This is a genomic window from Photorhabdus tasmaniensis, from assembly GCF_011189505.1.
GTDB classification, from domain to species: Bacteria; Pseudomonadota; Gammaproteobacteria; order Enterobacterales; family Enterobacteriaceae; genus Photorhabdus; species Photorhabdus tasmaniensis.
The window spans coordinates 1-45,299 of record NZ_PUJU01000038.1 but is presented as its reverse complement, the minus strand read 5'-3'; the positions used below and the strand labels follow the sequence as shown (position 1 = coordinate 45,299).

The following is a 45,299-nucleotide window of genomic DNA, read 5'->3' as shown; positions in this document are numbered from 1 at the left end:
TGTGTCCAGTGCATCTGGGAGGCACTGCCGATTCAGACCAAAACGTGTCAGGGATAAACAAAACAACTTCAATCGATTTATTTCTCATCTCCGTCCTGTTGGATAAAACTCCGGCCCAAGAGCCGGAATTTGCTTAATCCAGTGTCTCAAACCGTTTGAACTTCATGCTGCTTACGATTTTTCCTGAGACGACACGGCCAGTTTTCCAGCCAGTGTACCGGGGTATACATGACCCGATGACGTTCATTTGTCAGCACATTACCTACCACCACCTCCCCGGGGATCCCCAACAGAGAAAGCTGGATATACGCCATGGAAGCGGCTACGACGTCAATATCAACGGGATACCCACATATGCCGGGCAGGGGCATAGCCTGAGGTTTTCACTTCTTCCGCCACCGCAATCACCATACAACCCGCGCCACAGGCAGGCTCGTACAAGGTGAAAAAGGGGTGTTTCTCTAAAAATTGTCGGATGTCACTCAACTGCATTTTCGCCATTACCCGACTAATAGGCCAGGGGGTGAAGAACTGCTTCAGTGGCTGGTTACCCAGATTCATCTCCCTGAAAACGTCACCCAGAAAATCATGGGGTTCACGTTCCAATGCCATCACAACCTGCACAAGCAGTTGAGACAGCCGGGTCACATCTTCCGGTTCATCATGTTTTATGATGTGCAGATACTGTTGCGCCAGCTCACCGTCCGGACAAACAGCATTATGCAGACTGATTGCCGCACACTGCACAAAATCACCCAATACCCGGTCGCGATGAGGATAACGAGCGGTTTCATTCAATAAAGCCATAAACGCTTTTTTGTGGTTAATCAATACAGACAAAACGTGTTCCTAAGAAAAGGGGGAACACGCCCCCTCAGCGGAAATATTCCCCCAATGGGTAAATCGCCGGCGTCATATCCGCCGGCAGTAGTGTTATCAGACGCTCAGGCAGACCTGAACCTGTTTTTTTACCGTCAATTCACCACGGGAAACGTCCCTGTGGAATAAGCGAAATAACGCTGTCAGGGCACTCATCCCCGTCATGTAAAACATTACCGAGAATGTAGGCCGGCCCTATCACTTTACGGATACCGTCTTCCTCACCCAATTCCAGCTCATCGACACGACCTTCTTCCCACTGCCCATTCCAGTATTTGTCGTAACCACAAAAATCACAGACATCCTCAAAATAATGGGTGATATGGCAGTGATATTGCCTGGACAAAGGCACCATGATTTTTTCATCCCACGGCTCCCAGGGCGCTGTGTCAAAATGCCCGGTCAGACTGCCATTATCATGGTGCTTCCAGGCTATGTCATAACCTCGCGGCCGCGTCATACCGTACAATCGGTAATACAACTCATGAGTCGTCTCGTGATCCCTTAACAATCCGCCGCAAAATCCATTGATTTCACTCGCAAGATGGGTCGGTATCAGCAGAAATAAGTCACCAGGAACCGTCTCTGTCAGCCGGTCATCAAGATGAGACCACAACATTTTCGTGTCACGTTCTCCGTCCCAATCAACCAGACCGAACCAGTCACAAGACTTTTGGTTAAACAACGCCATGATAGTTTCCTGCTCTGCCGGGAGCAACATCTCCCATTTTCGCGCGGCCAGACCACTTTGTTGGTAAAGCCTGCTAATCTGTTGGCTGGTAACTTCATCAAGCGCCACATTCTCTTTTAACAAAGCCAGCCATTGCTCAAACGCCCGGTTTTCCGGTGAGTCTACCCCTGTTCCTTTCGCTACCAGCGCCGGATAAAGTGAGTAATCTGTCGTTTCAGTAGGTTGCAAGAGACCAGCACAGCCCGCGACAAACAGCTTAATACTTTGATGGATAGCCTGCCCGTAATAGGGAATTCTGTCTCCCAATCCCCATTGTTGCAGAGCCTCCAGTTGGTCGGGTTGACCCGTGATATGCAAACGATTAGCGTACCCCTTCGGCATAGTAAAAAATCCTCTTTTTTTACCTGAAACAGGGCATGCCTGGTGAAGGCAATGCCCCCACAGGCAGATGATAAGTTCAGCGATGTGAAAAAAGGCTATCCGACTTTCGGACAGCCCCATCCCAGCTATTTATAACCGGACAGCTGGTCTCCACAATTTTGTGGCCTGTACATCAGGACGCTTTCTTTTTCCAAACGTCGCGATAATCCTGCCCGTCATCCCCCGGTACCCATCAGGCCGGAAACGTCTGCCATGACGGTGGGCGACTTTGTTCTTGCGGACAGTTTTTGGGGCTGTTTTGGTCTTAATCTTTTTCATCAGTAACGCTCCGAAATAAAAACGGGCGTTATCCCCTGACGGGAAATAACGCCTGTCAGGGTGAAAACGACTGCTGGCATCCCGGCAATCAGGGGTAAAATTGTGTGATAATTTGTGTGGCTGTCAGCGTCACCTTCAGATCACATTGGTCATTCAGTAACCGGTTGAGTGTAGATACGGCGAAACCCAGCTTTTCCGCAAAATCATCGCCGCCCACTTCTTCCCGGGCACGTTCATACCCGCCTTCGTCCTTCTCTGGATGATAACCGCAAGCATAAGCGACAAGATGCCTGCCATTTTGCATCGTACCCATATCAGACATGATATAAATGCCCTGATCCTTGACCAGCAACACGTCACACTGATGGGCTATCGCTTCCCGTAACACAGGTTTCAGGTCTTTCGCCTTAAAAAGTAACATCGTCGTTCTCCTGAGGAGAAACGTCCCCCTTGAGGGAACATTTCCCCCAATGGGTTATTTTAGTTATGCTGCCAACCGCTGTACCGGCGTAGCCATGCTCACTGAACGGGTTTTCAGCACAAACTGCTCATGTACCCAGGTGATTGCCTCATCCACCACCTCCCGATAATCTCTGAGTGTTGGGTTGTTAACATCTTCAATGTCGATATCTGATCGAAAACTCTCTATCACACGATCATTTTTGTATACCACATCAACCCGAAACTGGACGGGTGTCATCAGTCCATCAGAGACCGCATCGATATAGTCTTCGAGATAACCTGACTCAAATTCCTCTGCCTCAATATTGTGCAAATCCTGTGGCCCCATTAATACATCGATGTAACCGATGGCGAAGGAAAAACGCCGTATTAAACGGGGTTCAACCTGTAAGTGACGCAGAAATTGACCCAACCGTTCAAAACAATACAGACACGTTTCTGTCAACTGCTTATCCAAATAGTCCATAAAACGTGTCCAGTACTGTTGTGTTTTGCTGAATTGCTCCAGCCCCATTTGCTCCTCTTCCGGCCGGTTGTCCTGCGCCGTCAGACGCAAAAACTGCTCCGCCGTTAGATTCAGCAACACGGTTGTATCCGGCCGGATAAGGATATCCACACGACCACTGCTGTCCGGATGGGTATAAGGCATCAGCATCGGATCCTGATAAACATGCGCTATCGCATCCATTCCCCGTATCCATAACGTCAGGATACGTTCACTATTTCTGCATCTGACCCGGTTTGCCGGATCCTCAGACAAACTGTCCAAAAGATGAGTCATGACGGGCAAAAGCAACGCTTTGGTAAACTTTACATGGGTATTGACGTAGTCTCCCTGGCTCTCATGAAACAGACAGAAAATAGCATCGTCATCCAGCGCCAGCCCCATTCGTTCTGCGAATTGATGGCGGATATAAAAACGTAATAAAGACATCAGGGAAATCTCGTGATTGACGGGGTTCCCCCTGTAGGGGATATCCCCTATCGGGTTAATGTGACGCCACCCAATGGTGACTTGAATTAAAAAAGAGGTATGTCAGCCAGCCTTGCACATCGCTATTTCGTCTTCAGCTTCCTGACGCTGACGTTTGAACTGCCAGAAGCCTAAATGGTACATTGGCGTCACCATCTGCTGGGACACTTCATTGGTCAATGCGTTGCCGATGGAAACCACGGCGGGGATACCCAGCAACGATAATTGAATATACGTCATCATCACCGCCACCGGATCGATATCAACACAAAACGCCAGCATCTGTTGCTGAGGATTAAACCCCGCTTCCAGCAGGGCCTGATGCATTGCAATAATCATCCCGCCGGCACCACAAGCCGGGTCAGACACCGTGATGTATTCACGCTCCCCGGACGCCAGCATCGGTAAACCCTCAGCAAGTCGCATTTTGGCCATCATATGGCTGACCGGAAACGGCGTAAAATACTGACCAGCCTGGTCATGACCTAATTCCAGCGCCATGAAAATAGCCCCCAGAAAATCACCGACTGTATACTCCAGCCCCATGATAACTTCACTCAGCAAACGACTCAGCCGGAAGGCATCTTCACGGGAATAACGTTTCACCCGCTGCATATAGTCCGCTTCAAATTCCTCATTTTGCAACAGCGCGTTATACAATGAACAGGCTGACATATGCACAAAATCACAGAACACCTGCCAGCGATTTTCATGCGGGGCAATCTGGTTAAACAGTCTGATAAACGCCTGCTGATGTGGATTCGGTTCCCGGTTGTATTGAACCACAAGTAATGAGAAACCAAAAGAAATAGGGAATTGGCGAAAATAAACGGGAATTAGCGGGTATAAATTCAGCGCTGGTGCGGTGTTGCATAGGTGTGATAAGTTTATCCCTGCCCTGACGGGCAGACTAACTAAAATGAGAAAATTTTTGTGGTTGCGGCTTTTGCGCCACTTATTTTAATAAAGCCAGGACACACGCTATTAGTCATTTAAAACATCTTTAAATACGCTTTAAAACATAGGCTACTTTAGCCCATGTTAACCTGCTTTGCTGCTCATCTTGTTGTGGTTTGCCGGGACGTGTTCTTTGTCATTGATAGACTCCAAAAATCTCTGTCGTTGTTCATCAGTTAAAGATGCATACAGTTGGGCAAACACCAATGAGTGGTTAGATACCCCCAGTTTAGCAGGCAGGTCTTCCGGCCAGGGGAATTGCGACTCTTGCTGAATATCTGTCTGGGGTGGTGTTAACAATACGTTGATGCCCTGTCTGAAAACACGGTCAATAACGGCTTCTCGTTCTTCTGCTGTCATTCTATAAAGAAATGCCAGCCATGCCTTTTCCTGCTCCTCAGTGACATGCTTAGGAGTGTCTTTATACTCTGTATCTTGCATATCACCATCTTTGGAATTTTTTCCAATGGCTAGCCACTCAATAGATACTTCGCATTTTTCTGCGAAAACTGCCAATTTATCTAAAGCAGGATATGTCTTACCTGATAGGTAAGTTCTCAGCGCTGCTTCTGATATCCCACACCTCTTTGCAAAGCTATTGCCAGATTCATCCCCCATAGCCTGCCTCAATCTGTCCTTAAACTGTGTTATTCCACTGCGCACAAAAGCACGAGGTGTGTTTTTGTCATTAAGCGCATATTTTTCTTCTTTACCCATAATATTAGCCTCCTCTCGTTATCAAACCACCACTCGCACAAAAACACGAAATAATATTGACTTCGTGTTTTTGTGCGAATATATTTATATCCACACCGATAATCATTAGCGATTATCGGAGCAGATAAACCCATAAGGATCACATAATGCAACAAGACAGGCAAGACTGGCATCGCGCAGATATTCGCGCAGCATTAGAAAAACGCGGTACAAATCTACGCGCGTTGTCTGTTGAAGCAGGGCTGGCAAAAGATACTTTGCGTAATGCGTTAGTTCGCCCTTGGCCCAAGGGGGAAAGATTGATTGCTCAGGCAATTGGTGTCGATCCAGCTGTTATCTGGCCGAGCCGTTATCAAAATTCATGAATGTCAGGGAGTATGAAGCTGATGGATATTTGGGTTACAGCGCAAGAGTGTGTCGGGCTACCGAATTTACCTACAGCCCCTTTTAACATTGCTAACCGATTAAAGAAAAATGCAACAACAGAAATGGTCCGTAAGCGTGAAGGCTCTAAGGCATTTGAATTCCACATTAATTGCCTGCCTCCTGTCGCCCGAGCGGCAGTACTGAAAAAGCAAGGGGCGGTGGAAATCAACAATCTGCGTTTTGACATCAAAAATAAAAAACAGCAGGCAGAAACCTACTCGCGTGAGCTGCTTTGGCAGAACTGGAATAACGCGAACAATAATCAGCGTGAAAAAGCACGCCAAAAATGTGAGGTCGTGATTGCAGTGGCTGGCATGATCGAAACCGGTATCGACACCCTAACGGCGTTTGATTCTGTCGCGGATGCGTTACAGGTTCCTTCGGCCAGTGCTCGTCGATGGTACTACCAGGCTAAACCTTTCGAGCGTTCTGACTGGCTGGCGGCGCTGGTTGGCAAACACGGGCACAGCATGGCGGCGCGTAAAGCAAAAGAGGCGGAATGTACGTCTGCCGCCTGGGACTTCTTGCTTGCTGATTATCTGCGCCCGGAACAGCCCGCTTTACGCACCTGCTATGCCCGACTGGAAGAAGCCGCCGTACACCACGGCTGGACGATACCGAGTCTGTCGTCGATGCGGCGAAAGCTTGAACGCGAAGTGCCGACTGAACAGGTGGTATTGCTGCGCGAAGGTGAACACGCATTGATGCGGCTCTATCCTGCGCAAGAACGTACTGTGCTTGAACTGGATGCAATGGAATGGATTAACGGCGATGGCTATCAGCATAACGTTTTCGTTAAATGGTTTAACGGTGAGGTTATCCGGCCTACAACCTGGATTTGGCAGGATATCCGTACCCGCAAGATCCTGGCCTGGCGTACTGATGTGTCCGAGAACAGCGACAGCATCCGCCTTGCCCTGGCGGATGTGATTGAGCAATACGGTATTCCAAAACATATCACGATTGATAACACCCGTGCCGCTGCTAACAAGTGGATGACAGGCGGTGTACCGAACCGCTATCGATTCAAAGTTAAAGAAGATGACCCGAAAGGCATCATCCCATTGCTGGGTATCCAGTTGCACTGGACCAGTGTGTTGTTCGGTCGAGGACATGGGCAAGCAAAACCAGTAGAGCGTGCGTTCTCTCATGGCGGTCTGGGTGAAGTGGTCGATAAACATCCTGCTTTGGCCGGAGCTTATACCGGCGCAAACCCGATGGCAAAGCCCGATAATTACGGTGACCGGGTCGTCGATGCGGAAACTTTTTTAAATGCGCTGGCAGAAGGGATCGCTTTTTGGAACCGTCGTCCGGGGCGCGATACAGAAGTGTGTCTTGGTAAAGGGTCATTTGATGCTGCCTTTGAACAGAGTTATCAGGAAAGTACTGTACGTAAGGCTACAGCAGAACAGCGTCATTTATTGTTGCTGCCATCTGAGGCCGTTACTGTCACCCGTGGGGCATTTACATTAAATGCCGGCGGCAAAATCCAGTTCCGTAAAAACCGTTACTACCATGAGCAGTTGCTGGGGATTAAACCTAACAAAATCGTTATTCGCTTTGACCCGGCAGCATTGCACGAGAATGTGTTGTGTTACACCCTGGATGGCCGGTTTATCTGTGAGGCCGCGTGTATTGAAAAATCCGGGTTCGGGGATTCCCAGGCTGCTCGTGAGCATGACCGCAACCGGACCCGCTTTGTTAAGCGCACTAAAGAAGCCACTGCTGCACAGCGCCGTATGACCGCGTTGGAAGTGGCGGAACTGATGCCGGGAACCGTGCCACCGGCACCACCGGAAAGCCGAGTGGTGGAAATCTACCGACCGGCGGGTAATACCCTGCGCCGTGTACAGGTTGAAGAACAGGCCGAGCCGGATACCGATTATGACTGTGCTTTTGAAAATGCGGTTGCACAACTGCATGAGCAACAGCAGAGAAACACGATTTAATTTAGGAGATATGATGACCAATATTATAGCGTTGACTCAAACACAAACCGAGCTGGCTGACGTTCGTGCTGCCATCCGAACCCTTGTTGAACGTGACAGCCTGACTTACAGCAATGTAGCCCGTGAAAGCGGCATTTCCAGTACGGCGTTATCTCAGTTTATGAATGAAAGTTATAAGGGGGATAACAGCAAAGTTGCCAGTCAATTATCTGTCTGGCTGGAGAACCGCAGCAAGCGCACCAATGAAATACCGGCCGCCCCGGATTTTGTCCAGACTAAAACTGTGCGACAAATCTGGAGCGCGTTGCAATATGCCCAACTGGCGCAATGCATCAGTGTGATTTACGGCAGTCCGGGAGTCGGTAAGACCAAAGCCTTGCAACAATTTGTCGCTGAACGCCCCAATGTCTGGCTGATAACCGTGTCACCCTCCCGCGCCAGCCTGAGTGAATGCCTGTACGAACTGGCCCTGGCGCTGGGTCTGGGAGATGCGCCGCGTCGAGCTGGTCAACTGGGACGGGCGGTGCGCAGGAAATTGCGCGGTACATCGGGGTTGCTGGTGATTGATGAAGCTGACCACCTGGATTATCCAGTGCTTGAAGAGTTACGCATTCTCCAGGAAGAAACCGATATTGGTCTGGCTCTCGTTGGTAATCATCAGGTCTATGCCAAACTGACTGGCGGCAGTTCCCGCAGTGTGGACTTTGCGCGACTGTTCAGCCGGATAGCGAAAAAAGTCGCCATCCTGAAAACCAAAAAAGATGACGTTATCGCCATTGCTGAGGCCTGGGGGCTGGGCCAGCAGGAACGCGCGTTAGTTCAGCAGTTATCAGAACGTCCCGGCGCACTGCGTACCGTATCCCATACTCTGCGGCTGGCAGCCATGTTTGCCAAAGGTAACAACGAACTACTTTCTGAGAAGCATATCCGCGCTGCGGTTAAAGATTTAGAGGGGACGACATTATGACAAAGGACTCACTGGTTTCGGCATTCAATCGTGTCGGTGATGCGGTATCAGCACTGACAGAGCAGGGGTTTACTGTGATGAGTATCATGATACGGGATAGCGCACCGCGTATACAAATTGCCCGCCATACGCATTGCGAGCAGCTCATTCGTCATGGTAAGGCCACTTACCGATACCTGGGGCGTAATTGTGATTATCGACAAGGGATGTTTATCCATAAAGGGTGTCAAGTCTATTGGTCCGAATCATTACATTAATTAGGGGGATGTATGGCTGTTAAAATCGAAATTGTCATTACCACTCATCAGGGGAAATTAATGCATGACGTTAAGGCGTCAGGCGGTGCTGTCTATACAGCCAATGAAAAACAAGAGGTCATGGCGCTGGTACAGGTTATTAAGCATTACCTCGCGCAGCAATACGATTTATGTTTTCACACTCAGGAGGTTAATCAACATGTCCACTAAACAATATACAACACAACAGGCTCCCGCAGGGTATTGGGTCAATGCTAAAGGTGTTTTAACTCCGGTCTCTATTATCCGTGAAATTGATAAAGAACGGGACAGGCTGGTCGGGGAAATCGTCGAGCAGGCCATTACCGTTAGCTCTGCATTGGCAGAACTGAAGCTGCGGGCATTTGCTGATATTCAGGCGTTTATTGACTTGTCAGCAGAAGCGTATGGCGCAACAAAAGGCGGGAAAAAAGGGAACGTCACGCTACCTTGCTATGACGGGCGCTTCAAAATCCAGCGGGCAATACAGGACCGTATTGCGTTTGATGAGCGTCTGCAAGCGGCGAAGGAACTGATTGACAGTTGCCTGTCTGACTGGACAGCGGGCGCGCGTCCTGAAATTCATGCGCTAATTAATCAGGCGTTCTCCACTGATAAAGAGGGCGATATCAACACCGGTCGCGTTCTGGCACTGCGTCGTCTTGATATTGATGATGAGCGTTGGCAACAGGCAATGGTTGCCATCGGCGAAGCATTGCAAGTTATCGGCAGTAAATCCTATATTCGGGTTTATGAGCGAGTCGGTGATACTGACCAATATAAACCGATATCACTGGATATCGCTGGAGTCTGATATGAAAGCGAAACAGTTTAATCAACGTTATCGGGTTGGAGCCAGTTTTATTTATCAGCCCAATAAAATATTACGCGGTGGAACACCAGTTAAAACAGTTGATAAAGCGAAAGATTTAACAAATTGCACGGTAGTTGAAATTAGCATTGAGCCTTATTTTGTGAGAACGGATTATTTAACTCCGGCGTAATTTAACACCCTACAAAATTAAAGGCAGTTTAAATATGGCGTAAACCCGCCAGGGGCGCGCTTACGCCAAAATCAAGGAAAAAAATATGAATAGTTTTCATGAGTTAACAACGGAATTATTAAACAGGGATTGTACGACGGTAGATCTGATTTTTTTTCAAAAAAATAGAGATGAGAGAACAACAGAAAGCCGTTATTTCATCAGACATAGCAATGATAAAACGATTCTGGAGCAATCTATGGTGATTAATGGTAGCCAATACGGTTATGTCGCTCAGGCAATTATTACTGATTTTCCACTGCTAGAAACCGAAAAAGCGGCTGCACTCAAACTGGCTGACTGGTTAAGAAGAATGGCAGAAGCCATTGAAGAGGGATTTGGTGAAAAGCGTTAAGAATCCAGAAATCTTTGTGATAACTGTGGCTGCACTGAGTCGCAGTCAGTACAGAATAAGAGGTGATTTATGACAAAACAACAACTTGTTCGTCTTATTCATATTGCGAAAGCCAAGCTGAAATTGGATGACGAAACCTACCGTGCCGCACTGACATCAGCAACGGGTAAAACGTCGTGTCGTGATATGTCTCATGCTGAATTAAAACAGGTGTATGCGGCGTTTGTTGAACGGGGATTTAAACGCCGTTTTAAACCCTATCACCAGCGGGTTAAGCCGGATCCAACAGGCCGTGTACGCACGGCAGAAATCAGCAAAATTCGGGCTATCTGGATCACCATGCATCAGCAGGGGTTTGTTCATGACGGCTCAGAGTCAGCACTGAATAAATTTGTGATGCGACAAACAGCTAAAATCAATGGCGAAGGGGTCGCAGAAGTCGGCTGGCTGACGCCAGCCCTGGTTTATCCGGTTATTGAGAGTTTGAAAAAATGGCATCTCAGGCTGATGACAGAAAGCATGGTAGCCCGCCAACAGCCGCTACCAAAAAGCCGGGGGTACGACGCGATATGTCACGCCTTTAATATGGGGGAATCATCATGAAAATAGCCCGTTGCCCAATTTGCCACTCTGACTGGCACTTAGAGGCGCTATGTGAAGATGACGCCAGCCGTCAGTTATTGAAAATACTGATTGAATTACCGGGCAGTTGTGCCCGGCATTTAGTGGCCTATATCGGCTTATTTCGCCGTGAGAAACAAAACCTGTCCAATAGCCGGGCATTAAAACTTGCCGGGGAAGTGCTGGCGCTTTACAAACCTGGTCGGGTGCTGGCTCATGCACTAAGTGAAACTGTTGAACGTATCCGGGAAAAGCGGGCGCAGGGGGACACGAAACCGTTGTCCAATCACAACTACCTGAAAACCGTCTATCAGTCAGCCGAACAGGTTATTGCCCAAAGCAGCAATATCAATGCACGAGAACGGCAGCAAGTTTCAGTCTCTGACAGTCGTGATGCGTATTTTAAACAAATGCAGCAAATGGGCGTTGATCTTGCTAAGATTTCAGGTGGTCTGGAGTGGTTGAAAAGTCAAAATGAGGAAAAATGAGATGAAAAATATTTTATTTATCTTTGTGCTATTCCCTCTTTTGTCGATGGCGGGAACTAAAGATAACGTCATGGAATATATGAGGGTTAGTGCGCAATATCAGGTAAAACTAACTGATTGGTATAAAAAAAGTGACACATGGATTACAGAGTTAACTACCAGCTCTAGTGAAAAATTGAAAGTCACAATATCGGGTGATCGTGTTGCTATTCACTCAAATTTTTCAAAACCAATTTCAAACATGTTTAATTCTGGATGTGCATCTATTTCTAAAGAGATCATTCCTGATGCTGGATACTGGGATGAAAATACCAACGCTAATACTAAAGCTATATCTGAACTATGGTCTGATAAAAGCTGGCTTGAGAAATTTCAAACAAAAGATATCGTTATTGATGGTTGGAGAATAATTGCCATCAAAAAACCATTAGAACTTTCATGTGTTATTGAACCTGTATCAGTATAAGGGATAACTATGAATCTTGAACTTTTTGACCACGACCATAAAGAACTTGGTGAATTATTAGACCAAATTGATGTAATTCCATCAGATGAATTACAGGCAAGATGGCCGCAATTATTGGCTGATATTGTTGATTTGTTTTCCTGTGAACTACAGCGGCAAAATACAAATCAAGAGAATGCAAAACTTTCTGCATGTAAGTTAGCCGGGGTGCTAGCTCATTACTATGGTGGTAGGGCTGTTTATTTGCCGACCGGTGACACATTGAAAATCGCATTACGTGATAACCGGTTGTTTAATGAATGGAGTTGTTCACGCGGTGATATTGTTCAATTAGCGAAAAAATACAACCTTACCCATTCGACGGTTTATGCTATTCTGCGTCAGCAATTAGCGCTCCACCGTAAACGTTATCAAGGTGAGCTTTTCAAGTAATCACCTGTTCTGATGGGGTTTGTTTGACGCGCCACAAACCCACTTTCCCCCCACTAAACATGATGATGAGCTACCGATTATTCACAACAGGTAGCCATCATGACTTACCGTTACAGCGTTTCATTTATCCATGCTATCCATTACTTACTGTCCGTAGAAGGCGGTTATGTCAACAACCCCCATGACACCGGCGGCCAGACAAAATGGGGTATCAGTCAGCGCAGCTACCCTCACCTCAATATTGCCGCTTTAACCGAAGATGATGCCACAGCAATCTATTCCCGGGATTTCTGGCTGAAAGCCGGTTGCGACAAGTTACCGGTCGGTATCTCGCTGGCGGTGTTTGATGCCGCCGTTCAGCACGGAATAAAGCCCGCCGTACAACAATTACAACGGGCGGTCGGTGTGCGGGATGACGGCGTTATCGGCCCTGACACACTCAATGCCGTTGACGCTTTTGCGCCGCCATATCTGTTCATCCGGCTGCTTAATCGGCGTGCACTGGCTTACGCCCGTATTATTGCCGTGAACCCAACACAAAAAGTCTTTCTTGATGGCTGGTTTAACCGCCTTGATAAGCTGGCATCCGCCGTGCTAGAGGTGCTGTGATGCTGCCGCCGCCAATTTCAGACCATTTATTAAAAAGACAAATTGCTGAACTGCGTAACCCGCGCTATCTCAGTCTCTATAAGGCCGGGCGGGAACGTTGTTTACAGCAGGCATTGGCCGGCAAAGATATCCGCGACATTCCGCTCTATAGCTATAACGCCACTTATCAATCGCTGTTTTGCCGGGGATGGCAATCCGTTTCTGCTCAAGACATCCGCTTGCTGCGGGCTGAATGCAACAGGAGGCCGGTATGTTAGCGCACTTAAAGCAGCTTATCAGCAACCCGGCAACCGGTCGCCTCTCAACCTCGGATACCACCTTATTTGGGGCATTTATTGCCAGCACAGCCGTTTTATTGTGGTGTGCGCTCGCCGGCAAGATGGATGAATATCTGTTCGTCGGCTATCTGGCCGCGTGGGTCACGCATTCTCAGGCATCAAAACAAGCCGCCATTAAACGTGACAGAGAACAGCGGGTAGACGTAACAGAAAACCGCGAGGTGTTTGCCCGTGATTAATCTTGTCCGGCGCTATTGGCTCATTGTGGTATGGGGATCGTTGTGCCTTTGGCTCGGAGATAGGTGGGCTGGATCCCGCTTACTTCCCCAAATCAACCAGGAAATTGAAAACCGAAAAGATGCCGAGCTGACATTTTACCGGGCACAGAAAGAGATGACCGAATTGAATGCCAGCGCGCTGCAAAAATTGATTGAGAAACAACAGGCACAGCAACATGCAAACGAAAAGATGTCAAATGACTTATACGCCGCCCTCACGCGCTTATCGCAAACCACACAACGCATTGAGCAACGTATTCCCGAGGCTCTTGCTCGTGATGGTAACACTTATACCGGCATTGGCCCTGACGGGTTGCAGCTCTACCAGGCCGCGCTCGGTTACCGCCGTTGCGCCATTAGTGATTTCCGCATGCCCGACCATCCCGCCGACATTGCTGCACATACCGACAAAGCCGTCCATTCCGATATCGGGGGAACCGCATGTGTTGCTGACTCATGCCAGCCGGTACGGCCAATGGAGCCAGGAACTGGAACAAAAGCTCCTGGCCATCAAAGCCTGGGCGGTCAAACAACAGGAAAAGCAAAATGAGCAGACTGATTGACCAGGCGTGTGAGTTAGAGCAATACCAGCGCGCATTAGCCCTAAAAGCCTGCTTTGAGCGCCCGGCGCAGGCAGGGAACGGCATTTGCTGTCACTGTAACGAGGCCATTGCCCCTGCCCGGCTTGCCATTAATCCGGCGTTTGAGCGCTGTATTGACTGTCAAAAACAGGTTGAATTATTAGGGAAAAAATTTGGTGCTGGCATTACTTAAAGAAAACTGGTCGATAGTGTGGGCGGCGCTCACGGTCACCTTTAACGTCGGGCTGGTGTTGCTCAGTAAAACCTATGCTAAACGTGATGATGTTGAGTTACTCAAAATGCAAGTACGTCAGCTTGAAGGTTCATTGTCGACTTTACCGAATCAGAAAGAATTACACGCTTTGCAACTGGACATGGCGAACCTGCGCGGCGACTTAAAAGCCGCCTTGCCGGAGCTGCGTCAGTTACGCCATATGAGCGATTTGTTATTGCAAAATGAATTAAAGGAAAAGAATTAATGTCATCCATGCGTGAAATCTTAAATACTGACCAGCGACTGGTGATTCTGCGATCGCTGGTTGAGTGTGGCGGTGATGCGAATGAATCGGTATTACAAACCTGTCTGGATGCCTACGGCCATCGGGTCAGCCGTGATGTGGTGAAATCACATTGCCACTGGCTGGCCGAGCAGGGGCTGGTATCGGTCAATGATGTGGCCGGTTGTCTGGTCATGACCCTAACCGGGCGTGGCGTGGATGTGGCAGAGGGCCGCAGCATGGTCTCGGGTGTCAAACGCCCCCGGCCAAGGGGATAGTCATGAGTAATAAACAGACTCGTGGCCGCCCGTCGAAGATTGATTTGTTGCCAGCTGCCATCCGTGACCAATTGCACGCCTTACTGCGTGACAAGCGTCATACCCAGGAGGATATTCGTGCCGCAGTCAATGAGTTGATTGACGATGCGGGACTGCCGGACGATCTCAAAATTTCCCGAACGGGCCTGAATCGTTATGCCTCCCGGATGGAAACCCTCGGGGCGCGTATCCGCGAAGGGCGGGAAATCGCTGACGTATGGGTCTCCCGCCTGGGATCTGCCCCCTCTTCCGATGTGGGTAAGCTGTTGCAAGAATTTGTGAAATCCCTGGCCTTTGAAACCAGTATGAAGTTGGCGGAAGGGGATGAACCGGTTGAACCCAAAGCCTTATCGCAGTTAGCGCTGGTCGCAGCACGTATTGAGCAGGCGGCCATGACCAGTACGAAGCGCGAAAAAGAAATCCGGGCCGCGTTTGCGGCACAAGCGGCAGAACAGACAGAAACCCTGGTCAAGCAGGCCGGTCTCACGGCAGAAGCGGCGGCCGAGATCAAACGTCAAATCTTGGGGATTGTTTAATGTTGGCTCAGGAATTAAACCCGGCGACGGAGTTTATTATCAACGCCGTTAACGATGAGACGTTTGATCCCGATGCGGTGCTGCTGGGTTATCAAAAGCGCTGGATTGCCGATGAATCGGTCTTAAAAATTGCGGAAAAATCGCGGCGTACTGGATTAACCTGGGCCGAAGCGGCGGACGCCTCACTGACGGCGGCTCAATCACGTGATGCGGGCGGCACCCACCATTTCTATATCGGTTCCAATAAAGAAATGGCGCGGGAATTTATTGATGCGGCGGCCATGTGGGCCAAAGCTTACGGACTGGCGGCGGGTGAAGTGGGTGAAGAAGTCTTTGAAGACGAAGACAAAGACATCCTGACATTCGTCATTTATTTTAGCAGCGGGTTTAAAGTCCAGGCATTATCCAGCAATCCAAAGAACCTGCGCGGCATGCAAGGGAATGTCACCATTGATGAAGCCGCTTTCCATGAACGGCTGGCCGAAGTGCTGAAAGCCGCGCTGGCCTTGACCATGTGGGGCGCGAAAGTGCGCATCATTTCTACCCACAACGGCAATGAAAACCTGTTTAACGAGTTACTCCAGGATTCTCGCGCCGGGCGGAAACGGTACGCTGTTCATACGATTACGCTGGATGATGCCTGTTACGAGGGGCTGTATAAGCGTATCTGCCAGGTCAGGAGCCAACCGTGGTCACAGGAAAAAGAAGACGAATGGAAAGCGAATTTACTCAAAGACACGGCGACGGAAGAGGATGCGCTGGAAGAGTATTACTGCGTGCCGAAACAGGGTGCTGGTGCCTATATTCCCCGCGTGTTAATTGACCGGGCAGTTAATACAGACTGTGTTGTGATCCGTTTTGCTATGCCCAAAGGCCATATGACCTGGACGGAAGACGAGCGTAAAAACACGGTGTTGACGTTTTGTGAAGAGACTCTGTTACCGGCATTACAAAAATTGGATCCCGACACCCGTCATGCCTACGGGCAGGATTTTGCCCGTACCGGTGATTTATCGGTCATCGGGGCCGGGAGTATTGAGCAGGACATCCGCCGCATTTTGCATGTCACCGTTGAATTGCATGATGTGCCTTACAATCAGCAACGCCAGATAGCCTTTTTTATGATTGACCGACTCCCCCGTTTGGTCGGGATTGCCATCGACTCAACAGGGAACGGCGGTTATTTAGGGGAAGCCGTGTTATTGCACTACGGTGAAAATATGGTCGATGCTATCCATATTACGGATAATTTCTATCGTGAATGGTCACCGAAATACAAGGCGCTGTATGAATCCAATGACATCCGTATTCCTAAAGATGAAGACATCATTGCCGACCAGCGCCAAATTCAGAACATCCGGGGCGTGCCCAAAATTGATAAAACCCGCCGAACCGGGACCGACGGTAAAAAACGGCATGGTGACAGTGCCGGGGCGTATCTGATGTTTACCCGCGCGACTTATATGGAGGGACAGATGATTGACTTTATTCCGCTGCCGGGTAGACACACCGTGGCAAATGACGACGACGATTTACTTACCTTTGAGCGAGGCTGCTGGTGAAAATATTAAACAGATTAGTGGATGCGGTAGGCCGCCGTTTCTGGTTTAAGCCTGACATGCAAACGCAGGATGATGAGTCCCGTGTGTCACAGTTGCGTCGCTATTACGGCGACCATCCCGTGAGTGGGTTGACGCCTGCGCGCGCGGCTGAAATTTTGATTGAGGCCGAACGTGGGCAACTTCACGCGCAATGTGAGCTTGCCGAAGATATGGAAGAAAAAGACGCCCATTTGCAGTCTGAATTAGATAAGCGCCGGCGGGCTATCCAGTCGCTTGACTGGGCGATTAAGCCGCCGCCCAATGCCAGCCGGGAGGAAATCAGCGACGCTGAACTATTAACCGAAATCTTATTAGATGCCAGCTGGTTGCCGGGTTGTCTTTTTGATGCCACGGATGCCATTCTGAAAGGATTTTCCTGCCAGGAGATTGAATGGGAAAATGCCGGCGAGCTGATTATTCCGCGTGCGGTGGAATGGCGTGATCCTGCCTGGTTTCAGACGCCCCAATATGAACGTAATCAGTTGCGCTTGCGCAACGGGACAGCCGATGGAGAAGATTTACAGCCGTTCGGCTGGGTACAGCATATCGCCAAATCCAAATCAGGCTATCTTGCCCGGACAGGGTTAATCCGCACCCTGGTCTGGCCGTTCATCTTCAAGAACTATTCTGTCCGTGACTTAGCCGAGTTTCTGGAAATCTACGGTCTGCCTATTCGCGTCGGACAATATCCGGCAGGCGCGACCGACAAAGAGAAACAAACCCTGCTTCATGCGGTGATGAGTATCGGTCACAACGCCGGCGGGATTATTCCCCGCTCGATGTTGATTGATTTTAAAGCCGCCGCAGACGGGACATCAGACCCGTTTATGGCCATGATGTCCTGGGCTGAGTTGAGCATGTCGAAAGCCATCCTGGGTGGCACACTGACCAGCCAGGCAGACGGTGCAACGAGCACCAACGCCCTGGGTAACGTGCATAATGACGTGCGTTTCGAGGTGCGTACCAGTGACGCCACGCAACTGGCCGCCACACTCACGCGGGATCTGGTGTTTCCTTTATATGCCTTGAACTGCAAATCATTCGATAATCAGCGACGTAAACCGGTATTTGAGTTTGATCTGTCCGAGCCGGAAGACGTGAGCGCCTATGCAGCGGCATTACCCGGCCTGGTCGGTCTGGGGATGAAAATTCCTGTTCAGTGGGTGCATGATAAACTGCAAATTCCCGTGGCAGCGGATGATGAAGCCTGTCTGAAAGCACCTGAGACGCCCGCCACCCCGGATTTCTCTTCCGCCTTCTTAAATGCTAAAACCGGATGGACCGCATTAACGGCGGAGCCGGTGACATCGGTGAATACCCTGCCGGGGGCGGTAAACGGCCAGGAATGGCAAAACACCGTTGACCCGTTGTTAGCCCCGGTCATTGAGGCGCTCACGACCGGGGGGTATGAGGCGGCAAAAAATAAAGCGGCTGAACTCTATACTGAAATGGAGGATGAACAGCTCACCGATATGCTGCACCGGGCGATGTTCGTCGCTGAATTGTGGGGGCGTTTAAATGCCACAGCCGGTTGATTTGGGGATTGCGGCTAAATTGGAGCCAACGCTGGCGGTCGATTACTTTCGGGCCAAAGGTTATGACTTCAGCTGGAACTGGCAGGAAATCGATGCGGACAGTCATGCACGGGCGTTTACGGTGGCGAAAGCGGTCCGGATGGACATTCTGACGGCCATTCGTGATGAGGTGGACAGGTCGCTGAGTCAGGGCACCCCCGAACGCGATTTTATCAACACCCTTACCCCACGTTTGCAAGCGCAAGGTTGGTGGGGCAAGCCAATTGTGGTTGACAGTGACGGTAATGCGGAAACCGTCCAGTTAGGCAGCCCGGCCCGGCTGGCAACGATTTATCGCACCAATTTAGCGACCGCCTATCAAGCCGGGCGATATCAGCAGCAATTGGCAAGCACAGACACCCATCCCTACTGGCAGTACATTGCCGTGATGGACAAGAACACCCGGAAAAGCCATGCGGCCATGGACGGACGGGTGTTCCGTTTTGATGATCCGATTTGGAATACACTTTATCCGCCTAACGACTGGGGGTGTCGCTGTCGTGTTCGGGCGCTAACCGCTGCACAGGTCAAACGAATGGGACTCACCGTGGAGTCCAGTCTCGGTACGGTGAGTACCCAGCTTGTTGAGGCAGGAGTTGATAAGCGGACGGGGGAAGTTTATCAGTCGGAAGTCACGACGTACCGCGATGGCAAGCAGCGCATGACCACCGGGGCCGGCTGGTCAAACAATGCCGGGCAACTGGCAATGGGGTCAGATATCAGTATTGCACGTAAGCTGATTGCGTTGCAGAGCCGTGAACTCCGTAGTCAGGTTATCCAGTCGTTAAATAATGCCCCGGTACGGCAACAGGCGTTCGCGCAATGGGTCGGTCAGGTGCTGACGCAACGACGCCCGGGTAACAACATTCAGCCGCTCGGGTTTATGACGGACGATATTGCGGTGGCGGTAGAAGCGCGAACGGGCAAGCCCGCGGCACGTTTGCTGGCTATCAGTGAAAAAGACCTGGTGCATGCTGACAGCCTCAAACACCAGAAAAAAGGCGTCGCGTTGACGATGGCCGAATATCAGGCGCTGCCTAAAACCGTGGCTAATCCGTCCGCAGTGCTTTGGGATAAGCAGAATCAGAATGTGTTGTATATCCGCAGTGATGATAACCGCACCCTTAAAACGGTGGTCAATGCGCCCTGGTCGGTACGCAAACAGCCTGATGCGCTTGATGTGGTTATCAATACATACCGGGTGCCGTTAGCCGAATTAAAAAAAGGGGTGACCGGCGGGAATTATGAATTACTGCAAGGGACGCTATAACAACAAAGCCCCGAATAACGGGGCTTGCTACAGTGGCGGGAGTTGAACCCACATAAACGTATGGCGCTCTGCGCTGACGTCGAATTACCGATTATTCGTACACTGTTTAACCTATCTTATCACGAGTGAGAATGAATGCAACTGGACTATCAATTTGAGGATGCGGCGATACAGGCGGCCTTTAAGCGCGTGCAAAAGCTGGGGCGAGATACTACGCCGATCACCCGCGCGATTGCCGCGATTCTCGCCAGTGAAAGCGAAGAGGCGTTTGCGAAAGAAGCTGACCCGACGACAGGCACCCCCTGGAAACCGTTAACCGAAAAGTACAAAGCCAGACTGGCAAAAAAAGGCAAGACGGGCAGAATGTTACAGCGCTCACAGGGGGGGCTGGCGATGTCGTTGTCAACAGCGTATGACGCAGTGAGCGCGGCCATTGGCACTAACAAAGTTTACGCAGCGATCCATCAATGGGGCGGGTTGCCCGATATGCCGCCTGGCCCGGCTGCGATACCCGCTCGCCCGTATATGGGGCTGTCAGCGCAAGGCGCGGCGGACATTATCGACATTATCAATACGCAGCACGCAGCCGCACTCAAGGCACGTTAGTATGTCCGTCTTACAGAAAAAAAAGTTAAACGCCTCCTGAGATTTTTAAACGGGTTTTAAACGGGGTATAGTGTCACTGCTCTCCCCCGTTTTATCTTTTCTTTCCCATGCAGGTGTGATCCCCCACAAACCCACTTTCTTTTCATATTGCCCAGAATGGCAGCATGAAAAAGAAAAGCCCAATTCCCAACACCCGTTTAGCGATTCTAAATGCCTCGATGACTCAGGCAGCCGATGGCTGGTATCAGCTACTGCCCGCGGGGTATTTTAGTGCCCGTGACGGCCGCCCAGACGATGTTGTCGGTGGGCAGTGGTTTATGGATGCCGCCATTGCTGAACAGTTTATTACGGCGACAGCCGCTGTCGGCCAGCCTGTGTTGTTTGACTACAACCATGTGACATTAAAACAAGATGAAGATGCTGCTGCATGCAAAGACGCTATTGCGGCGGCCTGGCTGAAAAATCCCTCAACAGATATGCAGTGGCGCGAAGGTTTGGGGCTGTTTGTTCGCCTGTCGTTAACGGCGGCGGCTCAAACCGCCATTGATAACAGCGAATGGGCTTATCTGTCCGCCGTATTTCCTTATAACGAGCTGGGCCATCCCCTTTATTTGAGGATGGGCGCACTCACCAATGACCCCGGTTTAACCGGTATGCGGCCTCTGGCTGTGCTGGCGGCGCAAACTCTTTCGGACTTTTTACCCCCATCAAAACAGGACATTGTTATGAATGATCTTATTCTCCAGTTGCTAGAGCAACTGGGTATTGAACTGCCCGACGATACAGCCGAACTCAGCGAAGAAGCACTCAATGATTTACTGAATCAGGCGCTGTCTGCGATTGAAACCCTGAAAGCGTCAGCCCAGGCGGCTGTTGATACGCAAGAGGTGATTGAGAGTACGGCAGACGCGGACAGTGTGACCAGTGGCGTAACCGATATCGTTGATGATGCCGCCGCCGATATCACCGAAGCAGAGCAGATCCTTGAAGATGCTGCATTAAGTGGTGTTGACTTAACTCAATTTGTTCCCACGCGTGTGTATCAGATTCTGGCCCGCCGTGCTGCGGTGTTAAGTGCCCGGTCGGGTGCACAAAGCGCGGAGTCGATTATCTCCAGCGCCCGCCGACAAGGGCGCGTTATAGCAGCAGAGGTCCCTTATTTGCGGGCGGTAGCGAGACAGCACGGTATGGCGGAGTTAAACGCAGCGATTGCTGGCCGGAAAGGCATTGCCGCACTCACCAGCCGACAGACACTGAGAACGAAACCCCCCTCGCGTCTGGCTGTCTTGTCCGCGTCTGAAAAAGAAGCGGCTCGCCTGCAAGGATTATCGGAAGCCGAATTCCTGAAACGCAAACAAAAAGGAGCCAAATAATGGCGATTGTTACCCCTGCACTGATTAAAGCGTTATTCACCGGCTGGAACGGTGATTTCCAAAATGGGTTGGACCAGGCTCCCAGCCAGTATGAGCAAATCGCTACCGTCATCCCCAGTACAACAAAATCCAACACTTATGGCTGGCTGGGGCAGTTTCCCGGGATGCGTGAATGGATCGGTGACCGGGTTATCAAAGACATGCAATCACACGGTTATCAAATCATTAACCGGCCATTTGAGAGCACGGTGGGGGTTGATCGGGATGACATTGAAGACGATAACGTTGGCATTTACTCCCCCTTATTTACTGAAATGGGGCGTGCCGCCGGTGTGCAGCCGGATGAGCTGGTATTTGGGGCGCTGTCTAACGGCTTCTCCAATCTGTGCTATGACAAACAGAACTTCTTTGATGCCGATCATCCGGTCTACCCCAATGTTGACGGCAAGGGGGATGCCGAATCGGTCAGTAACATCCTGACAGACGACAGCTACAAAGGGCTACCGTGGTTTGTGCTCGATAATTCCCGCGCGATTAAACCCGTCATCTTCCAGCAGCGTAAAGCGCCGGAAATGGTCGCGATGGATAAAGTCGATGATGAGCAAAACTTTATGCGTAAGCTCATTCGCTACGGCGTCGATACCCGTTGTGAGGCCGGTTACTCATTCTGGCAACTGGCTTACGCCGCTAAAGCGCCATTGACTGCGGATAACGTCTGGTCGGTGATTTCCGCCATGCGTCAGTTTAAAGCGGATGGGGACCGTCCGCTGGCAATCCGTCCGACTCATTTGGTTGTGCCGCCGGCAATGGAGAAAGACGCCACGCAGTTATTAGAGCGTGAGCTAACGGTTGACGCCAAGGGCGGCACTATCAGCAATGAAATGAAAGGCCGCCTTGAGCTGATTGTGGCGGATTACCTCTAATCACTTGTTAAACGGGGTATTAACCCCGTTTAAACCCTGTTTAAAGGACGTGAAATGTTATGTCAGAGCAAATTTCAATGGCTGAACATGTTGAAATGGTGGTGGTTAATACCGCGCATGATGGCTATCGCCGGGCCGGGTTTGTACTTGACCAGGGCGGAAACACGTTGTCAGCCGTTAATATTGAGCAGCGTCAGGCGCTGGAGACTGATCCCCGTTTGTCTGTCACGGTTATTACGTCAGATACCGATAATGACGAACCGGGGCGGCTGGCTCATCAAGATGATACAGCTACGTTAGCTCACGCCAAGAAAAATAAGGCGAATAAATGAGTTACGCCCGGCTTGCTGATATGTACGCGCGTTACAGTCGTGACAGCCTGAACACGCTGACGGATGTCAAGATTGATAACTGGGCGACTTTAACCGCTGACGAACTGACGATGGCGCGTCAGCGACTGATACAAACGGCGCTGGATGATGCTTGCGCGACGATTGACGGCTATATCGACAGTCGCGCGACCTTGCCGCTGAAAACGGTACCCTCTGTTCTTGTCCGTGTGGCCTGTGTGCTGGCGCGGTTTTCGCTCGAAGACGGCGCGGCAACGGAAAAAGCCACGAAAGACAGTGAAAATGCGATCCGTCTGCTGGAAAAAGTCGCTGCCGGGGAGGTGAGTCTCGGGCTCAGTAAAGAGGCTGAACGCCCGGAAGGCGGTGATATTGCGCAAATCACCAGTGACGGCAGTGTCTGGCAGCGCGAAAAATCACGGGGATTTATCTGATGAATACCCCGACCGCTATCACCAGTGATATTTCAGATGCGTTGCTGACGGGCATTCAGCAGTTGTTTGGTAAAACGCTGCGCAAAGTGGATACCCACCCGGGGCAATGGAGTGACAGCGCCGTCAAGCTGATTATCAACACCGCCCCGGCGGTTTACGTCGCCTGGTTAGGCAGTCGCCAGGGCGAGATACGTCATACCGCCATTAGCACCTGGGGCATTTTTGTCAGTGCCAGCGTGTTAAACGGCCGGCAAACCCAGGTGCCGGGCATTTATCAGATTGTTGAACGGCTCACCGCCTGGCTGAACAACCGCCGGATTGCCCCGGCAGGTAACTTCACGCTAACCCAAATTGGCAACTTGTGGAGCGATACGCAAAGTCAGGCGGGCGTGGCGGTGTATGGGCTGTATTTTGATGCGCCGCAACCGTTGCCGGACCCCACTACGGTTGACGATTTAGACGATTATGACACTCATTATCAGCAATGGGGGCAGCCAGCAGGCACGTCTGAGCAGGAAGCCCTTATTCATTTACCTATTCAGGATAAATTAACACCATGACTGAATTGCATATTAAACCCACACCGGGGTTGGTTGTTCGTGACCCCGAGACCTGCGAACCGCTGGCTGAAAAAGGCGATAAAAAGCCCCGTATTGGGTACTGGTTACGTCGCCTGAAAGACGGTGATGTAGTTGAAATTCCTGCTGTATCAACAAAAAAAGGAGCATCGCAATAATGGCGCTCTCATTTAATGAAATCCCGGCCAATATCCGGGTGCCACTGTGCTATATCGAATTTGATAACAGTGCCGCCGTCACCGGCACGCCGCAGATGTTGCATAAGACATTGCTCTTAGGATTGCGCATGAAAACCGGACGGGTACCCGCCGGGCAACCTTTTCGTGTCACCTCCGCCAGTGCCGCTGAAACCGCGTTCGGGCGTGGCTCCATGCTGGCTGAAATGGCGGCAGCATTTATCAAAGGCAACGCGTTTGCTGAACTGTGGGCGCTCGGCCTTGATGGTGCAGAGAATAGCGTCAAGGCCGAAGGGAAAATTCAGCTTATCGGTAAAGTCGCTCAAACCGGGCAAATTGCGTTGATGATAGCTGGCGTTCCCGTGCGTGTCACTGTCAAGGCCGGTGATGATGCGGTCACGATGGCCGGTAAGATCCGCGAGGCGATTAGTGCACATGAAAAGCTGCCGATCACGGCGAGCGCAGAAGCCCTGGCCGACACCGTGATGCTAAAAGCCAAATGGGGGGGTGAAACCGGCAATGATATTGATGTCCGGGTCAACTACTACGATGCGGAAATGCTGCCGGCGGGTATTAACTTAGCAATTACCCCGATGGGTGGGGCCACGGGTAACCCTGATTTAGCGACCGCCATTACTGCATTCGGTGATACCTGGTGGAACTATATTGTTAACCCCTTCACGGATACACCGAACCTCGATTTATTGCGTGACGAACTGAAAACGCGCTGGGGACCGCTGCGCATGATAGACGGCATTTGCTGGATGGCCTACCGCAGCACACTGGCGCAAACGTCAACGTTTGGGACGTTACGCAATGATTATCTGTTTTCCACGATGGCAACCGGAATTGCGCCGCAGCCAACTTATGTCTGGGCGGCCACCCTGGCGGGCGTGGCGGTGGGTTCACTGAGTATTGACCCGGCTCGTCCCCTCCAAACGTTGCAATTGCCCGGTATTTTGCCGCCTGCCGCCAGCGACCGCTGGGCGCTGAATGAGCGTAATCTGCTGCTCTATGACGGGATGTCAACCTGCAATGTGGCGGCGGGTAATGTCGTGCAGATTGAGCGCATGATAACCATGTATCGCGAAAACAACTTCGGTGACCCCGATCCCAGTTATCTGGACGTAGAGACTATCGCGACCCTTTCGTATCTGCGTTACTCAACACGGGTGCGTATCACGCAAAAATATCCGCGGCATAAGCTGGCTAATGACGGTACACCGTTCAGTGCCGGCCAGGCGATAGTCACGCCGTCCGTCATCAGAACAGAGTTGTTAGCCTTATTTACCGAACATGAATTTGCCGGACTGGTGGAAGATTTTGACGCGTTTAAAGCGACACTGATTGTGGAACGCGACAGTAATGATCGCAATCGCCTTAATGTCCGCAGCAATCCGGATCTGGTTAATCAGTTCCGTATTTACGCTCACGCTATCCAGTTTATTTTGTAATAAGGAAAACTTATGGCAAGTCCCTATCAGTACACCGGTATTGCGTATATCCGCTTGAATGGGAAAGAGATTCAAACCAAGGACGGCGCGCAACTGACGCCGGGCGGCGTCACCCGTGACCCGGTTATCGGATCCCGAGTTTACGGCTGGCAGCAGACACCGAAAGAGGCCCGACTGAGCTGTGTTATTCCGCAAGGCCCCGGTGTCAGTCTGTTTATGATTAAAAATATGGTGGATGCGACTATCGAATTTGAATGTGACACCGGCGAACGCTTTATGCTCGCTAACGCCTGGTGTGACGGCAATGTATCCCTGACCAGCAAAGGTGAGATATCTGCGGAATTTATTGGCATTGAATGTAAGGAGATTTAACCATGTTTCAGTTAGAACACGGCCTGCAATACGGCCATGATGACAAAGCCGAAAAGCAGTTTGATGTTGAACTGCGTCAGTTGACCGCCGGTGATTTGATTGATGCCGAAACCGCCAGTGAACGGGTCGTGATGACGGAAAAAGGCCCGATGCTACTCTCCAGTCCGGCGCTAATGGGCTATGAGCTGTTACGTCGTACCATTGCGCGTATCGGTAACATCAACGGCCCGATACCGATGATGTTACTGAAAACCCTGCATCAGGATGATTTGGAGTTGATTGCTGGCCAGGCCGGTTTACAGCGTCATGTGGCGATGGAAACGATGAGGCAAGTCGCAGACGAGGGGCGATAGTTTGCAGTGCGTGCGGGCTATCGAGCGCACTGCCTTATACGTCGGTATCCGGCTCAAAGGTGGGCCAGCCTGGGCGCTGGCCTTACCGCTGCCGAAGTTATGGCTTTATTCACACTGGCTGGAGAAACGCTAAATGACCACGAAAAATCGCGCCGAATTTATTGTTAATCTGGTCGGTAATGTAACGCAAAAAGCCCGTCAGTTTGGCGCCAGTATCCGCCGGTTCGGCACCGATGGCAGCCGCTCAATGCGGCTGTTTTCCAGTGCGGTAACCGGGGCGAACGGTATTCTGGATAAATTTGATAACCGCCTTGTCGGATTTGTGACCGGGGGCGGCCTGGCAATGGCGGGCAAACAGGTTGCCGACCATCAGCAGACCATCACTGAGCTGGGCACAACCTATAATCTGACGGCTGACCAGGTGATGAAACTCGATGCTGCGGTAACCAAAGTGACCGCCCATCGTAAACTCAGTACATCCGATCTCATGACCGGTGCAGAAGCGTTTTTGGGAAAAACGAATGATTTTGAGGCGACGTTAGCGCAGCTGGACAATATTGCGCTCAGTATCAACGGGATCAAGATGGAAGCCAGTGCTGCCGGGGATGAGCTGGGCGGGATGTTTAATGTGGGCTTTAAGTCCCCGGAGAAAATGCGAAAATGGCTGGACAGTGTAGTTTCTGCCAGTCGGGAGGGAACAGGCAATATCGGCGACCAACTGACCGCATTAAGGGGATTGGGGAAAGACACAAAGTGGCAATCCCAGTTAGACCAACAGCAAATGTTGGCAATGCTGCGTGTTGCTAATGCCGAATTTAATGATCCAGAACAGGCATTTTCTGCCATGCAGGGTTTTTACGACGCTATTAATGATAAAGAAAAGCAGAAAATTTTAAAACGAAAAGGCCGAATTGATGTAAAAGATAAAAATGGGCAGCTAAAACACCCTGCTGATCTCGCATTTGAAATCAGTAACGCAGCCAAAAATAAGGAGCACAATTTAAAAGATGTTTTTGATGGCGATACATTGAAACTGGCGATGGTTTTTGCTGATCCTAAAAAACGTGATTTGGTAAAAAAGATTGCACATCCGGATAATATTGATGATGGGCTGCTGGAGAAAAAGGCCACACAAAACGTTCAGACATTGAATGGCGCATTAACATCACTAGCGAACACCGGGGAGCGTTTTGCTCAACTTAAGCTGGCTAAACCGGTTCAGGACTTGGCAGACGCTATACATTCACTGACCCCAGAAGAGCTAGACAAATACGCCGCTGCCGTTGAAAAAGCGGCATATGCCATCGGAGCAGCAGTAGCCGCGCGTTATGTGTATCGCACCGGTAAAGGGGTATACAATTTTGCCCAATATATTAAGGGCGGCCCAGCAGGTTCGGCGGGGGGTGATACTCCTTCCGGGCCATTAAGTGGCTCTGATGTCGTGCCCGTTTATGTGACGAACTGGCAAGACCAAAATAATAATAATAATAATACAACAGGGCCTGACGACAATTTTAAGTTTAAAAAAGGCCGGATCCGCGGAGCAGCAATTGCATCAACAGTTGCGCTGCCCCTGTTGTCATCCAAAGAACGGGATAAAAATCTTAATAAGTATTTTAAACAAATGCGTGAAGAATACCCACATGCATACGACGCAAACGGTAAAGAACGCGGTTCTCAAATATTCCCCGTCAACCTTAAGAATTGGTGGTACGAGCGTAACGAACGGATAGAAAAAGACGGTATCAAACCTTCCCCTTATTTAACCGGCGACTGGGAGCAGAAATCTCCCCCGTCGCTAACAGAGCCGTGGGAATACCGCCAGCCCCAACCGCAGCAAAATCCGCAAAAGCCGCCGGAAGGCAAGATTACGATTCAGGTTGAAACAACCGGGGATATCAAAGCAAAAACCAAATCAGTCAAGGCTGAGAATGTCGATTTGCGAGTGAATACCGGCTACAGCTACGGGAAAAGTTACTGATGGAAATTGATTTTGACCAGGTCATGACACTGTTTAATGACAATTCCTGGCGCAGCCGGGTAGGGAATGGTAAGGGAACCTTTCGCGGTCAGACTTTCTATATTATTGATGATGCGACGTTAACCGGCGGTCGTCGTGTTGTTCGTCATGAATACCCGTTGCGGGACGACGGCGAAACCGAAGACATGGGGCTGACTACCCGCGAGTATGCATTTACTGCGGTGGTGTTTGGTGATAACTACTTTAATCAGCGTGACGCCCTGATAACGGCGCTTGAAACTCCCGAACCGGGCGAAATCGATCATCCTTACTGGGGTAAGCAGCGAATTCAAATCGAAACCTACACCGTACGGGAGTCTTGCTATACCGGCGGGGTTGCCATGTTCTCTGTCACCTTTGTGCTGGCAGCGGATAAAACCGCCCCAGTTGAAACACATAAGCCTGAACTGAACAGCGACAGCCTGACGAGCCGCATTCTGTCCGATGTGACAGCGGCATGGGGCACGGTTACTGATGCCATGGCTAAAGTCACGGACACACTGAATACGGTTGAAGCGACGGTTAACACAATTGTTAACGGTATTCGCAGCTTACCGGCTACCTCCGGCATGAACCAGCTGTTAGGGTCCGCGCTGGCGCTGAAAGGTTCGTTAAAGAACCTGATTAATGCGCCTCATCAGCTCTTTGATGATATCGCTAATTTGGTCAGTGGCATGGCGGAAATTGCCCCACCCGCCGTTGCCAGCCGGGCATTACGTAAAACCGGCAGCAGTATTCAGGTGCAATCAAAACCGAATGTGCCGGCAGTGGCACATTTACAGCATGTGGTGAATACCACCACTACTGTTTTTATTGCGACCCAACTTGCTGAGTTAGTGTTAAACGCCGCAACAGAAGCCGCGAAAACCAAACCGTCGGCACCTTCATTAACCCTGGCCGGGACACCTTACACCGTTTTTTCTCAGTCATCCGAATCTGGGGCTGAACTCCCCGTAACATCTATTCCGCTGATTGAAACGCTGGATGACACCCGTAAAGCCAGCGTACAGCTTGATGATGAACTGATGCAATTACTGATAGCGACCGGGGATTTGGGCTGGTTCGAGACCTCCAATCAGCTCCGGGATTTTCGCATTACCTTTGTCCAGCAAATGCAGGCCACGGCGGGGGCGTTACCGACCGCCAGACATATTGCGCTGGCAGGAACAGAGCCAGCACTGGTCACGCTTTATCGTGAAACGGGTGAGGTGCGACAACTGGACCGTTTTATCCGCCGGAACGGCATTCGACATCCGGCGTTCGTGACCGGCGGTGTAGACGTTGAGGTGATTAATGGCTAACACGATTGAATTAATTTTAGGTAATAAAATCTACTCAGGCTGGAAAACACTGGATGTCACCCGCAGCCTGGAGGACATGGCCGGGCAATTCTCACTGGGTGTCACCGTTAAAGGCAGTGACTCTCCGCTAGTGCTTTTACCCGGTCAATCATGCCAGCTTGAAATCAACGGTCAGCGGGTGATCACCGGTTATGTGGATACGGTGGAAACCAGTATTGATGATGAGCGAACTATTACGGTGTCTGGCCGGGATAAAACCGGTGATTTAGTTGATTGTGCCGCAATACATGGCAAGGGCCAGTGGCGTAATGTCACTCTGGAAACTATCGCAAAAGACTTGTGCCAGCCGTTTGGTGTCGTCGTGCGTTGGGAAGTTAAAACAGCATCAGCGGCAACGGTGTTCAAGCAGTGGCAAATCGAACCTGGCGAAACCGTGTTTGATAACCTGTCTCGTGCTGCCCGACACCGTGGGGTGCTGGTAACCAGTAACGCCCTTGGTGAGTTGGTTTTTATCACTGCCAGCACGGAAAAAGCCGGTGTTTTACTACTGGGGCCATCAGACAATCAAGGTGTGAAAATTCAAACGATTGACACTTACCTGTCCTGGATTGACCGGTTCAGTCTGTACCGCGTCAAAGGCAGTAATGCCGCCGGTGGCATTTGGGGAGAAACCCAGACCCCAGCACAATCTACCGCGATTAATATTGATGTGCGTGATGCTGAAATCACCCGCTATCGCCCCACTATTATTCTTGCTGACGATAATCTAACTACGGCGAAAGGCAATGCGCGCGGTTCGTGGGAGCAAAAACGCGCGCTGGCGCATGGCGTAACTGCCACGGTGGGTGTCACTGGCTGGTTCAAACCGAATGGTCAGCTTTGGCAGCCTAACGAACTGGTGGTGCTAAAGGCCCAGCCAGCCGGATTTAACGAGAAAGCCCTGTTGATTGTCTCGGTGAATTATACGCTTGATAACGATATGGGCACGGTGACAAAGCTCGAACTGATGCCGCGTGACGGTTTTAACGAACCCGCCCAGCCTGAACCCAAAACCCATGATGGAGTGTGGAGATGATTAATCAGCTTCATAAGCTCACCGCCAGCATTCAGCGCCGTGTCCGGCTGCTGATTTCGCGGGGCGTGGTTAATATTGTCAATGACTCACTGAAACAGCAAAACTTGCAGGTTTCGTTGCTGGCTGATGAAGCGGCTGACGATGTAGAACGGTTTCAAAACTATGGTCACAGTAGCGTTCCGCCCGTCGGCAGTGAGGCCATTGTCCTGTCGGTCAGTGGCGTTCGTCAGCACCTGGTGGCCATTGCTGTCGATAATAAAAACACCCGCCTGGGTAAATTAAAGGCGGGAGACTCTGCACTTTATCATCTGGAAGGGCATCATATTTTACTGACAGAAAGCGGCGTTGTTCGTATTCAGTGCAAGCGTCTTGAAGTCATGGCGGATGAAATTGTGTTTGATACTCCCCAAACCCGCTTTACCGGCAATGTTGATATTGTTGGGGTCAGTACAGCGGACAATCATATGTCAGGTTCAACCAGCGGTAAAGACCATATTCACACTGAACATGACGGATACAGCACGAGCAAACCAAGATGAATGACATTGCGCTTCAATGGCAAACCAACAACGCAGACATTGCTATTGAGCACGCTGATATTGTGCTGGATAACTCATTAGCGACTGCGGTCATTATTTCCTTGTTTACTGACCGCCGGGCGCTGGATTCTGACGAACTCCCTTCGGGGGCCGGTACTGACAAGCGCGGTTGGTGGGGTGACTCATTTAATACACGGCAGATAGGCAGCCGTTTATGGTTGTTATCACGGGAAAAACAGTTGTCATCCGTTCTACATCGGGCCAAAGCCTATGCGGATGAAGCGCTAGCCTGGCTGATTGAAGATAACCATGCAAAACAAATCAATGTTGCTGCAACAGCGCCCGAACGCGGGGTTTTGTTGTTGACAGTGAATATTACTCTATTGAGTGGCAGTGTATTACCGCTGTCGTTTAAAGCTCATTTAAGTGTGATTTAAATGCCATATAAAGCTCCCCCACTTAGCACGTTACTGGCTCGTACTCAGTCAGATATTGAAAGTCGTTTGCCTGGCACATTTTCCCGTGCTGCATTTAGTACCACGGGGGCAATTGCTTTTGCTAATGCGGGTAACGCCGCCGGATTACATGACCATCTCGCCTGGACCAGCCGGCAAGTTGTCCCGCATCTTTCAGATGATGACAAGTTGCTTGAGCATTGCGAATTCTGGGGGGTGTGGCGTAAACCCGCTACTCAGGCGACAGGGAGTATTACAGTGACTGTGCTAAATGAAACCGTGGTACCGAAAGGAACGCGCTTTCAACGCCCTGACGGTATTGTCTTTGAGTCTACTGATGATGTGTATGCCGCATCGGGTGAAAACCCCGTTTCTATTATTGCCATCGAACCCGGCCGTCGGGGAAATACAGCAGCCGGGGTTGAATTTGAATTGGTTTCGCCCGTGGTGGGTGTGAGAACTCAAGCCATAACTCAGTATATCGGTGGCGGTGCAGAACGGGAGTCGATTGATTCACTGCGTGCTCGTTTGTTGTTCAGAGTGCAATATCCACCCTCCGGGGGCAATAAATATGACTATGAGCGCTGGGCGAAGGAATGTGCAGGGGTCACTCGTGCGTGGTGTATCCCGCGCTACCGTGGCTATGGGTCGGTGGGTGTTTTGTTCGTCATGGACGAAGAAACCAATATATTTCCGCGGCCTGGCGATCTTGTGCGTGTGAAAGAATACCTGACCGGGCATATCAACCCGGTCACAAACCAAGCGGAAGGAAAAACAACAGGTGCGGAATTGATTGTTGAAAGCCCGGTTGCCAAGATCATTAGTTTTCGTATTCGCTTATCGCCGAACACAGAAGTCGTCAGACAGGCTGTAAAAACCAATTTGAAAGGTTATCTGGAAAATCTGCCGCCGGGTGGATTGGCCTTGCTATCAGAAATGCGGGCCACCATTTCTAACGCACCGGGTGAAATTGATAACACCGTAATTTCACCCGGTGCGGACGTGTATGCAACCGAGCATGAAATTTTTGTGTTGGGAGATGTCGAATGGCAATGACCGCAAAGGACTATCAAAAATCCGGGCTTGATTTATTGCCAGTTGGCAAAGCCTGGATAAGAGATCCCGATAGTGATATGGGTAAATTAATGCTGGCCTCGGGCGAAGAATTTTCCCGTATCGACGTGATTAATGACGCTATTTTAAATGAAATTTATGCCGACCGGGCTTTTATGCTGCTGGACGATTGGGAAGAGTTCACCGGGCTTCCCGATTGCAGTATTGACGATGAATCAACGATTGACAGTCGCCGCCAGGCAGTAAAAGCAAAATTGGTCATGTCGGGTAGCCTTTGTAATCAATTTTATGAGCATTTGGCAGCAGAACGCGGCTATCGTATCAAAATTGAGGAGCATCACCCCCACCACTGCCTACGTGGATGCAATTATCCCATTTATCCAGAAAAGAATTGGTTTCGTGTTTTCGTTCATGTTTTTGAAAAAACAATGCGTTTTTCAACTGTACTTGATAATTGTAAGCAGCGTTTGCGTGTTGCTGACGCGGCAGACCTTGAGTGTTTATTAGAGCGATATGCTCCTGCCGAAACTGAATTTGTATTTATTTATGAGGATTAACGATGTTTGGACTTGATAACCCCTCTGGCGTTAGCGTGATGCCGCCCATCACCCCGGCAAGCAATCCGACACCACTCTGGTTTACTGAGGGTGGCGCGGGTCTTGCTGTCAGCTACCCCGGCCAAGAATGGTTTAACATTGTGCAAGCTGAATTGCTTGCCGTTTTGCAAGAAGCGGGCATTAAGCCAGACAAAAGCAAATTAAATCAACTTGCAGTGGCAATTAAAAGTATCGCAGCTGAAAGAGGTATCGATCTTACAGATAAACTCGGTAACAGCAGTGCATTAGCTGCGTCACAAAAGCTGGTGACTGAGGTTAATGACAACGCTAATAATAAGCTGGCCAAAAACCAAAACGGCGCTGACATTCCCGACAAAAACGCGTTTGTGAAAAACCTCGGTTTGTCGGAAACGGTGGAGTTGGCTCAGGGGGCGTATCCAAGATCGGGTGGTGTTTTGGATGGGAATATGGATGCGGTCGGGTCCATTTCCGGTAAGGGTGTATATGAATACCCAAGTATTCGTGTCTATAGCGCCGTAAACAAACCGTCACCGGGAGAACTAGGGGCATATACCACAGGTGAGTGCAATGGGAAATTTCAACTCAGGGGCAGTGGTCTTTTATCGATAGACTCAGATAATGCAAGATTCAATGGACACGTGTTAGCGTGGCTGGATGAAGTTAACCGAAATTATCAACCTCGCGGTAATTACCAGCCAGCCGGGAACTATGCTCCTACGGGTCTGTCATATACTAAATCTGAGTCTGACTCCCGATATGGCAGCAAAAATACTGCTTTAAAATCTTCTAATGGGTGGTGGAAATGTAATGATACTGGGATGATTTATCAGTGGGGATTAGTAGAAAGAAAGAATGATACAACTGCTGTCAATTTCCCGATCGTATACCCCAATAAATGTTTTAACATACAGTTAACGTTGGGGAATGCTTATCGCAACTCTAGTTCTAATATCGTTGCGTACGAAGCAAGCAATTCGGGCTTTGCTTGCGTAGCATATTCACAAGAAGTTTGGGCGTATTGGTTCGCGATGGGGTATTAAATATGTATTACTACAGTGCAAAAATGAATGCATTCTATCCTGTAGAAATGAAGCAGGATTATATTGATGCTGGTTCATTTCCCGATGATGTAATAGAAGTGAGTGAATCGGTTTTTATTGAGTTTGTTGGCAATGCTCCCCCGAAGGGTAAATGTCGTATAGCGGATAAAAATGGTTTACCCGCATGGGGTGATATTCCTCCGATGACTCAAGAACAACTGGTGCAACAGTTCGAAAATACAAAGAAACGACTGATATCAGAAGTAAGTGAGAAAATACTTCCTCTACAAGACGCTTTTGATCTAGGCATTGCATCAGAAGCAGAAAAGTCCGATCTGCTGGCATTAAAAAATTACAGAGTCATGCTCAATCGTACCGACTTACATGTTAATTCTGATGTTAAATGGCCTAAAGAACCAGGGTAATCAAAGGGCCATTGCTGGCCCTACCATCACTTCGGCACTTCCGGCCACTCAACATCCGGCGCTTGATTCACATCTACACGAGTGAGTAATACCCGGTATTTCTTCCATTCAAGCAAAGCGGCTTTCTCTGAGTCTGTCGCAACCTCCAAGTCAACAGAGTCTTGTAGCAATGAGAGAGTGTCATTTGCCTGCTGTAACAGTGCTGCTTGCTGTTGTTTTGCTTCATCAATCTGATGCGATTTGAGAAGGTCTTTATCTACTACCCACTCTTTACCGTTCCACTTGTCAAAATCAGTGGGTGGTTTTTTGAATGTGAGCGTATCCGGTAATTCCCCGATTTCAGTGATTTCAGTCGGAGCGCGAGTTTGCGTGTCGTAAGCGGTTTTACCCCGGTAATCAGGTAAGATTTCCCAACGGCTTTTATCTTCGCTTCTACAAACAGCCTCATCATCAGATTTCGGAAGTTCTGGCGCATCAGAATAAGCACCGGCCGATAAGCTGACACCCAGCATCACATATTCGATATCAGAGCTCGTGAATTCTCGTGTGATTTGATTCGAGTGATAAACCTTTATCCATCCTGCCTGAATAGCCAAACCATCTTTACCCAATACGGCTGTTTCATGGTCTAAAGAGTATTTTTGTTCTGTCATTATGCTGCTCTCACTATGTAGTTAAATGCGACGTTGCGGGGACGGGTTTCGTGACCGCCCGTTTTTTCCGTTGTAAATGATTGATATGAACCTAGATTTTCATTGTTGAGTGTAGTGCCGCCTTCATTTTCATATCTGAGAACAGTTCTGAAAGTTATGCTGTGACTGTGTGATTTAAATTCATCAGTTTGCCATGACCCGCATACCCGCCCCGGATCAACACCGCGCCCATCATCCCAGCCACGAATAAATTCGCCTCTTAAGTCAGGTATTTTACCGTCAGGGTAAGCTTCGGCTAACTTCGGGTATAAAGACTTGTTAAATGTCTGACCGTTGCATGTGAGATAACCAGGCGGCGTGTATCGATGAGGATATGGAAGTGGGATGCCCACTGGAATATTGGGCGGCTGAGGATTTTCAGAATTATATTCCTGAGCCCAAGGTGTCCATGGTGAATTGAGATATTGGCTACGTGTATATACCCGGCTGCTGTTATAGACAAAATAACGTTGAGTCACAGCATTATTTTTCAAAACGACAAGTGAACCCGCAAGCTGCTCAGGGTAATTTTTACCCGTTCGTGCGTTGGCATTTGCATATTGAACATAAAGCCCTGGCGTTTCATAGTCATTTAAATCGGCTCTGTCGAGGATTAATGTTGGCTCACCAAAGATATCTTGAGAGCTAATATTGACATCCCCACTCAACGCTTTCCCGTTAATTTTCCGGCTGCCCGGTACTGCGTTCCTCGCCAACTCCACCGTTTCCGACAAACCGAGGTTTTTTATAAAACTCGCACTTCCCTATATCGCCAAGAATACAACTATAAATATTTTTTGTAATCAATTGGTTATGCAGTTACTGATAAAATAACAAGCTATAATATTGGGGAAAAGTATGGCGAAGATTGGCTATATTCGTGTGTCAACAAATGACCAAAATAGTGCTCTACAGAGAAATGCGCTGGTTAGTGCAAATTGCGAGCATATTTTTGAGGATAAAATCAGTGGAAAGACAGCGAGCCGTCCGGGATTAAAGCAGGCACTAGAACACTTGAAACCAGGTGATAGTTTGGTCGTCTGGAAGTTGGATAGATTGGGGCGCAGTGTTAAAAATCTGGTCGCGCTGAATGAAAAATTGACTGAAAACGGCGTACACTTCCAGAGTCTGACGGACAGTATCGATACCAGTACTCCAATGGGGCGCTTTTTTTTCTATGTAATGAGTGCGTTGGCTGAAATGGAACGGGAGTTAATCGTTGAAAGGACAAACGCGGGATTAGTAGCCGCTCGCGCTCAGGGGAGAATCGGAGGCAGGCCAGTATCGTTTTCGTTCTCTGAACAGCAACAAGCGAAAAATCTGCTAGCAAATGGTTATAGTCGAAAGAAGCTTGCGTTAATTTACGGCGTTTCCCTCTCCACTATTTACAAATATTTACCAATAGAGATGACAAAAAGTCAGAAAATTTACGGTAAAAAGCGGATGTAAGGTTAAATTTCAAGCTGGTTTTGATGACACAACTAGCAAGAAAAACAGCTAAAATAAATCACATATTTTGATAAAAAAAGCAGCGCGGAAATTTTATCAATTTAAATGACGCGCTTTTTCAATTTACGCGGCACGCTACACCGGTAAGTCGCCGCCAAAGGTAGCACCACCACATTATCGTCAGGCGGATCATTATTTTCATCCTCACAGCCACAGTCAGACGCCACCGGCGGTAACAACAACCATTCAGAATGTGATGATCTGTCCGGTTCACCGGTATCAGCCAGTTCTGTCACCGGGATCTGAGCATAGTTCAGATACGATGGCTGGCTGGCGAATAACGCCAGTGCCTCGCTGGCCGGCCCCAACTCTTCCGGAAACAACCTTCCTTCTGGCTGGTCATGCCGTTCCCAGTGATATATTCGGGCTAAAGCACGGACAGCCATCAGCGGGGTGATACCCTGATTAATATGGCGCTGAACCACCTCATCATATTCCAGCATGGTGCCATTCAGCAGCAGACCATAGTGCTCACTGAGCAACACGGTCGCCATCTGCTGCCACAATGCCACCTGTGTCGGTAACTGCTGTCTGCGGTCTTGCAAATAATCCATAGCACGGCGGGCATCATTAGCCACCTGAAATAACCACCACGGATCTGAACCCAAAGCGTGTTCCCAATGTACTGTATTATCAGGATATACCGGGTTACCCCGCACACCGGTTAATGCCGCCACAAACGCCGTGCCCAAGGCTGTCACCCCTTGTTCCCGAGCTTCATCTAACTCACTTTGGGTTGTCAGGCCAAAGCGGTTTAACCGGGACGGATGGCCAGTGGCATAAACCAGTTGATGCAACAAATCATGCCAGTATTGTGAATCTTCAACGTAGTCCCGCCGGACAGGCAGCTCAATACGATCATGCCATGGTCGGTAAACGGGCATAATGCCCGACCGATGAACCACCGGGATCCCACTGGCCGTCACCAGTTGCTGAACAGCGGCAAAACCGGGAGCCGGACGGGGAGGTAAAGGACAACCGGGTTGAAGTTCTGTCGGCAGTCCTTCACATTGTTCCAGATTAATGACACGTATCAGCGACATTGAAGGCCGGTAACGGACGATGGTTGTCGGTTTTTCACCGTTGGCCACCCATCCGCCTAACGCTCTTAACTCATCACCGGTTAACCAGCGGTTAGATATCAACTGCCGCTGCAACATAGTTTGCCAGAGCAACAGCACATTGATACCGCTAAACGGTTGTCCGGTCAGTGCCTGCTGCGGCAAACCGTACTCACTGGCCGCGTGCCAGGGCGGCTGCCAGGGCACCCATCCACTTTCCAGGCTGTCGGTAAGACGTCGGGTGATTAACCGGCAGATATCATCCGGTAGGTAAGAAAGGGTCATCATCTTTCCTGTCTAAAATTAAGGAAGAGACCCGTCCACAGGGAGTCGTCTCTCCCCGGGGGATAAATAATTAGCGCATGAAATAATGCGCTATTTTGGCCGGTAACGCGGTCAGCCCGTGATAAGCTGCTGACAAGTCAACCGCGTAAGCGTGAAGCATCAAACACACGCCTGTCACCAACGACATCAATGCTATCCCGGTCAACAACCCGCGACGACGCTGCCTGAGTTTTTTCTCCTTTAGCTGAACCTGTTGATACAGGAACAGCCCCAGCGTCTGCAACTCACTGAACCGGTGAAATTCCTCACGCCGTAAGGCTTCACAGGCCTCATCGTAACGTTCAAGCTCGGTCGGATGATGACGAGCCAGAAAACAGCGGTAACCGTGATTTCGCAGTGTGTGATAGTGATGGTCGAATTGCGCCTGTAACCACTGATTAAACCGGCTACGGGTTTTTCTGAATATCTCCGGCTCAGCCAGCGCCTGCATTGACAGGGGCTGGGACGGTTCCCGACTGTGTTCTTTCGTCGTCATGGTACTCATAGGGTTAACTCCTGTTGTAAAAAAATGACTGACGGCGTTAACCCTCACGGGTTTCCCCGTCAGGGTGATCAATAAATTAGGCGTCCAATGCAATCAGCAGCCGGTCAGGTTCATGCTTAAACCGTAAGGCTTGCCACAAAGGGACGTTCATGTCGCCGTTATGCGGCAAACAGAAAAAACCAAACGTCACCTCACACGTTCCCGGCTTTGCTGCGGACCAGGCTTTGAATGCCTGATAAATCAGTTGGTGAAACCGTTCTGTTTCATATTCCGGCGCAGACGGATAACTCACCACCCGCAGCCAGACTGGCTCTTCAATCGCTACGGCTGGCATCACCGTCCGGGTAATGGCAGCCAACGTCTCATTGTCCATCATGCGGCTTCATCATAAGCAGCTGACAAACTACGCTGTCTCAACAGACGCGTGAGCATCTGTTGTGCCGAATCCACCGCTTCCATCTCATCAATAAGATACTGATCGCAATAGAATGGTTCCGGCTTCTCCTCACCGAAATACAGCAACTCGACACCCGGTTTGTAGCTGTGCATATCTCTCACCACCACCGGTCTCCCGCACGACTTGGCGTCGTCAGAGAGTTGCCATTTACCGGCATATACCGTGTGTCTTTGCGCATGAGCTGCCGGTAATCTCACCGGTCTTCGCCGTAACAACCAGGACAGCACATGGTAAAACGACAAAGAAATCCAGCGAATCACGCCCCAAAGTATTGTGACAAAGATCATTAACATCGTTCGTCTCCTTTATCCCCATAACAACCGGAAAACCAGCAACAGCACACCTAACGTCAGGATCCCCGCAACTTTGAACAGCGTTATCATGCCCAAAAGTTTAAGGAGTGCGTCACGATCTTGGTAGTCACACTCATCACGGATCAAATCGCGGATAAGTGAGCATTGTTTCGGGGTTAATGTCTCTGAAGCCGGCAGGATTGTCGGATCAGAAGGTGAATGAAAAGCAGGCATTAACAGCTCCTGTTACCGGAAACCTGCCCTTGACCGGGACAAGCCCCGGGAAGTGAAAAAAGATGTCCGTCAAGAACATCATGCAAAGTGAATCAATCCATCAGGTCAATCCTTATCAGGACGCCTTTAAGATACGGGAACTGGCCCTGTTGTTATCGCCAACCCGGGAAACACGCCTCACTTGGGTTAAATAAAAATTCAGTTCGAATAAGCAGATAATATTTAATCAATAGCCGCGAGTATTTTTTCAGCTTCTGAATGCCCACGAGCATAACCATACAAAGCATGAAAGGCTTTAATATCGTCGTCCTGCTCACTGAAATCGGCCAGTTCATACAGAGAGAACAGCGTCACCGTGATGCCAAAAGCCTCCGCTGACATGATCCCCTCAAAACCATTATCCTCAACAAACACACGATATTGTTGTTGAAACGTCGGAACGGCATAAAAAATGCCATTTGACAAAACACGGCCCTCCCAGAAATCGCCCTGATACCCGGGACATAACCGAATGGCCCGGCGAAAAAGCATTTTCTTTAACAACGCCTCAAGCCAGCTTTGTGTCGAAAACAGTTCTTCAAACCGGACAGATTTCACCGATATTTCCGTTGATAACGATAAAGTTTGCATAATATTTCCTCAAATGAAAAAAACGAGGAACACTCTCCCTGTATCAGGGAAAAGTCTTCCCCGTCAGGGTGGTAGTCAGAATGGGTATCACGGTATTAACCGCTTATCCGGCAGGTAGAAAATCTCATGACGCCAGTCACCACAGCAATCATCATCACTGCTGTCAACAGGGTCAAACAGGTTTCCTATACGTGGTTCGCTTGTACGGGCAGACTCGTGAGTTTCAAAGCCGCGTTTTATATTTCCTATTAGCAATCCTCCTGATTACTGCGGAAGATTGTCACCCATCGGGAAACTAAACGCCTCCACTGGGTCAGTAAAATTGCACCTTCATCACTGATGAGTGATACCCGTTTTCAAAGGATAAACGGGTGTACCGCCCAAAGGCGCCACTTTGCAGGCTACAGTGGCATTACAGGTCACTCGAAAGCGTCAGTCTCAGACCCCCTGACATTAAGAGCAGTCACCCGAAAGCGTTCCTCTCAAACTGCAAGAACATTGACAGTTGTTCAAAAACAACAAATAAGCCAATCTATGCTAAACAGAATACTTTTCTTATTCAAGCTAAATCCAAAAACAGATTAATCATGGCCACCCTGTCTATTATACACACGGGCAACATAATGCCCGCGTCCATCCCCATGCCCTAAATCCATTGACACCATCGCTTCCGCTTCTTTTCGACTGAACCCTTTCGACAAATGATAATTTATGGCCTCAACAGCATAAGCATAACGCAAACTGTGTGGTGAAGACTTTCCGGTTAACCCTGCTTCCCTGACGATATTCCGGTAACGATCAATGGCCGAATGTAAATTCGGCTTATCAATCAAACGCCCCTGATTTTTATTGGCATACTTTATTGCCGTCCTGACTGCCTGGATCACTTTATCCCGATCAACCACCGTCGTGTCACGGGGACGTCCCCCTTTTGTACCAAACACCACCCTCACGCTTTCATCTCCACGCAATAAGGCTTTTTCCCACGTTCTTAATGACTTTGCCGCCTGAACCGCTTCTTCCGTTCGCAGTCCCAGATAACGAGAAAGCTGCATAGCCGCAGCCACCCCTTCATCTTTCCCCCGGACCAAAACAAGCGTCGTGTGATAACGCTCATCCGAAATCGCCATCTTAGTCCCCGCCCGGCTGGTGCCAGATAATCCGAGCGCATGATTACTTAACCGTTCGTGATGAGGGTTAGCTAATTGAGATCTTCCCGCCATAGCGAATATCGCCCGAACAGCCGCCATCTCATTTTGTAACGTTCGCTTTGAAATATTCTCTGATTTTCGGCTATCGATATATTTTTCAATATGATTCATTTTCATATTCTTAATATCACGGATTTGAATATTTAATATCACCATACTTTCCGCCAGACGTTTGGCTATTTTCATTCTGTCTGAAACGGTTTTAAAACTGCCGCCAGCCTGACGGGCCAATGTCACTAACTGTTTACTCAACTTTGACATGCAAACGATTTCCTTTTTAACCCACACGACACCACCGCCTGCAACCTGACGAATGCAAGCAATACAAAACGGTATTCTGAATGTCATCTCTCAACCCCAACGGCACGGTTTGATTTGCGCTTCCTGCGGCTCGACTGATATCTGTGCATCGGGGTGGCGAAATGTTGAGTTCTTACGAGGCACCCCAGCTCTCTGAGCTGTTCGCGGTTTACACCGTCCTGACTGTTGTCAGACTACCTCCAACGCCAGTTTTCACTGACGTCGCCATCAATACCGAGTCGATTGTTCTCCTTCTTCTGAATATAAAACGTCAACATGATTGTTTTTCACGCAAGACGTTAAGGTAAATAGCGATCTTAAAACCCGCCGACCGGGGTACCACGTATTGGTCAGAAGGTAGAAGATACGGGGAAAGCTTGTATTACGGGGTTTGGCAGGTTGGACGCGGGCAGCGTCACTTGGTTTTCGTTATCACGCCAACAAGTGACGCTGCCCGTTTCTTTTGGACCCAATGCGTTGTCCGCAAAATAGCCAATAACGTGCCACATCTGGCAACAGTCATCCAGACTGCTGAACGAAACCGCCAATAGGTGAATCGTAGAAAGCAGAATCAACCCGCAGGTTGTTGTCTGATGGCACTGACAAGTTAGAAAAGTGTCTGTGAAATTGCACCTTCATCACTGTTGCTAGTGATACCCGTTTTCAAAGGATAAACGGATTTACCGTCCGAAGACGCCACCTCTCAGGCTACAATGGCATTGAAATCAGTCACCCGAAGGCGTTCCTCTCAGACTGCGGGAACATTAACGATCGCTTACGCGACAACGAATACTGTCTTAAATTAATCAAGGTCCATCTCAACGTCAAGAAAGCTTTTCATACTGCATAGAATAATCATTTATGCTCTTCAAAAAGTGAACACAATGACAGGTTGAACAGGTGACAAAAAGCCAGACCGGCATAGATAAATCCGCACCCGGGATCATTGTCTCCTTAGGATTCATGATTTTTTCCAATCTGTGAATGAATTACGCACACCTGCTGCCTGATGGTTATCTCCCAATCCGCAATAACACAGTGCCTGTTCTGCCAACTGAGCTAAAAGTCATCGCATAACCTAATCATAAAAGGTAATACCCAATCACTAATTAACGATAAATGTCACATTTCAATGTAGTTTCATTCTGAAATTAAAATAAAAAATGTGATATGCGTCACATAATTAAAACAAAAAATGAAATTATTTTGAAATTATTAGTGTTGGTTATTAAATGATTAATATTAATCTGTTTTTTATACAATTCGCAACACAATAATAACAATGGTCTGTTTTTTGCACTACACTATAACACCTTGTTTTTGCTGCTATCTTAACCACTCAGTCTATTTTAGTTACCTGCCTAATAATAACCTATTAATATTGATCGCTAAATTAAATTCAGGGTTAATGCTGCTTCAAAATTGCGGGATAGAAAGACAATGAAAAGCAGTATTTTAGTGTTTGCGGTTTTTTGTAGCGTGATGCCTGACAGTCAGGCCGCAGACATGGCAGATCAACAACTGATCCATCAACAGGCACGTCAGCAAGCGCTGGAGGCTCAATTAGCGCCACCCCCTGCGGAGGTTCGCCTGTCTGTGCCCGAAAAAGCGGTGTCCTCCACATTCCCAGTGGAAACCCCCTGTTTTCCCATCACCCGCGTCATCCTGGCAGGCACCGAAAATTTCCCGCATTGGCTGCCATTCAGGCGTGTCGCTCAACAGGGCGAAAACCATTGCCTCGGTGATAAAGGCATTCGCCGGCTGATGACCCAATTGCAAGATCAGCTCATCAATCATGGCTATGTCACCAGCCGGGTGCTGGCTCCTCGTCAGGATCTGCATAGCCAAACCTTAAAACTGGTGATGATACCGGGCAGAATCCGGCATATCCGTTATACCCCGGACAGCGGGAAATATATCCAGCGGATAACGCCCTTTCCCGCCCGTGAAGGCAACCTGCTGGATTTACGGGATATTGAGCAGGGATTGGAGAACTTGCAACGTTTCCCGACCGTGCAGGCGGATATGAACATTGTCCCGGCTGAACAGCCGGGTGAGAGCGATATTGTGCTGGACTGGCGTCAGTCACGGCACTGGCGAGTCGCCACTTATCTGGATGATACCGGTTCCAAAAGCACCGGGCGTTATCAAGGCGGATTCACCTTTTTTCTGGATAATCCGCTGGCGTTAAGCGACCTGTTCTACCTCTCCGGTGGGCGAGATATTCATGCGTCCGCCGGGAAAGGCAGCCAAAACGACACGCTCTATTACTCCCTGCCCTTCGGCTACTGGATGACGAGCGTGACGGCCAGTCATTACGATTATACCCAGACGATAGCCGGGCTGAATCAGGCGATTCAATATCGAGGCAAAAGCCAAAATCTGGCGGTCCAGCTCAGCCGGGTCCTGCACCGTAACGCAAACCAGAAAACCGGACTCAACGGTGAAATTTATCGTCGGACATCCCGCAATTTTATTGATAACACAGAAATCGACGTTCAGCGCCGGGAAACGGCGGGCTGGAAATTGGGCCTTTCTCACCAGCATGACATGGGCAATGCAACGTTAGACGCACGGGTCACTTACCAACACGGTATGCGCTGGTTCGGCGCGCAACCTGCGCCGGAAGAGTACCGCCATGAAGGGACCGCCCTGTCTAAAATCGTGCAGTTTTCCGCCACGCTTTCCGGGCCGTTCACCCTGTTTTCTCAGCCCTTTTCTTATCAGACCCAGTATTTGCGCCAGATAAGCGCCAGTCCGCTGACGCCCCAAGATCGATTCTCGTTGGGAGGGCGCTGGACCGTGCGCGGCTTCGATGGCGAGCTGACCTTATCTGCGGATCGGGGCTGGTACAGCCGGAACGAACTGGACTGGCATACCCCGCTGAAAGGACAGTCGCTGTATCTGGCAATGGATTATGGCGAAGTGGGCGGCCGGGGCAGTGAAGCCTTACTCGGTAAACACCTGGCGGGGAGTGCCCTGGGCTGGCGCGGCAGCCTGAAAGGCGTGAGCTACGACC

Annotated in this window: 65 protein-coding genes; 47 read left to right on the top strand and 18 right to left on the bottom strand. The window is 49.6% G+C overall.

Annotated elements, in window-relative coordinates:
- Positions 1–146 precede the first annotated feature (146 nt).
- The 8 genes from C5471_RS25100 to C5471_RS16375 form a co-directional block, all read right to left on the bottom strand.
- On the bottom strand, positions 147–314 hold the full coding sequence (locus tag C5471_RS25100) for a hypothetical protein (RefSeq protein WP_339959296.1): 168 nt from the start codon (positions 312–314) through the stop codon (positions 147–149).
- 22 nt (positions 315–336) lie between these two features.
- On the bottom strand, positions 337–840 hold the full coding sequence (locus tag C5471_RS16405) for an N-6 DNA methylase (protein WP_339959295.1): 504 nt from the start codon (positions 838–840) through the stop codon (positions 337–339).
- Positions 841–979: 139 nt separating this feature from the next.
- Positions 980–1,951: a DUF1281 domain-containing protein gene (locus tag C5471_RS16400; protein ID WP_166296148.1), complete on the bottom strand. Its 972-nt coding sequence runs from the start codon at positions 1,949–1,951 to the stop codon at positions 980–982.
- 129 nt (positions 1,952–2,080) lie between these two features.
- On the bottom strand, positions 2,081–2,269 hold the full coding sequence (locus C5471_RS16395; protein ID WP_133815652.1) for a hypothetical protein: 189 nt from the start codon (positions 2,267–2,269) through the stop codon (positions 2,081–2,083).
- A gap of 88 nt (positions 2,270–2,357) precedes the next feature.
- Positions 2,358–2,690, bottom strand: a complete 333-nt coding sequence (locus tag C5471_RS16390; protein ID WP_133815653.1) for a DUF3085 domain-containing protein — start codon at positions 2,688–2,690, stop codon at positions 2,358–2,360.
- 63 nt (positions 2,691–2,753) lie between these two features.
- Entirely contained in the window at positions 2,754–3,665 is a 912-nt protein-coding gene (locus tag C5471_RS16385; RefSeq protein WP_133815654.1) for a hypothetical protein, read from the bottom strand.
- A gap of 102 nt (positions 3,666–3,767) precedes the next feature.
- The gene (locus tag C5471_RS25095; protein WP_339959294.1) at positions 3,768–4,490 is read right to left on the bottom strand and encodes an N-6 DNA methylase; all 723 of its coding nucleotides are present in this window, start codon (positions 4,488–4,490) and stop codon (positions 3,768–3,770) included.
- A gap of 255 nt (positions 4,491–4,745) precedes the next feature.
- Positions 4,746–5,378, bottom strand: a complete 633-nt coding sequence (locus tag C5471_RS16375) for a helix-turn-helix domain-containing protein (RefSeq protein WP_133815655.1) — start codon at positions 5,376–5,378, stop codon at positions 4,746–4,748.
- Between the two features lie 146 nt (positions 5,379–5,524).
- On the opposite strand from C5471_RS16375, the gene C5471_RS16370 reads away from it, so the two are divergent.
- The 43 genes from C5471_RS16370 to C5471_RS16165 all read left to right on the top strand — a co-directional run bounded on the left by C5471_RS16370 (position 5,525) and on the right by C5471_RS16165 (position 35,064).
- Positions 5,525–5,743 (top strand): helix-turn-helix domain-containing protein, encoded by a 219-nt coding sequence (locus C5471_RS16370; protein WP_036841422.1) that lies wholly within the window; start codon positions 5,525–5,527, stop codon positions 5,741–5,743.
- 21 nt (positions 5,744–5,764) lie between these two features.
- Entirely contained in the window at positions 5,765–7,753 is a 1,989-nt protein-coding gene (locus tag C5471_RS16365) for a transposase domain-containing protein (RefSeq protein WP_207627378.1), read from the top strand.
- 13 nt (positions 7,754–7,766) lie between these two features.
- The gene (locus C5471_RS16360; protein WP_133815656.1) at positions 7,767–8,720 is read left to right on the top strand and encodes an AAA family ATPase; all 954 of its coding nucleotides are present in this window, start codon (positions 7,767–7,769) and stop codon (positions 8,718–8,720) included.
- Positions 8,717–8,977, top strand: a complete 261-nt coding sequence (locus tag C5471_RS16355; protein WP_133815657.1) for a hypothetical protein — start codon at positions 8,717–8,719, stop codon at positions 8,975–8,977. The genes C5471_RS16360 and C5471_RS16355 overlap by 4 nt, the downstream gene beginning before the upstream one ends.
- A 12-nt stretch (positions 8,978–8,989) precedes the next feature.
- On the top strand, positions 8,990–9,187 hold the full coding sequence (locus tag C5471_RS16350; protein WP_133815658.1) for a hypothetical protein: 198 nt from the start codon (positions 8,990–8,992) through the stop codon (positions 9,185–9,187).
- Positions 9,177–9,809, top strand: coding sequence for a DUF3164 family protein (locus C5471_RS16345; RefSeq protein ID WP_133815659.1), 633 nt, complete (start codon positions 9,177–9,179; stop codon positions 9,807–9,809). The genes C5471_RS16350 and C5471_RS16345 overlap by 11 nt, the downstream gene beginning before the upstream one ends.
- Before the next feature lies 1 nt (position 9,810).
- Entirely contained in the window at positions 9,811–9,999 is a 189-nt protein-coding gene (locus C5471_RS16340) for a hypothetical protein (protein ID WP_133815660.1), read from the top strand.
- 85 nt (positions 10,000–10,084) lie between these two features.
- The gene (locus tag C5471_RS16335; protein ID WP_133815661.1) at positions 10,085–10,393 is read left to right on the top strand and encodes a hypothetical protein; all 309 of its coding nucleotides are present in this window, start codon (positions 10,085–10,087) and stop codon (positions 10,391–10,393) included.
- A gap of 69 nt (positions 10,394–10,462) precedes the next feature.
- Complete coding sequence (locus tag C5471_RS16330; protein WP_133815662.1) at positions 10,463–10,996, top strand: gp16 family protein; 534 nt, start codon at positions 10,463–10,465, stop codon at positions 10,994–10,996.
- Entirely contained in the window at positions 10,993–11,502 is a 510-nt protein-coding gene (locus C5471_RS16325) for a hypothetical protein (protein WP_133815663.1), read from the top strand. The genes C5471_RS16330 and C5471_RS16325 overlap by 4 nt, the downstream gene beginning before the upstream one ends.
- Position 11,503: 1 nt before the next feature.
- Positions 11,504–11,968 carry a hypothetical protein gene (locus C5471_RS16320; RefSeq protein ID WP_133815664.1) on the top strand — a complete coding sequence of 155 codons (465 nt, stop codon included), beginning with the start codon at positions 11,504–11,506 and terminating at the stop codon, positions 11,966–11,968.
- Positions 11,969–11,977: 9 nt separating this feature from the next.
- The gene (locus C5471_RS16315; RefSeq protein ID WP_133815665.1) at positions 11,978–12,400 is read left to right on the top strand and encodes a Mor transcription activator family protein; all 423 of its coding nucleotides are present in this window, start codon (positions 11,978–11,980) and stop codon (positions 12,398–12,400) included.
- A 99-nt stretch (positions 12,401–12,499) separates the two neighbouring features.
- Positions 12,500–13,009 carry a glycoside hydrolase family 108 protein gene (locus tag C5471_RS16310; RefSeq protein WP_133815666.1) on the top strand — a complete coding sequence of 170 codons (510 nt, stop codon included), beginning with the start codon at positions 12,500–12,502 and terminating at the stop codon, positions 13,007–13,009.
- Complete coding sequence (locus tag C5471_RS16305) at positions 13,009–13,266, top strand: hypothetical protein (RefSeq protein ID WP_133815667.1); 258 nt, start codon at positions 13,009–13,011, stop codon at positions 13,264–13,266. Before C5471_RS16310 ends, C5471_RS16305 begins: the two co-directional genes overlap by 1 nt.
- Entirely contained in the window at positions 13,260–13,526 is a 267-nt protein-coding gene (locus C5471_RS16300; protein WP_133815668.1) for a hypothetical protein, read from the top strand. Before C5471_RS16305 ends, C5471_RS16300 begins: the two co-directional genes overlap by 7 nt.
- A 40-nt stretch (positions 13,527–13,566) precedes the next feature.
- Positions 13,567–14,115 carry a hypothetical protein gene (locus tag C5471_RS16295; RefSeq protein WP_133815669.1) on the top strand — a complete coding sequence of 183 codons (549 nt, stop codon included), beginning with the start codon at positions 13,567–13,569 and terminating at the stop codon, positions 14,113–14,115.
- Entirely contained in the window at positions 14,112–14,339 is a 228-nt protein-coding gene (locus C5471_RS16290) for a TraR/DksA C4-type zinc finger protein (protein ID WP_133815670.1), read from the top strand. The genes C5471_RS16295 and C5471_RS16290 overlap by 4 nt, the downstream gene beginning before the upstream one ends.
- A complete protein-coding gene (locus C5471_RS16285) occupies positions 14,323–14,625 on the top strand; it encodes a DUF2730 family protein (protein ID WP_133815671.1) in 303 nt (100 codons plus the stop codon). Before C5471_RS16290 ends, C5471_RS16285 begins: the two co-directional genes overlap by 17 nt.
- 8 nt (positions 14,626–14,633) lie before the next feature.
- Positions 14,634–14,921 carry a VpaChn25_0724 family phage protein gene (locus C5471_RS16280; RefSeq protein ID WP_133815703.1) on the top strand — a complete coding sequence of 96 codons (288 nt, stop codon included), beginning with the start codon at positions 14,634–14,636 and terminating at the stop codon, positions 14,919–14,921.
- A gap of 2 nt (positions 14,922–14,923) precedes the next feature.
- Positions 14,924–15,496, top strand: coding sequence for a DUF3486 family protein (locus tag C5471_RS16275; RefSeq protein ID WP_133815704.1), 573 nt, complete (start codon positions 14,924–14,926; stop codon positions 15,494–15,496).
- Positions 15,496–17,058 carry a terminase large subunit domain-containing protein gene (locus C5471_RS16270; RefSeq protein WP_133815672.1) on the top strand — a complete coding sequence of 521 codons (1,563 nt, stop codon included), beginning with the start codon at positions 15,496–15,498 and terminating at the stop codon, positions 17,056–17,058. Before C5471_RS16275 ends, C5471_RS16270 begins: the two co-directional genes overlap by 1 nt.
- Positions 17,055–18,632: a DUF935 domain-containing protein gene (locus tag C5471_RS16265; RefSeq protein ID WP_339959293.1), complete on the top strand. Its 1,578-nt coding sequence runs from the start codon at positions 17,055–17,057 to the stop codon at positions 18,630–18,632. The genes C5471_RS16270 and C5471_RS16265 overlap by 4 nt, the downstream gene beginning before the upstream one ends.
- The gene (locus C5471_RS16260; RefSeq protein ID WP_133815674.1) at positions 18,616–19,941 is read left to right on the top strand and encodes a phage head morphogenesis protein; all 1,326 of its coding nucleotides are present in this window, start codon (positions 18,616–18,618) and stop codon (positions 19,939–19,941) included. The genes C5471_RS16265 and C5471_RS16260 overlap by 17 nt, the downstream gene beginning before the upstream one ends.
- Positions 19,942–20,130: 189 nt before the next feature.
- Complete coding sequence (locus C5471_RS16255) at positions 20,131–20,547, top strand: phage virion morphogenesis protein (protein WP_422630927.1); 417 nt, start codon at positions 20,131–20,133, stop codon at positions 20,545–20,547.
- A 164-nt stretch (positions 20,548–20,711) separates the two neighbouring features.
- A complete protein-coding gene (locus tag C5471_RS16250; protein WP_133815676.1) occupies positions 20,712–21,920 on the top strand; it encodes a phage protease in 1,209 nt (402 codons plus the stop codon).
- Positions 21,920–22,843 (top strand): Mu-like prophage major head subunit gpT family protein, encoded by a 924-nt coding sequence (locus C5471_RS16245; protein WP_133815677.1) that lies wholly within the window; start codon positions 21,920–21,922, stop codon positions 22,841–22,843. Before C5471_RS16250 ends, C5471_RS16245 begins: the two co-directional genes overlap by 1 nt.
- Positions 22,844–22,902: 59 nt before the next feature.
- On the top strand, positions 22,903–23,175 hold the full coding sequence (locus C5471_RS16240; RefSeq protein ID WP_133815678.1) for an HI1506-related protein: 273 nt from the start codon (positions 22,903–22,905) through the stop codon (positions 23,173–23,175).
- Complete coding sequence (locus C5471_RS16235) at positions 23,172–23,624, top strand: gp436 family protein (protein WP_133815679.1); 453 nt, start codon at positions 23,172–23,174, stop codon at positions 23,622–23,624. Before C5471_RS16240 ends, C5471_RS16235 begins: the two co-directional genes overlap by 4 nt.
- Positions 23,624–24,184 (top strand): DUF1834 family protein, encoded by a 561-nt coding sequence (locus tag C5471_RS16230; RefSeq protein ID WP_133815680.1) that lies wholly within the window; start codon positions 23,624–23,626, stop codon positions 24,182–24,184. Before C5471_RS16235 ends, C5471_RS16230 begins: the two co-directional genes overlap by 1 nt.
- Positions 24,181–24,360, top strand: a complete 180-nt coding sequence (locus C5471_RS16225) for a DUF2635 domain-containing protein (RefSeq protein WP_133815681.1) — start codon at positions 24,181–24,183, stop codon at positions 24,358–24,360. The genes C5471_RS16230 and C5471_RS16225 overlap by 4 nt, the downstream gene beginning before the upstream one ends.
- Positions 24,360–25,832 carry a phage tail sheath subtilisin-like domain-containing protein gene (locus tag C5471_RS16220; protein WP_133815682.1) on the top strand — a complete coding sequence of 491 codons (1,473 nt, stop codon included), beginning with the start codon at positions 24,360–24,362 and terminating at the stop codon, positions 25,830–25,832. The genes C5471_RS16225 and C5471_RS16220 overlap by 1 nt, the downstream gene beginning before the upstream one ends.
- 12 nt (positions 25,833–25,844) lie before the next feature.
- Entirely contained in the window at positions 25,845–26,204 is a 360-nt protein-coding gene (locus C5471_RS16215; protein ID WP_133815683.1) for a phage tail tube protein, read from the top strand.
- A gap of 2 nt (positions 26,205–26,206) precedes the next feature.
- On the top strand, positions 26,207–26,557 hold the full coding sequence (locus C5471_RS16210) for a phage tail assembly protein (protein ID WP_133815684.1): 351 nt from the start codon (positions 26,207–26,209) through the stop codon (positions 26,555–26,557).
- 1 nt (position 26,558) lies between these two features.
- Entirely contained in the window at positions 26,559–26,690 is a 132-nt protein-coding gene (locus C5471_RS24890; protein ID WP_262979227.1) for a hypothetical protein, read from the top strand.
- Positions 26,691–28,538: a hypothetical protein gene (locus tag C5471_RS16205; RefSeq protein ID WP_133815685.1), complete on the top strand. Its 1,848-nt coding sequence runs from the start codon at positions 26,691–26,693 to the stop codon at positions 28,536–28,538.
- The gene (locus C5471_RS16200; protein WP_207627377.1) at positions 28,538–29,878 is read left to right on the top strand and encodes a DNA circularization protein; all 1,341 of its coding nucleotides are present in this window, start codon (positions 28,538–28,540) and stop codon (positions 29,876–29,878) included. The genes C5471_RS16205 and C5471_RS16200 overlap by 1 nt, the downstream gene beginning before the upstream one ends.
- Positions 29,871–30,953: a phage baseplate assembly protein gene (locus C5471_RS16195; RefSeq protein ID WP_133815686.1), complete on the top strand. Its 1,083-nt coding sequence runs from the start codon at positions 29,871–29,873 to the stop codon at positions 30,951–30,953. The genes C5471_RS16200 and C5471_RS16195 overlap by 8 nt, the downstream gene beginning before the upstream one ends.
- On the top strand, positions 30,950–31,492 hold the full coding sequence (locus tag C5471_RS16190) for a phage baseplate assembly protein V (protein ID WP_133815687.1): 543 nt from the start codon (positions 30,950–30,952) through the stop codon (positions 31,490–31,492). The genes C5471_RS16195 and C5471_RS16190 overlap by 4 nt, the downstream gene beginning before the upstream one ends.
- Entirely contained in the window at positions 31,489–31,929 is a 441-nt protein-coding gene (locus C5471_RS16185) for a phage GP46 family protein (protein ID WP_133815688.1), read from the top strand. Before C5471_RS16190 ends, C5471_RS16185 begins: the two co-directional genes overlap by 4 nt.
- On the top strand, positions 31,930–33,003 hold the full coding sequence (locus C5471_RS16180) for a baseplate J/gp47 family protein (protein ID WP_133815689.1): 1,074 nt from the start codon (positions 31,930–31,932) through the stop codon (positions 33,001–33,003).
- Positions 32,994–33,578 carry a YmfQ family protein gene (locus tag C5471_RS16175; RefSeq protein WP_133815690.1) on the top strand — a complete coding sequence of 195 codons (585 nt, stop codon included), beginning with the start codon at positions 32,994–32,996 and terminating at the stop codon, positions 33,576–33,578. The genes C5471_RS16180 and C5471_RS16175 overlap by 10 nt, the downstream gene beginning before the upstream one ends.
- Positions 33,579–33,580: 2 nt before the next feature.
- Positions 33,581–34,639: a gp53-like domain-containing protein gene (locus C5471_RS16170; protein ID WP_133815691.1), complete on the top strand. Its 1,059-nt coding sequence runs from the start codon at positions 33,581–33,583 to the stop codon at positions 34,637–34,639.
- A gap of 2 nt (positions 34,640–34,641) precedes the next feature.
- Complete coding sequence (locus tag C5471_RS16165; RefSeq protein WP_133816222.1) at positions 34,642–35,064, top strand: tail fiber assembly protein; 423 nt, start codon at positions 34,642–34,644, stop codon at positions 35,062–35,064.
- Between the two features lie 26 nt (positions 35,065–35,090).
- Here the strand turns inward: C5471_RS16165 and C5471_RS16160 are convergent, their stop codons facing one another.
- Positions 35,091–35,717, bottom strand: coding sequence for a tail fiber assembly protein (locus C5471_RS16160; protein WP_133815692.1), 627 nt, complete (start codon positions 35,715–35,717; stop codon positions 35,091–35,093).
- Complete coding sequence (locus tag C5471_RS16155; protein WP_166296142.1) at positions 35,717–36,472, bottom strand: tail fiber protein; 756 nt, start codon at positions 36,470–36,472, stop codon at positions 35,717–35,719. The genes C5471_RS16160 and C5471_RS16155 overlap by 1 nt, the downstream gene beginning before the upstream one ends.
- A 142-nt stretch (positions 36,473–36,614) precedes the next feature.
- Between C5471_RS16155 and C5471_RS16150 the strand changes: the two genes are divergently transcribed.
- Positions 36,615–37,205: a recombinase family protein gene (locus C5471_RS16150; protein WP_133816224.1), complete on the top strand. Its 591-nt coding sequence runs from the start codon at positions 36,615–36,617 to the stop codon at positions 37,203–37,205.
- A 101-nt stretch (positions 37,206–37,306) separates the two neighbouring features.
- On the opposite strand, the gene C5471_RS16145 is transcribed toward C5471_RS16150, so the two are convergent.
- The 5 genes from C5471_RS16145 to C5471_RS16125 all read right to left on the bottom strand — a co-directional run bounded on the left by C5471_RS16145 (position 37,307) and on the right by C5471_RS16125 (position 40,139).
- Positions 37,307–38,611, bottom strand: a complete 1,305-nt coding sequence (locus C5471_RS16145) for an ArdC-like ssDNA-binding domain-containing protein (protein ID WP_242688742.1) — start codon at positions 38,609–38,611, stop codon at positions 37,307–37,309.
- Positions 38,612–38,681: 70 nt separating this feature from the next.
- Positions 38,682–39,155: a hypothetical protein gene (locus tag C5471_RS16140; protein ID WP_133816225.1), complete on the bottom strand. Its 474-nt coding sequence runs from the start codon at positions 39,153–39,155 to the stop codon at positions 38,682–38,684.
- Between the two features lie 76 nt (positions 39,156–39,231).
- Positions 39,232–39,531 carry a hypothetical protein gene (locus C5471_RS16135; RefSeq protein WP_242688741.1) on the bottom strand — a complete coding sequence of 100 codons (300 nt, stop codon included), beginning with the start codon at positions 39,529–39,531 and terminating at the stop codon, positions 39,232–39,234.
- A complete protein-coding gene (locus C5471_RS16130; RefSeq protein WP_242688740.1) occupies positions 39,528–39,809 on the bottom strand; it encodes a hypothetical protein in 282 nt (93 codons plus the stop codon). Before C5471_RS16130 ends, C5471_RS16135 begins: the two co-directional genes overlap by 4 nt.
- Positions 39,810–39,917: 108 nt before the next feature.
- On the bottom strand, positions 39,918–40,139 hold the full coding sequence (locus tag C5471_RS16125) for a hypothetical protein (protein WP_133816227.1): 222 nt from the start codon (positions 40,137–40,139) through the stop codon (positions 39,918–39,920).
- Positions 40,140–40,201: 62 nt separating this feature from the next.
- Between C5471_RS16125 and C5471_RS24885 the strand changes: the two genes are divergently transcribed.
- On the top strand, positions 40,202–40,333 hold the full coding sequence (locus tag C5471_RS24885) for a hypothetical protein (protein ID WP_278250168.1): 132 nt from the start codon (positions 40,202–40,204) through the stop codon (positions 40,331–40,333).
- Between the two features lie 28 nt (positions 40,334–40,361).
- On the opposite strand, the gene C5471_RS16120 is transcribed toward C5471_RS24885, so the two are convergent.
- The 3 genes from C5471_RS16120 to C5471_RS16110 all read right to left on the bottom strand — a co-directional run bounded on the left by C5471_RS16120 (position 40,362) and on the right by C5471_RS16110 (position 42,241).
- Positions 40,362–40,769 (bottom strand): antirestriction protein, encoded by a 408-nt coding sequence (locus C5471_RS16120; RefSeq protein WP_133816228.1) that lies wholly within the window; start codon positions 40,767–40,769, stop codon positions 40,362–40,364.
- A gap of 87 nt (positions 40,770–40,856) precedes the next feature.
- Positions 40,857–41,024 carry a hypothetical protein gene (locus C5471_RS16115; RefSeq protein WP_166296137.1) on the bottom strand — a complete coding sequence of 56 codons (168 nt, stop codon included), beginning with the start codon at positions 41,022–41,024 and terminating at the stop codon, positions 40,857–40,859.
- Between the two features lie 326 nt (positions 41,025–41,350).
- Complete coding sequence (locus tag C5471_RS16110) at positions 41,351–42,241, bottom strand: integrase domain-containing protein (protein WP_133816335.1); 891 nt, start codon at positions 42,239–42,241, stop codon at positions 41,351–41,353.
- Between the two features lie 416 nt (positions 42,242–42,657).
- Here C5471_RS16110 and C5471_RS16105 point away from each other — a divergent pair, with 416 nt between their 5' ends.
- The gene (locus tag C5471_RS16105; RefSeq protein WP_166296134.1) at positions 42,658–42,831 is read left to right on the top strand and encodes a hypothetical protein; all 174 of its coding nucleotides are present in this window, start codon (positions 42,658–42,660) and stop codon (positions 42,829–42,831) included.
- An 889-nt stretch (positions 42,832–43,720) separates the two neighbouring features.
- On the top strand, positions 43,721–45,299 hold a 1,579-nt coding region (locus tag C5471_RS16100; protein ID WP_166296131.1), incomplete at its 3' end, for a ShlB/FhaC/HecB family hemolysin secretion/activation protein.

Coding starts and splice junctions, on each gene's coding strand:
- C5471_RS25100 (WP_339959296.1), bottom strand. CDS start 314: ATGGCGTATATCCAGCTTTCTCTGTTGGGGATCCCCGGGGAGGTGGTG.
- C5471_RS16400 (WP_166296148.1), bottom strand. CDS start 1,951: ATGCCGAAGGGGTACGCTAATCGTTTGCATATCACGGGTCAACCCGAC.
- C5471_RS16395 (WP_133815652.1), bottom strand. CDS start 2,269: ATGAAAAAGATTAAGACCAAAACAGCCCCAAAAACTGTCCGCAAGAAC.
- C5471_RS16390 (WP_133815653.1), bottom strand. CDS start 2,690: ATGTTACTTTTTAAGGCGAAAGACCTGAAACCTGTGTTACGGGAAGCG.
- C5471_RS16385 (WP_133815654.1), bottom strand. CDS start 3,665: ATGTCTTTATTACGTTTTTATATCCGCCATCAATTCGCAGAACGAATG.
- C5471_RS16375 (WP_133815655.1), bottom strand. CDS start 5,378: ATGGGTAAAGAAGAAAAATATGCGCTTAATGACAAAAACACACCTCGT.
- C5471_RS16370 (WP_036841422.1), top strand. CDS start 5,525: ATGCAACAAGACAGGCAAGACTGGCATCGCGCAGATATTCGCGCAGCA.
- C5471_RS16365 (WP_207627378.1), top strand. CDS start 5,765: ATGGATATTTGGGTTACAGCGCAAGAGTGTGTCGGGCTACCGAATTTA.
- C5471_RS16360 (WP_133815656.1), top strand. CDS start 7,767: ATGACCAATATTATAGCGTTGACTCAAACACAAACCGAGCTGGCTGAC.
- C5471_RS16355 (WP_133815657.1), top strand. CDS start 8,717: ATGACAAAGGACTCACTGGTTTCGGCATTCAATCGTGTCGGTGATGCG.
- C5471_RS16350 (WP_133815658.1), top strand. CDS start 8,990: ATGGCTGTTAAAATCGAAATTGTCATTACCACTCATCAGGGGAAATTA.
- C5471_RS16345 (WP_133815659.1), top strand. CDS start 9,177: ATGTCCACTAAACAATATACAACACAACAGGCTCCCGCAGGGTATTGG.
- C5471_RS16340 (WP_133815660.1), top strand. CDS start 9,811: ATGAAAGCGAAACAGTTTAATCAACGTTATCGGGTTGGAGCCAGTTTT.
- C5471_RS16335 (WP_133815661.1), top strand. CDS start 10,085: ATGAATAGTTTTCATGAGTTAACAACGGAATTATTAAACAGGGATTGT.
- C5471_RS16330 (WP_133815662.1), top strand. CDS start 10,463: ATGACAAAACAACAACTTGTTCGTCTTATTCATATTGCGAAAGCCAAG.
- C5471_RS16325 (WP_133815663.1), top strand. CDS start 10,993: ATGAAAATAGCCCGTTGCCCAATTTGCCACTCTGACTGGCACTTAGAG.
- C5471_RS16320 (WP_133815664.1), top strand. CDS start 11,504: ATGAAAAATATTTTATTTATCTTTGTGCTATTCCCTCTTTTGTCGATG.
- C5471_RS16315 (WP_133815665.1), top strand. CDS start 11,978: ATGAATCTTGAACTTTTTGACCACGACCATAAAGAACTTGGTGAATTA.
- C5471_RS16310 (WP_133815666.1), top strand. CDS start 12,500: ATGACTTACCGTTACAGCGTTTCATTTATCCATGCTATCCATTACTTA.
- C5471_RS16305 (WP_133815667.1), top strand. CDS start 13,009: ATGCTGCCGCCGCCAATTTCAGACCATTTATTAAAAAGACAAATTGCT.
- C5471_RS16300 (WP_133815668.1), top strand. CDS start 13,260: ATGTTAGCGCACTTAAAGCAGCTTATCAGCAACCCGGCAACCGGTCGC.
- C5471_RS16290 (WP_133815670.1), top strand. CDS start 14,112: ATGAGCAGACTGATTGACCAGGCGTGTGAGTTAGAGCAATACCAGCGC.
- C5471_RS16280 (WP_133815703.1), top strand. CDS start 14,634: ATGCGTGAAATCTTAAATACTGACCAGCGACTGGTGATTCTGCGATCG.
- C5471_RS16275 (WP_133815704.1), top strand. CDS start 14,924: ATGAGTAATAAACAGACTCGTGGCCGCCCGTCGAAGATTGATTTGTTG.
- C5471_RS16270 (WP_133815672.1), top strand. CDS start 15,496: ATGTTGGCTCAGGAATTAAACCCGGCGACGGAGTTTATTATCAACGCC.
- C5471_RS16260 (WP_133815674.1), top strand. CDS start 18,616: ATGCCACAGCCGGTTGATTTGGGGATTGCGGCTAAATTGGAGCCAACG.
- C5471_RS16250 (WP_133815676.1), top strand. CDS start 20,712: ATGAAAAAGAAAAGCCCAATTCCCAACACCCGTTTAGCGATTCTAAAT.
- C5471_RS16245 (WP_133815677.1), top strand. CDS start 21,920: ATGGCGATTGTTACCCCTGCACTGATTAAAGCGTTATTCACCGGCTGG.
- C5471_RS16240 (WP_133815678.1), top strand. CDS start 22,903: ATGTCAGAGCAAATTTCAATGGCTGAACATGTTGAAATGGTGGTGGTT.
- C5471_RS16235 (WP_133815679.1), top strand. CDS start 23,172: ATGAGTTACGCCCGGCTTGCTGATATGTACGCGCGTTACAGTCGTGAC.
- C5471_RS16230 (WP_133815680.1), top strand. CDS start 23,624: ATGAATACCCCGACCGCTATCACCAGTGATATTTCAGATGCGTTGCTG.
- C5471_RS16225 (WP_133815681.1), top strand. CDS start 24,181: ATGACTGAATTGCATATTAAACCCACACCGGGGTTGGTTGTTCGTGAC.
- C5471_RS16220 (WP_133815682.1), top strand. CDS start 24,360: ATGGCGCTCTCATTTAATGAAATCCCGGCCAATATCCGGGTGCCACTG.
- C5471_RS16215 (WP_133815683.1), top strand. CDS start 25,845: ATGGCAAGTCCCTATCAGTACACCGGTATTGCGTATATCCGCTTGAAT.
- C5471_RS16210 (WP_133815684.1), top strand. CDS start 26,207: ATGTTTCAGTTAGAACACGGCCTGCAATACGGCCATGATGACAAAGCC.
- C5471_RS16205 (WP_133815685.1), top strand. CDS start 26,691: ATGACCACGAAAAATCGCGCCGAATTTATTGTTAATCTGGTCGGTAAT.
- C5471_RS16200 (WP_207627377.1), top strand. CDS start 28,538: ATGGAAATTGATTTTGACCAGGTCATGACACTGTTTAATGACAATTCC.
- C5471_RS16195 (WP_133815686.1), top strand. CDS start 29,871: ATGGCTAACACGATTGAATTAATTTTAGGTAATAAAATCTACTCAGGC.
- C5471_RS16190 (WP_133815687.1), top strand. CDS start 30,950: ATGATTAATCAGCTTCATAAGCTCACCGCCAGCATTCAGCGCCGTGTC.
- C5471_RS16185 (WP_133815688.1), top strand. CDS start 31,489: ATGAATGACATTGCGCTTCAATGGCAAACCAACAACGCAGACATTGCT.
- C5471_RS16180 (WP_133815689.1), top strand. CDS start 31,930: ATGCCATATAAAGCTCCCCCACTTAGCACGTTACTGGCTCGTACTCAG.
- C5471_RS16175 (WP_133815690.1), top strand. CDS start 32,994: ATGGCAATGACCGCAAAGGACTATCAAAAATCCGGGCTTGATTTATTG.
- C5471_RS16170 (WP_133815691.1), top strand. CDS start 33,581: ATGTTTGGACTTGATAACCCCTCTGGCGTTAGCGTGATGCCGCCCATC.
- C5471_RS16165 (WP_133816222.1), top strand. CDS start 34,642: ATGTATTACTACAGTGCAAAAATGAATGCATTCTATCCTGTAGAAATG.
- C5471_RS16160 (WP_133815692.1), bottom strand. CDS start 35,717: ATGACAGAACAAAAATACTCTTTAGACCATGAAACAGCCGTATTGGGT.
- C5471_RS16150 (WP_133816224.1), top strand. CDS start 36,615: ATGGCGAAGATTGGCTATATTCGTGTGTCAACAAATGACCAAAATAGT.
- C5471_RS16145 (WP_242688742.1), bottom strand. CDS start 38,611: ATGACCCTTTCTTACCTACCGGATGATATCTGCCGGTTAATCACCCGA.
- C5471_RS16140 (WP_133816225.1), bottom strand. CDS start 39,155: ATGAGTACCATGACGACGAAAGAACACAGTCGGGAACCGTCCCAGCCC.
- C5471_RS16135 (WP_242688741.1), bottom strand. CDS start 39,531: ATGATGGACAATGAGACGTTGGCTGCCATTACCCGGACGGTGATGCCA.
- C5471_RS16125 (WP_133816227.1), bottom strand. CDS start 40,139: ATGCCTGCTTTTCATTCACCTTCTGATCCGACAATCCTGCCGGCTTCA.
- C5471_RS24885 (WP_278250168.1), top strand. CDS start 40,202: ATGTCCGTCAAGAACATCATGCAAAGTGAATCAATCCATCAGGTCAAT.
- C5471_RS16120 (WP_133816228.1), bottom strand. CDS start 40,769: ATGCAAACTTTATCGTTATCAACGGAAATATCGGTGAAATCTGTCCGG.
- C5471_RS16110 (WP_133816335.1), bottom strand. CDS start 42,241: ATGTCAAAGTTGAGTAAACAGTTAGTGACATTGGCCCGTCAGGCTGGC.